45 protein-coding genes (1 of these 45 running past the window's edge) are annotated in these 57671 nt (G+C 58.9%); 19 read left to right on the forward strand and 26 right to left on the reverse strand.

Annotated features, from left to right (window positions below; all coding sequences use genetic code 11):
• A partial coding sequence (locus tag L3X40_RS08875; RefSeq protein ID WP_237365285.1) for an ATP-binding protein occupies window positions 1–203 on the forward strand: 203 nt, incomplete at its 5' end.
• 77 nt (window positions 204–280) lie between these two features.
• Here L3X40_RS08875 and L3X40_RS08880 read toward each other — a convergent pair.
• The 5 genes from L3X40_RS08880 to L3X40_RS08900 all read right to left on the reverse strand — a co-directional run bounded on the left by L3X40_RS08880 (window position 281) and on the right by L3X40_RS08900 (window position 6430).
• On the reverse strand, window positions 281–1333 hold the full coding sequence (locus tag L3X40_RS08880; RefSeq protein WP_237365286.1) for a relaxase/mobilization nuclease domain-containing protein: 1053 nt from the start codon (window positions 1331–1333) through the stop codon (window positions 281–283).
• Window positions 1330–1752, reverse strand: a complete 423-nt coding sequence (locus tag L3X40_RS08885; protein WP_237365287.1) for a MobC family plasmid mobilization relaxosome protein — start codon at window positions 1750–1752, stop codon at window positions 1330–1332. The genes L3X40_RS08880 and L3X40_RS08885 overlap by 4 nt, the downstream gene beginning before the upstream one ends.
• Before the next feature lie 515 nt (window positions 1753–2267).
• Window positions 2268–3107 carry a 4-(cytidine 5'-diphospho)-2-C-methyl-D-erythritol kinase gene (locus tag L3X40_RS08890; RefSeq protein WP_237365288.1) on the reverse strand — a complete coding sequence of 280 codons (840 nt, stop codon included), beginning with the start codon at window positions 3105–3107 and terminating at the stop codon, window positions 2268–2270.
• Window positions 3108–3126: 19 nt separating this feature from the next.
• On the reverse strand, window positions 3127–4773 hold the full coding sequence (locus L3X40_RS08895; protein ID WP_237365289.1) for a tetratricopeptide repeat protein: 1647 nt from the start codon (window positions 4771–4773) through the stop codon (window positions 3127–3129).
• 4 nt (window positions 4774–4777) lie between these two features.
• On the reverse strand, window positions 4778–6430 hold the full coding sequence (locus L3X40_RS08900; RefSeq protein ID WP_237365290.1) for an electron transfer flavoprotein-ubiquinone oxidoreductase: 1653 nt from the start codon (window positions 6428–6430) through the stop codon (window positions 4778–4780).
• A gap of 128 nt (window positions 6431–6558) precedes the next feature.
• On the opposite strand from L3X40_RS08900, the gene L3X40_RS08905 reads away from it, so the two are divergent.
• The 3 genes from L3X40_RS08905 (at window position 6559) to moaB (ending at window position 9564) form a co-directional block, all read left to right on the forward strand.
• Complete coding sequence (locus tag L3X40_RS08905; protein WP_237365291.1) at window positions 6559–7290, forward strand: uracil-DNA glycosylase family protein; 732 nt, start codon at window positions 6559–6561, stop codon at window positions 7288–7290.
• A 65-nt stretch (window positions 7291–7355) separates the two neighbouring features.
• Window positions 7356–9047, forward strand: coding sequence for a lytic transglycosylase domain-containing protein (locus tag L3X40_RS08910; protein WP_445177169.1), 1692 nt, complete (start codon window positions 7356–7358; stop codon window positions 9045–9047).
• Entirely contained in the window at window positions 9037–9564 is a 528-nt protein-coding gene (gene moaB / locus L3X40_RS08915; RefSeq protein WP_237365292.1) for a molybdenum cofactor biosynthesis protein B, read from the forward strand. The genes L3X40_RS08910 and moaB overlap by 11 nt, the downstream gene beginning before the upstream one ends.
• A gap of 92 nt (window positions 9565–9656) precedes the next feature.
• Here moaB and secA read toward each other — a convergent pair whose 3' ends face one another.
• Complete coding sequence (gene secA / locus L3X40_RS08920; protein WP_237365293.1) at window positions 9657–12392, reverse strand: preprotein translocase subunit SecA; 2736 nt, start codon at window positions 12390–12392, stop codon at window positions 9657–9659.
• A gap of 130 nt (window positions 12393–12522) precedes the next feature.
• Between secA and argJ the strand changes: the two genes are divergently transcribed.
• A complete protein-coding gene (gene argJ, locus L3X40_RS08925; protein WP_237365294.1) occupies window positions 12523–13746 on the forward strand; it encodes a bifunctional glutamate N-acetyltransferase/amino-acid acetyltransferase ArgJ in 1224 nt (407 codons plus the stop codon).
• Between the two features lie 5 nt (window positions 13747–13751).
• The gene (locus L3X40_RS08930) at window positions 13752–14546 is read left to right on the forward strand and encodes an inositol monophosphatase family protein (RefSeq protein ID WP_237365295.1); all 795 of its coding nucleotides are present in this window, start codon (window positions 13752–13754) and stop codon (window positions 14544–14546) included.
• Here L3X40_RS08930 and trxA read toward each other — a convergent pair.
• From trxA to ahcY, 8 genes are all read right to left on the reverse strand, one after another.
• The gene (gene trxA / locus L3X40_RS08935) at window positions 14543–14863 is read right to left on the reverse strand and encodes a thioredoxin TrxA (RefSeq protein ID WP_237365296.1); all 321 of its coding nucleotides are present in this window, start codon (window positions 14861–14863) and stop codon (window positions 14543–14545) included. The genes L3X40_RS08930 and trxA overlap by 4 nt on opposite strands.
• Before the next feature lie 93 nt (window positions 14864–14956).
• Window positions 14957–18373, reverse strand: a complete 3417-nt coding sequence (addA, locus tag L3X40_RS08940) for a double-strand break repair helicase AddA (protein ID WP_237365297.1) — start codon at window positions 18371–18373, stop codon at window positions 14957–14959.
• Window positions 18370–21360 carry a double-strand break repair protein AddB gene (addB, locus tag L3X40_RS08945; RefSeq protein ID WP_237365298.1) on the reverse strand — a complete coding sequence of 997 codons (2991 nt, stop codon included), beginning with the start codon at window positions 21358–21360 and terminating at the stop codon, window positions 18370–18372. The genes addA and addB overlap by 4 nt, the downstream gene beginning before the upstream one ends.
• The gene (locus L3X40_RS08950; protein WP_237365299.1) at window positions 21353–22078 is read right to left on the reverse strand and encodes a nucleotidyltransferase family protein; all 726 of its coding nucleotides are present in this window, start codon (window positions 22076–22078) and stop codon (window positions 21353–21355) included. The genes addB and L3X40_RS08950 overlap by 8 nt, the downstream gene beginning before the upstream one ends.
• Complete coding sequence (locus L3X40_RS08955; RefSeq protein ID WP_237365337.1) at window positions 22075–23064, reverse strand: aminoglycoside phosphotransferase family protein; 990 nt, start codon at window positions 23062–23064, stop codon at window positions 22075–22077. The genes L3X40_RS08950 and L3X40_RS08955 overlap by 4 nt, the downstream gene beginning before the upstream one ends.
• A gap of 23 nt (window positions 23065–23087) precedes the next feature.
• Window positions 23088–23531, reverse strand: a complete 444-nt coding sequence (gene tsaE / locus L3X40_RS08960) for a tRNA (adenosine(37)-N6)-threonylcarbamoyltransferase complex ATPase subunit type 1 TsaE (protein WP_237365300.1) — start codon at window positions 23529–23531, stop codon at window positions 23088–23090.
• Complete coding sequence (locus L3X40_RS08965; protein ID WP_237365301.1) at window positions 23528–25876, reverse strand: sensor histidine kinase; 2349 nt, start codon at window positions 25874–25876, stop codon at window positions 23528–23530. The genes tsaE and L3X40_RS08965 overlap by 4 nt, the downstream gene beginning before the upstream one ends.
• Before the next feature lie 135 nt (window positions 25877–26011).
• Window positions 26012–27427, reverse strand: coding sequence for an adenosylhomocysteinase (gene ahcY / locus L3X40_RS08970; RefSeq protein WP_237365302.1), 1416 nt, complete (start codon window positions 27425–27427; stop codon window positions 26012–26014).
• A 321-nt stretch (window positions 27428–27748) separates the two neighbouring features.
• Between ahcY and L3X40_RS08975 the strand changes: the two genes are divergently transcribed.
• Window positions 27749–29422, forward strand: coding sequence for an MFS transporter (locus L3X40_RS08975; protein WP_237365303.1), 1674 nt, complete (start codon window positions 27749–27751; stop codon window positions 29420–29422).
• A 79-nt stretch (window positions 29423–29501) separates the two neighbouring features.
• A complete protein-coding gene (dnaE, locus tag L3X40_RS08980) occupies window positions 29502–32993 on the forward strand; it encodes a DNA polymerase III subunit alpha (protein ID WP_237365304.1) in 3492 nt (1163 codons plus the stop codon).
• A gap of 9 nt (window positions 32994–33002) precedes the next feature.
• On the opposite strand, the gene L3X40_RS08985 is transcribed toward dnaE, so the two are convergent.
• Window positions 33003–34088 (reverse strand): PA0069 family radical SAM protein, encoded by a 1086-nt coding sequence (locus tag L3X40_RS08985; RefSeq protein ID WP_237365305.1) that lies wholly within the window; start codon window positions 34086–34088, stop codon window positions 33003–33005.
• A gap of 57 nt (window positions 34089–34145) precedes the next feature.
• Between L3X40_RS08985 and L3X40_RS08990 the strand changes: the two genes are divergently transcribed.
• On the forward strand, window positions 34146–34487 hold the full coding sequence (locus tag L3X40_RS08990; protein ID WP_237365306.1) for a VOC family protein: 342 nt from the start codon (window positions 34146–34148) through the stop codon (window positions 34485–34487).
• Window positions 34488–34494: 7 nt separating this feature from the next.
• On the opposite strand, the gene L3X40_RS08995 is transcribed toward L3X40_RS08990, so the two are convergent.
• Window positions 34495–35292, reverse strand: a complete 798-nt coding sequence (locus L3X40_RS08995; RefSeq protein ID WP_237365307.1) for a LytR/AlgR family response regulator transcription factor — start codon at window positions 35290–35292, stop codon at window positions 34495–34497.
• Window positions 35289–36386 (reverse strand): sensor histidine kinase, encoded by a 1098-nt coding sequence (locus tag L3X40_RS09000; RefSeq protein WP_237365308.1) that lies wholly within the window; start codon window positions 36384–36386, stop codon window positions 35289–35291. The genes L3X40_RS08995 and L3X40_RS09000 overlap by 4 nt, the downstream gene beginning before the upstream one ends.
• A gap of 141 nt (window positions 36387–36527) precedes the next feature.
• Between L3X40_RS09000 and L3X40_RS09005 the strand changes: the two genes are divergently transcribed.
• Complete coding sequence (locus L3X40_RS09005; RefSeq protein ID WP_237365309.1) at window positions 36528–37109, forward strand: HD domain-containing protein; 582 nt, start codon at window positions 36528–36530, stop codon at window positions 37107–37109.
• On the opposite strand, the gene L3X40_RS09010 is transcribed toward L3X40_RS09005, so the two are convergent.
• Window positions 37096–37590, reverse strand: coding sequence for a winged helix-turn-helix transcriptional regulator (locus tag L3X40_RS09010; protein WP_237365310.1), 495 nt, complete (start codon window positions 37588–37590; stop codon window positions 37096–37098). The two genes, L3X40_RS09005 and L3X40_RS09010, sit on opposite strands and share 14 nt — an antisense overlap.
• Window positions 37591–37825: 235 nt before the next feature.
• Between L3X40_RS09010 and L3X40_RS09015 the strand changes: the two genes are divergently transcribed.
• Window positions 37826–39919 carry a RelA/SpoT family protein gene (locus tag L3X40_RS09015; RefSeq protein ID WP_237365311.1) on the forward strand — a complete coding sequence of 698 codons (2094 nt, stop codon included), beginning with the start codon at window positions 37826–37828 and terminating at the stop codon, window positions 39917–39919.
• 10 nt (window positions 39920–39929) lie between these two features.
• Here L3X40_RS09015 and L3X40_RS09020 read toward each other — a convergent pair whose 3' ends face one another.
• The 3 genes from L3X40_RS09020 to fdxA form a co-directional block, all read right to left on the reverse strand.
• A complete protein-coding gene (locus L3X40_RS09020; protein WP_237365312.1) occupies window positions 39930–40631 on the reverse strand; it encodes a head GIN domain-containing protein in 702 nt (233 codons plus the stop codon).
• A gap of 125 nt (window positions 40632–40756) precedes the next feature.
• A complete protein-coding gene (locus tag L3X40_RS09025) occupies window positions 40757–41287 on the reverse strand; it encodes a CarD family transcriptional regulator (protein WP_237365313.1) in 531 nt (176 codons plus the stop codon).
• Between the two features lie 250 nt (window positions 41288–41537).
• Window positions 41538–41876 (reverse strand): ferredoxin FdxA, encoded by a 339-nt coding sequence (fdxA, locus tag L3X40_RS09030; RefSeq protein WP_237365314.1) that lies wholly within the window; start codon window positions 41874–41876, stop codon window positions 41538–41540.
• 340 nt (window positions 41877–42216) lie between these two features.
• Here fdxA and L3X40_RS09035 point away from each other — a divergent pair, with 340 nt between their 5' ends.
• The 3 genes from L3X40_RS09035 to L3X40_RS09045 are packed head-to-tail and all read left to right on the forward strand — an operon-like array spanning window position 42217 to window position 45361.
• Window positions 42217–43791, forward strand: a complete 1575-nt coding sequence (locus L3X40_RS09035; RefSeq protein ID WP_237365315.1) for a peptidoglycan DD-metalloendopeptidase family protein — start codon at window positions 42217–42219, stop codon at window positions 43789–43791.
• 26 nt (window positions 43792–43817) lie between these two features.
• Window positions 43818–44813, forward strand: a complete 996-nt coding sequence (gene hemB, locus L3X40_RS09040; RefSeq protein ID WP_237365316.1) for a porphobilinogen synthase — start codon at window positions 43818–43820, stop codon at window positions 44811–44813.
• 2 nt (window positions 44814–44815) lie between these two features.
• Window positions 44816–45361, forward strand: coding sequence for a gamma carbonic anhydrase family protein (locus tag L3X40_RS09045; protein WP_237365317.1), 546 nt, complete (start codon window positions 44816–44818; stop codon window positions 45359–45361).
• On the opposite strand, the gene L3X40_RS09050 is transcribed toward L3X40_RS09045, so the two are convergent.
• From L3X40_RS09050 to L3X40_RS09065, 4 genes are read right to left on the reverse strand one after another with little or no spacing between them, the layout of a single operon-like run.
• Window positions 45356–47293, reverse strand: coding sequence for a tetratricopeptide repeat protein (locus L3X40_RS09050; protein WP_237365318.1), 1938 nt, complete (start codon window positions 47291–47293; stop codon window positions 45356–45358). The two genes, L3X40_RS09045 and L3X40_RS09050, sit on opposite strands and share 6 nt — an antisense overlap.
• Before the next feature lie 25 nt (window positions 47294–47318).
• Window positions 47319–48695 (reverse strand): PEP-CTERM-box response regulator transcription factor, encoded by a 1377-nt coding sequence (gene prsR, locus L3X40_RS09055; RefSeq protein ID WP_237365319.1) that lies wholly within the window; start codon window positions 48693–48695, stop codon window positions 47319–47321.
• A complete protein-coding gene (gene prsK / locus L3X40_RS09060; RefSeq protein WP_237365320.1) occupies window positions 48692–50797 on the reverse strand; it encodes an XrtA/PEP-CTERM system histidine kinase PrsK in 2106 nt (701 codons plus the stop codon). Before prsK ends, prsR begins: the two co-directional genes overlap by 4 nt.
• Before the next feature lie 3 nt (window positions 50798–50800).
• Window positions 50801–52189, reverse strand: a complete 1389-nt coding sequence (locus L3X40_RS09065; RefSeq protein WP_237365321.1) for a TIGR03013 family XrtA/PEP-CTERM system glycosyltransferase — start codon at window positions 52187–52189, stop codon at window positions 50801–50803.
• A 168-nt stretch (window positions 52190–52357) separates the two neighbouring features.
• Here L3X40_RS09065 and L3X40_RS09070 point away from each other — a divergent pair, with 168 nt between their 5' ends.
• Both L3X40_RS09070 and L3X40_RS22315 read left to right on the forward strand, forming a co-directional pair.
• Window positions 52358–52939 (forward strand): YqaA family protein, encoded by a 582-nt coding sequence (locus tag L3X40_RS09070; RefSeq protein WP_237365322.1) that lies wholly within the window; start codon window positions 52358–52360, stop codon window positions 52937–52939.
• Window positions 52940–53045: 106 nt separating this feature from the next.
• Window positions 53046–53180, forward strand: a complete 135-nt coding sequence (locus L3X40_RS22315; protein ID WP_272907935.1) for a hypothetical protein — start codon at window positions 53046–53048, stop codon at window positions 53178–53180.
• Window positions 53181–53246: 66 nt separating this feature from the next.
• Here the strand turns inward: L3X40_RS22315 and ada are convergent, their stop codons facing one another.
• Entirely contained in the window at window positions 53247–54296 is a 1050-nt protein-coding gene (ada, locus tag L3X40_RS09075) for a bifunctional DNA-binding transcriptional regulator/O6-methylguanine-DNA methyltransferase Ada (protein ID WP_237365323.1), read from the reverse strand.
• A gap of 115 nt (window positions 54297–54411) precedes the next feature.
• On the opposite strand from ada, the gene L3X40_RS09080 reads away from it, so the two are divergent.
• The 3 genes from L3X40_RS09080 to atpA all read left to right on the forward strand — a co-directional run.
• The gene (locus L3X40_RS09080; RefSeq protein ID WP_237365324.1) at window positions 54412–55962 is read left to right on the forward strand and encodes a S1C family serine protease; all 1551 of its coding nucleotides are present in this window, start codon (window positions 54412–54414) and stop codon (window positions 55960–55962) included.
• Window positions 55963–56203: 241 nt separating this feature from the next.
• Complete coding sequence (locus L3X40_RS09085) at window positions 56204–56758, forward strand: F0F1 ATP synthase subunit delta (protein WP_237365325.1); 555 nt, start codon at window positions 56204–56206, stop codon at window positions 56756–56758.
• A gap of 2 nt (window positions 56759–56760) precedes the next feature.
• Window positions 56761–57671, forward strand: the 5' portion of a protein-coding gene (gene atpA / locus L3X40_RS09090; protein ID WP_237365326.1) for a F0F1 ATP synthase subunit alpha. It continues 619 nt past the right edge of the window; only the first 911 of its 1530 coding nucleotides appear in the window; the start codon lies at window positions 56761–56763; the stop codon falls past the right edge of the window.

Here is a 57671-nt window from a genome sequence, read left to right on the forward strand (position 1 = left end):
TTTATGAGCAGACCAGCGTCATCATCACCACCAATCTCAGCTTCAGCGAGTGGGGCGGTGTGTTCGGTGATGCCAAAATGACGACCGCTCTGCTGGATCGGCTAACCCACCACTGCCACATTCTTGAGACTGGCAATGACAGCTTCCGCTTCCGCGCCAGTGCCGCAGCGCCAAAAATCAGAAAGGAAAAACCAACCTCTTGACCCAGCGCCCGCAACGCGGGACATAAACCAGCCGGGTCACTTCTCGATGAAAATACCGGGTCACTTCTCAGCGACAATCAACACGTTTCCCGTTCGTTTTGCGCCTTCACCTTGGCATATCGCCCCGTCAGCCGGTGCCAGATGCCGGAAAACCCGCGCGGCAGACGCTCGGCGCGTGCCTTGGTCTCCGCCTGCCAGCGCCGCTCATGCGCGTCGGTAAGGCGTTTCCGTTCTTCCCGCTGGCGCGCCAACAGGTCCGCCTTGCGGAAGTCGATGACAGCCGACCGACGTGCAGCGTCCCGCTCTACGTCTTTGATGAAGGCTTGCAGCTTCGCGTTCATTCCGCCCGAGATTTCGGCTTTGACGTCCTGAACTGAGCGAAGCGCTCGCGCGTCGCCGAACCTTGCCTCAATCTCTTTTGCCTTCACGCCTGCGTACCGCGAGAGCGAATAAACCTCGCCCCGGTAATCGACGGCGACGAAGCCGCGACGGTCGCCTCGGGCGAGCCAGAAGCCGCGCTCTCGCAGCGCCCGGTCAAAGGCCGCCTGGCTGTCGGACCGGTCCCAGCACTGCCGGAACACCGCCTTGAGTTCGCGCGCGTCCAGCCCCGCGCGCGCTGCCTGTTGCCATTCCGCGCGCGTGAAGGTCAGCGGGTCGCGCAGGCTCCGGTCCTGAAGGCCGCGCGGCATGTCCCAACCATGCTCCATGTAGAGCTTTCGGGACACGTCCCGAAGCTTGATTTTGTAGTGGGGCAGGTTGATTGCGCGCATCCGCTCCGCGTCGATCCGCGACCAAACGGCATGAGCGTGCCGCCTCCCGTCCTTCTCGTGAAAGACGATGGCGCGCGGCTGGTTCTCCAGCCCGAGCTTTCGTTCGACGTCATCGATGGCCTGCTCGAACGCCTCAATGTTGGCCTGCGCCCCTTCAGGCGGGTTCAGGCTCATCGAAAACAGGTGCTTTTCGCAGCGCGTGCCAGCGGCGATGGCGTCGGCTTCGCTGAATGCGCCGCGCAAGTCCTCGCTGGCAAAGCCACGCACCTCGTGCAGCTCGACGTGATCGTTGTCGCGCATCGCCAGAAGATAGCGGGCAAGCTGCTGCCCGCCGCCGCGTTCTTTGGCTTTCAGGATCATGGCCCGCCCTCCGGCGACTTGCCGAGAGCGCGAAGAAGCTCAGCCCGCAGGTCCGACACCTCGCGGCAGGCTTCCTTAAGATCGGCCTCGGTTTCCGGCGTGACGGGAAGAGAGCCCGTGTTCACCGCCTTGGCGAGTTGGTTCAGGTTGGATGAAAGCCGGGACTGGCCCAACGCACCAAGGACGCGCCCAAGCGCCTCGCGGTCCCCGACCGGGCTATTGCCGCTCTTCTTGCGAGGGCTGGCGTCGTCGCCGAACAGTCGCTCGCGGATATGCACGCTCAGGGGCTTGCTGCCACGTTCAGTGTCCAGCCGCGCGCGTTCCTCGTGCGTGAGGCGCAGGGAGAACGGTGGCGGATACTTCTTCTCCGCAGCCTTGACCGTGCCTAAGGCATTAAAGTTTTGGCTTAAATGGGTCATCGCCGCACCGCAGACCCTTAGGGTCTAGCTGCGCGAGATGGCGCTCCCATTCATCAAGCACCTCGAAGAGAGTGTTCGAACTTTCTCCTGCGAGGTGCACCATTTTCTATTTGAAATCCAATGATTTGCATCGTCGACGGCTGGCCCATCAGCGTGCGACGATTCAGAAGCCCTCGAGCGCGGGGAAAGCCTCTCCCAAAGTCGCTAAATCCACCTCGAACACCAAAGCAAAGCAGCCACGGCACCCCAAGCTGTCATCCATTTCAGCCAAGGGAAGCCCGACCAGGGCTTCCAGGCGCAGAGATTGGCTCGTGGCATCCGGTCATTTTTCTCCCTCCTTGCGCGCCTCGCCGTCAAATCCGGACGGGCGCGTGTGGGCAGAAGCGAATTGTCCATTTCTGCCCAGAACGCTTCGATCCTGTCGAGCTTGGCCAGGTCGCGGAAGCTCGATGGCACTGGACAGCTCCGCCGGTGCCATTCATTCCGTCAACGATATAATAGGCCTCACTCATCATTCAGCGTAGCTTTGACGCCATGGTCCACCAACCAGGCTGGGTGCTTTTCAACTCTGCCGCTGCTTTGTTCAGCGCGTATTCGTCATGTAACAGGGCAAAACAGGTCGCGCCCGATCCCGACATACGGGCAAGCAAAAGTCCCTCCAGCCCCTCCAATACCGCCAGAACATCGGCGATCTGCGGCACCAAAGCCATGGCTGGGGATTGCAGGTCATTGCGCGCCTGCAAGAGGATGTTCGACAGGTTCGATGCAATCAGCGCCCCGCGATCCTGCTGATCCCAACCGGTAAAAACGGCTGCGGTGGAAAGCGAAACCCTCGGATTGACCAGCAAAAGTGGCATTCCTGAAAGACCATCTATTTCGCGCAGTTCGAGTTCCTCTCCCCGCCCCGTCCCCATCAATGTGCGGCTTACGAAGCAGGCTGGAACGTCGGAACCAAGCTCCGCCGCAAGAGGCAACATATCGACTGCGCTATCCAGCCCCCACAGCCGGGACAACAGCCGCAATGCCGCCGCCGCGTCCGCCGAACCACCGCCGATCCCCGAAGCAACAGGCAGGTTCTTGACCAAATGAATGTCCGCACCCCAAGCGACATCAAAACGTCGCTTCAATATGCGGGCTGCCCGCAGCACCAGATTATCCGGTCCGGCATTCAGGTCCCGCGCGAAAGGTCCATCGATAATCAGCGACAGGTCTCCATCCTCTCGCACACTCGCGCTCACCACATCGCCATGTTCGGCAAAGGCAAACAAGCTTTCTATCTGATGAAAGCCGTCCGCTCGCCGCGCACGGACATGCAGGGCAAGGTTGATCTTTGCATAAGCGGTTTCGGTCAGCATGACAGGGACGGCGCAGGGGTCAAGGCGCGGCAAAATCCGGGCGCAGTCCAAGTCGGATCTTTTTGGCTATACGGCCCTGTTCCTGTTCATCGGCATAGATATAGGCGGCCTCCCAGGAATAGCGGGCTTCGAAACGCCGGCCCGCCGCCCAATATGCGTCGCCCAGATGTTCGTTGACCGTAGCGTCGTCGGGGGCGCCCAGCACCGCCCTTTCCAGAACCGGAATCGCTTTTTTCACATCGCCGTTGACATAATGCGCCCATCCCAGCGAATCCGTGATCGCCGGATCGTCCGGTTTCAAAGCGTTGGCTTTTTCCAGCAGGGCAAGCGCAGCGTCGATATTCTGCCGTCGCTCAATCTGTGCATAGCCCAGATAGTTGAGGATGATCGGTTCGTTGGGCGCGATTTTCGCCGCCTTTTCAAGTTCCGCCTTTGCCTCATCCCAGCGACCGGCCTGTTCGAGCGCCCCGCCCTTCAACAGATATAAGGACCATGGAACGGCTTTCTCGCCAAACATGTCGATCGCTTTTTGATACGCGTCAGCCGCTGCCGTAAAATCGTCGCGACGGGACAGCAGGCCCGCGACACGAGCGTAATCATTGGCATTGGCATCCGGCGATGCCGCCACGGCCTGCGCCATGTCGAGCGCCCTGTCCTGATCCCCTGCACCCAGCACCGCCGCGATACGCACATCATTGGCCATATTGGCGAAAAGCGAAAGCGGCTTTACGGCAGCCATTTCCTGCAATGCAAACTGCGGATGATCTGTCGCCAGCAATTGCCGGGCAACCTCTATACGACATTCATCCGCCGCAGGATCGGCGAATGACGCAATACGTGCGATGGAGAGAGCCAGATTTTGGCTGTTTTCACCAGACAAGTCGTCCGCCAATTGCATGAGCAACCGCGCATAACCCTGCGCTGCGGTGCGGACCTGCAATTTGGGTTTGCGTCCTGACTGAATGGCCGTCCGCAATGCGGCAACATCCTTGTTTGGGACATTGAGCAGTGCAAGCGCCGCATCCTTGCGTCCCAGATCCGCCAGCCCGGACGCCGCCGTCATCCGAAGGCCGGGCAGCATATTGGTGCGCAAGGATAGCGCCTGTTCAATGAACGGCATGGCGCCATCCGCATCACGCAGCGCGAGATGCTGCAAAGCCTGATGTTCGGCCAGATAACGCCGCGTCAGCGCAGCCATTCCACTATCCTGTGGCAGAGCTGGCGGCACATATTTGCCCTCGGAAAGCGAGATCCAGCTCTCCACGATTGGTGCCAGAAAAGAGAAATGCCGTTCACTGGTCAGCCGCCCCGTCAGGACGCGCGCCTTTGCCAGATCTCGTTTCTGTAATGCATCGGCAAGCAGCAGCAATGGTCCATCGGGTGGCAGGGCCATCTCCTGATCGAGAATATGCGCGGCGCGCAACGCCAGCGCCCGATCGCCGCTCTCTATCGCCTGACGATAGGATCGCAGCGCCAGCACCAGACTATTCGGATCAAGCGCCAGCGCCTGCCGGTAACTTTTCACCGATTCCGCCAACGCCCCATCGGAGTCGGCCAGACGCGCGCGCGCATAATCTTGCAACGCTTCCTGCCCGGCATCGATGCTGGCATGGGCCGGAACCGCCAGACCCGACAGTCCTGCAAGCAGGAACAGCGTTGCAATCATGGGCCTACATATTGGGATAGTTCGGGCCTCCGCCGCCTTCTGGGACGACCCAGTTGATATTCTGGGTCGGATCCTTGATGTCGCACGTCTTGCAATGCACGCAATTCTGCGCATTGATCTGGAATCGGGGCGTCCCTTCTTCCAGTCCCACCACTTCATAAACACCCGCCGGACAATAACGCTGCGCAGGTTCGTCATAAAGCGGCAAATTATGCTGAATGGGAACGTCCGGGTCTTTTAATTGCAGGTGAACCGGCTGGTCTTCCTCATGATTGGTGTTGGACAGGAACACCGACGACAGACGATCGAAGCTGATAACGCCATCGGGCTTGGGATAATCAATCTTCGCGCACTGTTCCTTGCGCCAGAGCTTGGTATGGTCGGGTTCGTGCTTCATGGTGAAGGGCAAGCCGATTTTCAGCGTGCGCATCCACATATCGGTCCCCGCAACCAATGTGCCGAGCGTGCTGCCAAATTTTTCAACGGCGGGCTGGGCATTACGCACCTGCTTCAATTCGCTGGCGATCCAGCTTGCATTGACGGCATCGCCATAGGCGGTCAGCGCATCGCTCTCTCGCCCTGCCGAAATGGCGGCAAAAGCGGCTTCGGCAGCAAGCATTCCCGACTTCATCGCCGTGTGGCTGCCCTTGATGCGCGGCACATTCACAAATCCTGCCGAACAGCCGATAAGCGCGCCGCCGGGGAAGCTCAGTTTCGGTATGGACTGCCATCCGCCTTCATTGATCGCGCGTGCACCATAGGAAACCCGGCGCCCGCCCTCCAGAATTTCGCGGATTTTCGGATGCTGTTTCCAACGCTGAAACTCCTCGAAGGGCGCAAGATGCGGGTTTTTATAGCCCAGACCGACTACGAAGCCGAGCGCAACCTGCCCATTTTCCTGATGGTACAGAAAGCCGCCGCCATAAGCATCCGTCAGCGGCCAGCCCTGCGTATGAATGACACGGCCAGGCGCATGTTTGGCGGGATCGATATCCCACAGTTCTTTCAGGCCGATGCCATAGGTTTGCGGCTGGCAATCGGCCTCCAGATCAAACTGGCGTTTCAATATCTTGGTCAGGTGACCCCGCACGCCTTCTGCGAAAAAGGTATATTTGGCGTGCAGTTCAAGGCCTGGTTGATAGTCCGGTTTGTGCGCGCCATCGTGCGCCACACCCATATCGCCGGTCGCCACGCCCTTTACCGAACCATCATCGTGATACAGAATTTCGGCAGCAGCGAAGCCAGGAAATATCTCAACCCCCAGTCCTTCGGCCTGTTCGACAAGCCAGCGGCACAGATTGCCCAGCGATCCAGTATAAGTACCCTTGTTGTTCATGAACGGCGGCATCAGCAGATGGGGCATTTCCCACTTGCCATTTGCGGACAGGAACCAGTGCTGATTATCATTGACGGGCACGTTGGCGAGGGGGCAGCCCTGCGTTTTCCATTCCGGCAACAGTTCATCGAGCGCCTTGGGATCGACCACAGCGCCGGATAGAATGTGCGCGCCTACTTCCGATCCCTTTTCAAGGATGCAGACGGACAGTTCCCGCCCCGCATCATTCGCCAGTTGCTTCAGGCGAATGGCCGCTGAAAGACCCGCAGGTCCCCCACCTACAATCACCACATCATAGGGCATCGATTCCCTGTTATTCATTGCTTTCTCCTTGCCGCGCGGCCATGTCCTTCCGGTCGTCGCACTTCGTTCACGCTTGACCAGATTACCCGATGTTCGAACATTGACCGTTTCGTCAACCTCAGACTCTATCTTTCCTGCGGGGTACAATGGAATATCGAACAGATCATCCCATAGGCAATCTACTTGGCTGGTGGCAACTGGCTGGTGTCGATTTACCTGTGTCGGACCACGGCCATGGATGGTTGACGCCCGCCGCTGAACCTGCAAAGTCCATAGCGTCTGCGGCCGCCATCAATCCTGTATCCCCCCAATCAGGCGGCGAAATGCCGTCCAGCCTCCCCAAATTTCTGTCCTGGCTGAAGACCAGCCCGGACGTTCCGGAGGCCGCATGGACGAACAACAGAATTTTACCCGACATCGCCCAACCGCGCGATGTCATGGTCATTTCCGACATGCCCGACGCCGAAGACATGCAGGCAGGCATCCTCTTTTCGTCCGGAGTCGGACGCCTGCTGGATGCCATGCTTGGCGCGATCGGGCTTGGCCGGGATGCAATCTACTTGTGCTCGCTCGCCAGCGCACGTCCGCCTGGGGGAATGTTCGATCCATCCACCGCCGAACGACTGGCCCACATCATGCGGCGGCACATATCTCTTGCTGCACCAAAAACACTGTTATTGCTCGGCGACAAGACCAGTCGTGCCCTGTTGACGGCCGACACCCTGACAGGGACAGGAAAATTACCATTGCTTAACCATGATCGTGGCAGTGTAAGCACCATAGCCACGTTCCATCCGCGTTTTTTGATGCGGCACGCTGCCGCAAAGCGCGAATGCTGGAACGACCTGCAAATGCTGTTGAAGGAAATAGCGTCTTGAAATTCCGTACCGTCTTCCTTGCTTCACTGTTGGCATTGCCTGCGCTGCCCGCTCATGCCAGCCCGATGAACATGGCGAACGCCGCGAACCAGGCCCATGATCGCAATATTCCTTTTCAGCTCAGCGCTGCTGACAATGCCCAGTATCGTGCCATTTTCGCTGCCATTCATGCGGAAAAATGGACGGAAGCCAAAAGCCTGATCGAAGCGACGAACGATGCTTCGCTACGCCCGATAGCGCTGGCCGAACTCTATCTTGCGAAAAATTCGCCCAGGGTCGAGCTATTCGACATCCTTGCATTGCTCGATAAGGCTCCATCCATACCAGAGGCCGAGCAGCTAACGCGGCTGGCGCAAAAGCGAGGCGCGACGATCTTGCCGGACCTGCCGCAGGTTCGGCAGCTGGCATGGTTTCCCGGATCGCCGCGCCGCAAGGTAATAGCAACCATCCGGCAGGATGCCATGGGACAGGCATTGGGTGAAAAGATCCTGCCGCTGATCAAGAACGATGACCCCGCCGGTGCGGAGGCGCTGCTTATTGCCGCAGAATCCGGCCTGTCACCCGAAGCGCTGACCGAATGGCGGCAAAGGGTGGCCTGGTCCTATTATATCGAAAATGACGACAGCAACGCCCGTCGCATGGCCGCGCGCGCACTGCAGGGCGGAACCGGCCCCTGGCTGGCGCAGGCGTACTGGGTCACCGGACTGACCGCATGGCGTCAGAATGATTGCAAGACCGCCGCGCCAGCCTTTGAAAATGTCGCAGCGCGCGCCGACAATGACGATATGCGGGCTGCAGGCTATTATTGGGCAGCACGCAGCCACATGGTCTGCGGCGACGCGCCAAAGGTTGAAAGCCTGATGCGGAGCGCGGGGCGCCTTGATGAAACCTTCTATGGCCTTCTGGCCCGGGAAGCTTTATCCATACAAGCCCCCGTCAATATGATGACAGCGCGATTTGATGGCGATGACTGGCGGCGGTTAAAAAAACACCAGAATGTCCACATGTCTATCGCTTTGATCGAAATCGGCGAAAATGAGCTGGCCGACAACCTCCTGCGCCATCAGGCACGGATTGGCGCGCAGGACGAACATGATTCGCTGCTGCGCCTTGCCCGCGGCCTGGATCTGCCGGAAACGCAGATATGGCTGTCTCACAACGCGCCACCAGGACAGCGGCCTGACGCCTCGGCTCGTTATCCCATGCCCAAATGGACGCCCGATGGCGGCTGGCGCGTCGACAAGGCGCTTGTCTTTGCTCACGCTTTGCAAGAATCCAATTTCCAGGCTTCTGTTGTCAGTCCTGCGGGCGCACGCGGATTGATGCAGGTGATGCCCTGCACTGCCAGACTGATGGGCGGAGCCATGGTCGACCCTGCCCAGCTGAACAATCCATCAACCAATATGGAATATGGTCAGCGCTATCTGGAAAGCCTGCGCGATATGAGCGCGACCGGCGGACTGCTCCCCAAGGTCATGGCCGCCTACAATGCCGGCCCGACACCTGTAGGCCGCTGGAACAGTGAAGTGCGCGACAATGGCGATCCGTTATTGTTCATCGAATCCATTCCCTATTATGAAACCCGCGCCTATGTGACCATCGTCATGCGCAATTACTGGATGTATCAGCAACAGGCCGGTGAAGAGACCAGCAGCCTTGCCAGTCTGGCGCAAGGGCTGTGGCCGCGCTTCCCCGGCATGAGCGGCGCGACTGCGGTGCGTGCCGATGCCAATGGAAGGTCCTTTGGTGCCGATTGACGAAGGTCTTTCATTCCATCCGGTCCGCATTGCCGTCCTGACGGTTTCGGACAGCCGGACACTGGCCGAAGACAGGTCGGGGGATACACTGGTCGAGCGGATTGAAACGGCGGGGCATATCGTCGCGGCCCGTTATCTGGAAAAGGATGACAAGGACGCCATCGTTTCCCATCTTCATGCATGGATCGACGATCCCGATATCGATTGCATCATCACCACCGGCGGCACCGGGGTTACTGGTCGCGACGTTACGCCAGAGGCCCTGGCGCGGGTACAGGACAAGGAAATTCCCGGCTTTGGCGAACTGTTCCGCTGGCTGAGTTATCAAAAGATCGGCACGTCAACCATCCAGTCCCGCGCCTGCGCCTGCGTCGCGCGTGGCACCTATATCTTTGCGCTTCCGGGGTCGCCCGGCGCAGTCAGGGATGGCTGGGACGGCATATTGGCCAGTCAGCTCGATAGCCGTCACTCACCTTGCAATTTCGTCGAACTGATGCCGCGGCTGCGAGAAAAATAGACGCCCATTCGTGCCGAGCGAAGTCGAGGCATCTTGCGCGAACATCCCTCGACTTCGCTTGGGACGAACGGATCAGTGTAAAATCATCAATCTCAAACCGCACCATGGCAGTGTTTATATTTGCGTCCGGAACCGCAGGGGCAGGCCGCATTGCGACTGATGTCCATATCCGCATAGGGATTTTCGCCTTGCTCCCCTTCAACCCTGCGCGCCAGCAACGGGGGCAGCGTCGTTGTGACATAACCTTCCCTGCTCCCGTCAAGATCGGCGGTGTCATCCAACCCCGTCAGCGGATCGATGTGGGTGGTGATGAAGTCGGGCAGAACCGGCAATTCGGGCAATTCCGGCTCATCCATACGGAATTGCGCGCGGGCAATGGTCCGGGTTACATCCTCGCGGATATTGCCAAGCATCCGTTCGAATAAAGCGAACGCTTCCTGCTTATATTCGTTGATCGGCGTTTTCTGCGCATAGGCACGCAGATGTACCACCTGACGAAGGGCATCGAGCGTCGCCAGATGTTCCTTCCAATGATGGTCGAGCGTCTGGAGCAGAATATTCTTTTCCACCATATGCCAGCTCGCCTGATCAATCGACGCGGCTTTTGTGGCGACGGCGGCATCGGCAAGTTCTGCAATGCGGGTTTCGATCAGTTCCGGCTCCAGCGCATCTTCGTCCATCCAGGCGTCGATATCGGGTTCCAGATTCAGGGTTTCCCGCGTCGCTTCTTTCAGTCCCTCAATGTTCCATTGTTCGGGGTAGGTACCTGGAGGACAATTGTCAGCGACGATGGCGTTGACCGTTTCGGTGCGCATGTCGGTCACTACGTCATCGACGGTTTCGGCATCCATGATGTCACTGCGCTGTTCATAGATCACTTTGCGCTGATCGTTCATGACATCGTCATATTCGACCACTTGCTTGCGAATGTCGTAATTGCGCGCTTCGACTTTTTTCTGGGCAGTTTCAATCGCCTTGGACAGCCATTTTGAACCGATGGCCTCGCCATCGGCCATATTCTTGTTCATCATCCGCGCAAACAGCGTATCAGGACCAAAGATGCGCAGCAGATCGTCGTCCAGGCTCAGATAGAAGCGTGAGAGGCCGGGATCGCCCTGACGACCCGAACGGCCTCGAAGCTGGTTGTCGATACGCCGGCTTTCATGCCGTTCCGTCGCCAGAACGAACAGGCCTCCAGCGGCGAGCACTTCCTGCCGCTCCGCCTCGATTTCTGTTTTGATCCGCTCAATCGCGGTATCGCGATCGGGACCATCGGGCATTTCGGACAGTTCATCATTGATCCGGAATTCCAGATTGCCGCCAAGCTGAATATCCGTGCCGCGTCCTGCCATGTTGGTGGCGATGGTGACGGTGCCCTTGCGCCCCGCCTGCGCCACGATATGCGCTTCCTTTTCATGCAGGCGCGCATTCAGGACCGCGTGAGGCACCTTTTCGGCATTCAGAAATTCCGAGAGCATTTCGGATTTTTCGATGGATACAGTGCCGACCAGCACCGGTTGCCCGCCTTCTGCCTTTTCCTTGATCGCCTTGGCAATCGCGCCGAACTTGTCCTTGGTATTTTTGTAGAACTCGTCTTCCTCATCGATCCGCTGGACGGGCACATTGGTAGGAATGGTGACGACATTCATCTTGTAGATATCGAAAAATTCCGCCGCCTCGGTTGCCGCCGTACCGGTCATGCCCGACAGTTTGGGGTACATGCGGAAATAATTCTGGAAAGTGATGGACGCGAGCGTCTGGTTTTCCGGCTCGATCTGAACCGCTTCCTTCGCCTCGACCGCCTGGTGAAGACCATCGGACCAGCGACGGCCATCCATCATGCGACCGGTGAATTCGTCGATGATGATGACCTTGCCATCCTTGACGATATAGTCGGTGTCCCGCTTGAACATCATATTGGCGCGCAGGGCCTGATTCACATGATGCACAACCTGCGTATTTTCAAAATCATACAGGTTGGACCCGGTCAGCAGGCCCGCATCTTCCAGCATCCGTTCGATTTTTTCGGTGCCGTCTTCGGTCAGCGTGATGTTGCGCTGCTTTTCATCCTTTTCATAATCCTCGTCGGCCAACTGCTTCACAATGGCATCGACGGAAATATAAAGTTCCGACTTATCATCGGTCGGCCCTGAAATGATCAACGGCGTGCGCGCTTCATCGATCAGGATCGAATCGACTTCATCGACAATCGCGAAGTTAAAAGCGCGCTGCACCATCTGCGCGCGCTCGAACTTCATATTGTCGCGCAGATAGTCGAAACCGAGTTCATTATTGGTGGCATAGGTCACATCGGCGGCATAGGCCTCGCGCCGTTCGTCCTCACGCAAATTGGGTACGATGACCCCGGTGGTCAGGCCCAGAAAGCGGTATACCTGCCCCATCCAATCGCAGTCACGACGGGCGAGATAATCGTTCACCGTGACGACATGGACGCCTTTGCCTTCAAGCGCATTGAGGTAAGTGGCGAGTGTCGCCACCAGCGTCTTGCCTTCGCCGGTACGCATTTCCGCGATTTCACCGCGATGCAGGACAATGCCGCCGACCATCTGCACATCATAATGCCGCTGGCCCAGCGTGCGCTTTGCCGCTTCGCGTACCGTTGCAAATGCTTCGGGCAAAAGGTCATCCAGTTTCGCGCCATCGGCCAGCCGCTCCCGGAATATCTGCGTCTGGTTCACCAGTTCCGCATCGGTCATGGCGGAAATTACCGGTTCAAAATCGTTGATCCGATCGACAACCTTCAGGACGGATTTGACATAACGGTCATTGGATGACCCGAAAATGGATTTGGCGATAGCGCCGAGCATGCCTGAAATTCCTGTGACTTGACGATGGTGCGGATACCCGCGCAAACATGGGGTGCGATGTAGGTTGAGGGGGCTGAATAGTCAATTGAAGTCGATTGACCCATGCCTCATTTCAGCTATCGGTGCACCCATGCAAACTTCACCCCTTGCCCCAGCCGGGTTCCCCGACCTTCCTGCCATAGCGGGTGTGACGCTGCGCATTGCCAGAGCGCACTACAAAACATGGGACCGCTGCGACCTTACTTATGTGGAATTGGATGAAGGCACGGCCATTGCGGGCGTCACCACGCAAAGCAAATGCCCCTCGCCCGAAGTCGAATGGTGCCGCAGCGCGCTGCCATTGGGCAAAGCGCGGGCGCTGGTGGTGAACGCAGGGAACGCCAACGCCTTTACCGGCAACCGGGGACGCGCGGCGGTAGAGGCGATTGCGGCGCGGGTGGCCGGGCATCTCGCCTGCCTGCCTTCCGACGTATTTGTGTCATCAACCGGCGTGATCGGCGTGCCGCTCCCCATCGACAAGGCAGAGGCGGGGCTGAGTGCGATCTTCGCCGCCACGCCCTGCGGATGGGAAGAGGCGGCGGCCACGATCATGACGACCGATACTTTTCCCAAGGCGGCGGTCGCGCAGGCTGTGATTGGCGACCGCACCGTCAATCTGGTCGGCATTATCAAGGGGTCCGGCATGATTGCGCCGGATATGGCGACGATGCTGGGCTATATCTTCACCGATGCGGCGGTGGACGCAAATTTTCTGCAACAGATGCTATCAGCGGCCAACCGGACCAGCTTTTCGTGCATCACGGTGGATAGCGATACATCGACGTCCGATACCGTGTTGGCCTTTGCGACCGGCAAGGCGGGCAATTCCCCCCTCACCGCCTTCGATGACGCGGGTGCGGATGCCTTTGCGGCGGCGCTCTCGGACGTCTGCCGCCAACTTGCCCATCTCGTCGTGCGCGATGGCGAAGGTGCATCGAAATTCATCGAAATCACCGTCAATGGTGCCGTAAACGACGAAAGCGCGCATAAGGTCGCCCTCTCCATCGCCAACTCGCCACTGGTAAAAACCGCCATTGCAGGCGAGGACGCCAATTGGGGACGCATCGTCATGGCCGTCGGCAAGGCGGGTGAACCGGCCGAACGGGACAAGCTTTCCATCTGCTTTGGCGGGATGGAGGTAGCGCGCGATGGCCTCGCCGTGGATGGCTATGACGAAACCCCGGTCGCGGCGCATTTGAAAGGACAGGAAGTCGACATCGGAGTGGACCTTGGCCTGGGCAATGGCTCCGCCACAGTTTGGACGTGCGATCTGACGCATGGCTATATCTCGATCAACGCCGATTATCGGAGCTAAGCCGGATGCATGAACTCTATCATCCTGTCGCCGATCTGATGCGCCGGGTGGGGACAGACATTGTCATGCCACGCTTTCAGAACCTGGCCGCACATCAAATTCTGGAAAAAGCGCCCGACGAACTCGTCACCATTGCGGACAAGGAAAGCGAAGAGCGCCTGAGCGAAGGATTGGCCGCGATCCTGCCTGAAGCAGGCATCATCGGCGAGGAAGCGTGCGAGACAGACCCTCATCTGCTGGGGCGGGTGGGCGAGGGATTAAACTGGATCATCGACCCGATCGACGGCACCGGCAACTTCGCCGCCGGACATCCGCCCTTCGGTATCCTGATAGCACTGGCGGACAATGGCCACATTCTTGCGGGCTGGATATTGGACCCGGTGCGCGGGCGCATGTGCCACGGCGCGCTGGGCAAAGGCGCATTCGTTGATGGGGAAGCCGTGCGGGCACAACCAAGCGGCGCCCCCCTGCCCATCGTCGCGCTGGCCAGTTTTTTCATGACGCCGGAACAGCGCGCCGACATGAAGGCGCGTTCGGCCGGACATTACACAACGGTCGATATTCCCCGTTGCGCAGCCGAACAATATCCCCGCATCGTGCTGGGCGAAAATGACCTGACGATATTTGAGCGCAGCCTGCCATGGGATCACGCAGCAGGCGCAATATTCCTCAACGAAGCAGGCGGCAGGTTGAGCCGGACCGACGGGTCGCCTTATACAGTAGGCGATGACCGGCGGGGTCTGCTCGGCGCGGCGTCACCCCAGTTATGGGACGAAGCCGCGCGAGTATTTTTTGGTTAGAGTTCGCCTTCCAGCCAGCCCTTGAGCTGGCTCTTGGGTGCCGCACCGACCTTCGTTGCAGCGGGTTGGCCGTTTTTGAACAGGATCATGGTGGGAATGCCGCGCACCCCATATTTGGCCGGGGCGTCGGGATGATCATCGATGTTGAGCTTCGCAATCGTCACCTTTTCGCCCAGTTCATCGGCAATTTCTTCAAGAGCCGGACCGATCATCTTGCAGGGACCGCACCATTCCGCCCAGAAATCGACGAGCACGGGCTTGTCAGAGGCAAGTACGTCGGTTGCAAAGCTGCTGTCGGAAATTGCCTTCGTCGCCATAAAAATTCTCCTTCGATTTGCACCATTATCTAGGGCGCGATCAGGTCTCGCTCAACCGCCGTTGCGGAAATTCTTACTGCGTGCCCAAGAAGGCTAGCTTTGAACGCCCGGTTTGTGAAGCGCGAGAAGATCGGGCGGCAAAGCAATCATTTTCGGAACACTGGTATACAGTAGCGCCGCTTCAACCGTCCTGTCAGGGAAAATAACCTGCAAAGCAGCGGCGTAGGCGGCCATTTGGCGCAAGTGCGGGCGCGGAATATCGGCAGCGTCGGAGGGCACCAGCCGCCCGGTTTTGAAATCGACCACACGGACCTGCGTGGGCGTCACGCACAGGCGATCCACCGTGCCGGCAATCACATCCTCTCCCACAATCGCGGCGATAGGCGCTTCGGCCAATGCATCGGGCGCAAACAGATCGGCGAAGACGGGATCGTCAAGCACCGCGAGCGCGCTCTCCACAACATCGCGTCTGATAGCGGCATCGCTCACGCCCTGCGCACGCAAAAGCCAGGCATCGGCGGCGGCGCGGCGATCCTCTGGCGGCACCGCAGGCAAGCGTTCGTATAGCGCGTGCAGCCATTTTCCGCGCTCGGCGGCGGCACGCATGGCCATGGAAGGCGGCGGATTGGGAACGCTGTCATCTTCCTGCGCAGACGGAGCCAGCGGGCGTGGCGGGCGGGCTTCGACGGGCGCGGGCTGTTTCAGCCAGACAGGCAGACCCGGCATGGGTTCTGTATCTCCCGGCTCTCCAGATTCAATTTTTTTGGGCGGCAACATGGTTTCGCCACGATAGACACGTTGCGCGTTCCAGCGATCCGACTCCTCCCGCTCGACTCCCAGCGCATCCATTGCCCGGTCAACTTTGGCATACCAACTTTGTTCAGGCGGCACGCCATCTGCGCGGGGACCGAGGGAACCGCCAATAACCAGCTTTTCCTCTGCTCTGGTCAATGCGACATAAAGCAAGCGCCAATGTTCCTGCATTTCGGCGAGTTCGGCATTCTGCGCCGCCTGCTCGATAACGCCGAATTTTTCCGCGCGGCGAATGGGAAGCACGGGCAGCTTGCCCCTGTCCTCATCCGCGTCCCAATCGAATCCGCGCATAGTGCCCATCGCTTTGGGATCGACTGTGGCATCGGCAAGAATGACCATCGGCGCCTGAAGCCCCTTGGCGCCATGGACGGTCAGAACGCGAACGGCATCGCCCTGCGTCGCCGCATCGCGAACAATTTCCACATCGCCCCGATCGAACCAGTCAATGAACATTTGCAACGAGGGATGGGAATCCCCTTCAAACGCTATCGCAGCGTTGAGCAATTCCTCAATCGGGTCACGCGCCTCCGTACCCAACCGCCCCAGCAGCTTGCGGCGGCCATCAAGCGGCCCCGACAGAATATGCTCCAGATAGCGGTAAGGCGTGGTAAAATCCGCCTGACCCAGCAGGGCATAGAGCGGTTCCAACTGGCCAGTGTCGGCAAGCGTGCGGCGCAAGTGGCTCCACAGGCCAACACCCTTGTCACGGCGGCCCTTTTGAAAAAGATCATCCTGCGTCCAACCGATCAGGGGTGAGACAAGCAGATTGGCAAGGTTGAGATCATCCGCCGGCTGCAGTGCAAATCGCACCGCCGCCAACAGATCGCGCACGGCAAGCGGCGCATTCAGGCGAAGACGGTCGATCCCTGCTACCGGCACGCCTTCCTCATAAAGACGCGCGACGATCAGCCGCGCCAGATCGCTGCGCTTGCGGACAAGGATCATGATATCGCCAGCACGCAAGGGCCGTCCCTTGCTTTCCAGCATCAGGCCCGACCCGATCCATTCCGCAATTTGCGCCGCCAGTCGCGCCGCATATTCGCGCACGGTGTCGGTCAGCCATTCCTCCTCGCCCTCATCCTCGCTGTCCTGATCGCTCAAGGACTGGGAGGATACCGGATTCCACAGGATGACTTCGCCGGGGTACTGAATAGCGCTTTCGTGGGTGACCGCTTCATCGGAAAGGCCCAGCTTAACAGGGCCAAGTTCGGCAACAACGGCATCGACCAGATCAAGAACCGGCGGTGTGGACCGAAAGGATTCGAAGAGCGAAAGATCGTGAAAACGCTGCTCCGCAATAAATGATCGCGCTGCAAACCCCTCCCTTGCACGTGCAAAGGCTTCTGGACTTGTGCCCTGAAATCCAAAAATCGCCTGCTTGAAATCGCCGACGGCAAACAGGGTGCGGACCTTGTCATCCTTTGCCCCCATTCCGGCAAAATATTCCGAAGCAATGGCGTCGACGATCTGCCATTGCATGAAGTTCGTATCCTGCGCTTCATCCACCAATATGTGATCGGTGGTCTGATCCAGCTTATAGCGGATCCATTCGGCCATCCCGTTTTCGTTGAGAAGAGACACCGTCTTGCGGATCAGATCGTCGAAGTCGGTGGCCCCGGCAAGTCGCTTTGCATCGGCATAGGCCTGCGCATAGGCGCGCCCCGCCGTCAGCGCCTGTGCAAAAAGATCGGCCCAGGCCGTGCGTGCCCGCAACTTCAACAATGCGTCGCACCGTTCGGACAGACGTGCAGCCAAGCCTTCATAGTCCGGTTCCGCATCGATCAGCTTTGGCGAATATTTGCGCGGCTCGCCCTTGCCCGTCCAGAACACCGAAAGCAGTTCGGGCAGCGTGGCAGCCCTCTCATCGGGCGATACCGCCCTCCACCGGGCGATGATGTCGCAATGACCAAGCGCAATCTTGCCACCCCATGCGGCATTGGCGGCAGCAATGCGTGCAAGCGCATCCATATCGAAGTCGGCACAGGCCCTTGCGGTTTCCGCGTCCACATCGCCGGTGGGCAGATCAAGCGCCTGCCGCAGCCACGGCTGAACGATCATCGGCAACGATTCCATCGCGTCAGGAGCCGATGCGCACCGGGCAAGGAACGTTTCGGCCCCCTCTTCCCCCAGACGCAGGCTGAGCGCCTGCATATTGGTTATCAGTTCACGATCGCCTTGCGCTTCCGCGCGCACCAGGAGGTCGGCCAGCGCAGCGCGCGCCATCGCCTTTTGCTCTCGCGGCTCCAGCGGACGAAAGCCGGGGATCAACCCCGCTTCCAGTGGAAAGGCCGACAGCAATGTCTGGCAGAAGCTATGGATGGTCTGGATACGCAGACCACCGCCGCTGGCGTCCAGTACGCTGGCAAAGAGGGTACGGGCGCGCTCCTGTGCCTCCGGGCCATAATCCTCACCCAACGCCTTCAGGTCCATGGCCAGTGCCGGACCATCCATCTGCACCCATGCGGCAAGCCGGTTGTGAATACGCTCGGCCATTTCCGCCGCACCCGCCTTGGTAAAGGTCAGGCACAGAATATTTTCCGGGTTCACATCGCGTCGGAGCAGCAAGCGAAAGACGCGGGCGGTCAGCACGTGCGTTTTGCCCGTACCCGCCGACGCGCTCAGCCAGACATGATCGTCAGGTTGCGAGGCAAGACTTTGACTGCCCTTGAGGGGTTGAAGAGGCGTGAACGGGTTCATTTCTGCCCCCCTGTCCGGCCATACCATTCTTCCAGACGCATGAGCTGGTCATAATCGCCATAACTGGGAATTTCGGGGTGGAGTTTCGCCGTGAAGGGCACGTTCCCCGTCAGCCATGCCTCCACCGCATCGATGAAATGCGCAGCCGCTTCCTCCGTAAACGCATCGGTGACGATCTTGCCGCGCGCGCCCTTGGGATCAACCGGGCTTTGGCGATAGCCGAAACTGTCCGATTTTGGTTCCCGCCCCAGCGACCAATATTCAAAGGCGGTCGCCCTCTTTCCCTTTTCCAGCCCTTCAAATTCGCCCTGTTCGGCGATCAGGCCAAGCAGACCCAGCTGCATGGAATAGCCAGCCGCAACCTGCTTGCCGCTAGGCGGCTTTCCAGTCTTGTAATCCACAATCGCGAGGCTGCCGTCGGGCAGCATGTCGATACGATCCGCTTTGCCCGACAGATTGACGCCCGCGATGGCTAAACGGCCCCATTTTTCCGCGAGCAGAGGCTTGCGGCCAGCTTGGAGGTCGTCCGCCACTTGCCGGGCAATCCAGTCGATCGCCTGCATCAGACGAGGTTGCCAAAGCGCCCGCATCAATGGGTGAGCGTCGGCACCAGACAGCATCGCCACGGCACGCGGAGCCAGTTTGGCCGGATCCCAGCCATCTTCCTTTGCCCATTTTTCCAGCACATCATGCACCGCCGTGCCCCGCCATGCCGCACTGGGTTCGGCATCGACCGGGTCGAGCGCGGACAGGCCCAGCATCTTGCGGGCATAAAAGCTGTAAGGATCGGCTTTCAGGCGGTCGACATCGGTAACCGCAATGTCCTTTGGCCGCTCCGCCACCGGCGGGCATGGCGCTGGCTGGCGGACCGGATCATGACTGCCGGGGTCGTCGATCATTGCGGCAAGGCGGCGATATTCCTGCGCCTCCCGCCATTGCGGCCCCGCCATGGCTTTCAGCCGCAACCAGAAACGCGAAGCGATAGCAGGCGCACTTGCATCACGCCTGGCGCGGGTGATCAGAACCTGCGGCGCACCCAGGGCGTTGGCAAGGTCGTGGGCGGACAGGCCGATGCGGCGTTCGAGACTGGGCAGACCCAGTTCATGCCGAATATTCGGGGCAAGCCACGGGTCTGGCGAGGGTAAGGCAGGCCATGTGCCTTCGTTCAGGCCACCCAATATCATCAGGTCCGATTGCTGAAGACGGGCCTCAAGCAGCCCTAATATGGCGATGCGCGGATGACCGCCCTGCGGCGGACGAATGGCGACCCCCGCCAGAACCTGTTCCACCAGAAAAGCGAAAGAGCGCGGATCTGTATCCTTGGGACCTTCTCCCGCCGCGCTTTCCATCTCGGCAAAAACGGCAGCGGCCTGATGCCCCTGATGCCCGGCCCAGACCGCATCGCCAGTCAGCGCACCAGCGGCCTCTCGCAAAGCGGCGAACTGTGCTGAAAGGGACGGCGCAGCGGCAAATGCGGCTTCCAGCGGCGCGAGAATGTTACGAACCGGCGGCCACCAGTCGCGCAATTTGGCGCGCAGGGATTCCTGGCGTGGCTCCGCGTTGGCGAGTAAATGATCGATGCCCGCAAGGCCCGCAGGCGGGCGGGGACCACGTAGCAACAGATCAAGGCGGCGAACCTGCTCCAGCCATGGCAGGCGCTCTTCCCCCGCCCGGACCAGCGGATGCTTCAGCAACGCCAGCAGCGCCACAGGGGCAAAGCGCTCGGCCACCGCCGATGCCGCAGCCATCAACACTGTGCCGGAGGGCAATTCGGCAAGCGGGCGACCCGCACTGTCATCCGCCGCTATGCCCCAACGCTTCAGATGCGCGGATACACGGGTCGCAAGCGCGCGATCAGGCGTGACGAGCGCCGCCGTCCTGCCCGGCGTTTCCAATGCTTCGCGCAAGGCGATAGCAATGGCCTGCGCTTCTTCCGCCGGGGTCGCCAGTTCCAGCGCACGCACGCCAGACAGATTCCGGTCGGCGGTCTTCAGGTCCCGCCATTTCACCGTCAGCCGGGGCGGCAGCATGGCATGGGAAATGTTCCGGCTGCGCGGCGCGCGGGCATCATGATCGCTACCCCAGCGCCAAAGCGCCACCTCGTCACGATGCACACTCATGCGATCCAGCAACAGCTTGAGCGCAAATTGGGGATGGGTTTCAATCGCTCGCTTGCGGAAACCCGTCACCGGATCGGACGAGAACGGACCAATGCTGTCCCATTCCTCCGGCGTCAGGTTAAGGTCCAGATCAGGCAGCACGACCATCCCCCGCTCCATTCGCGCAATGCGGTGGAGCAGACCGGCAATCGCGGGGGCCGGCGTCGCAATGCCCGCCGCAATTACGAAACCGGATGGGGGCGCCATATGCCAGTGCTCGGCAACGTGCGCCAGCAAACGGTTGCGCCGCTCCGCCATATCGATAACGCCGCGCGCCACCAGTTCCCGTGGCCAGTGATCCAGAAGGATATTGAACAACTCCAGCGAATTGTTCCAGTGTTCCGGCAGATCCCCTTCCATCTGAAGATCACGGAGTTTCTCCGGGCCGACGCGCTCGACCAGAAGCTGGTCCAGACTTTGGCCCAGCGCCGTGCCCAACCGCATGGCTTCCCCCGCATCGATGGGCTGTCCCGCACGGGCGCTGGCCTCCTGCACCATACGGGCGAGGATCATTTGACGCTCCATCGGCGCAATAGCGGGCGGAATGTCGGTGCCCTCGCCAATCGGATCAAGCGCGCTGCCCAGCTTTTCACCCAGATCGAGGTCGCCGATCGGTACAAGCCGGGGCAGGAGCAGGCCAGTCTCCGCGCGACGGACAAAGGCCTCGCTGATCGCGCGGGCGGCGCGATTATTGGGCACAAGAATGATACCGCGCGCCAGCGCCATGCGGTCCTTGCCATGCTGGGCCAGCAGGCCTGTTGCCAGGGCATCGGCAAAGGCCCGGTGCGCGGGAATGGTGTAGACGGCTGGCTTTTCGGGTTTACCCACCCGCGATAATCGCTTCAGCCGCCGGAATCGCCGCAGGAGAACCAACGTCGAACCACAGACCCCCATGCGAAACGCCATACAGCCGTCCCTCTTCTATGGCGCGGCTCCAGAAGAAATTGGTCGAAAAGGCATCAGTGGGCGGTTCACGCAACAGGCGGGGCGACACCAATTGAACGCCGGTGAATACGAAGGGCGCAAGACGGCCCGGACGACGACGTGTCAGGCGGCCCATGTTGTCCATGTGGAAATCGCCCGATCCCTTATGACAATGCGCACGAGCATGGGGGACAAGCAGCAGAAGCGCGTCCATTTTATCGTCATCCCAATGACTGCCCAGCATGGCAATGCTGTCCTGCGGCCCATCGATCCAGATGTTGTCGCTGTTGACGCACAAGAAAGGCGCATCGCCCAGCAATGGCATCGCCCTCACCAATCCGCCGCCGGTTTCCAGCAGCTTCTCCCGCTCATCCGAAATGAGGATTTCCATGGGTGTTTTGCGCGCGCGTACATGAGCGATCAACGTATCGGGAAGATAGTGAACATTCACCACCGTCCTTTCAATGCCACCCGCTTCCAGCCGCGCCAGAGCGTGATCGATCAGCGGTTTGCCGGCGACCCTTACCAGCGGCTTGGGACGTGTGGCGGTCAAGGGGCGCATCCGCTTTCCAAGGCCGGCGGCCATCAGCATTGCGGTCTTGACGGACGTGCCCTTCATCATGCCGGGTCATGCTCCGCAAGCGCAAAATGCCGTTTTTCGGCAGGAATGTTGCTGGCGAACCAGTCCGCCACCGGCGCAAGTGCAGGATGTCCAAGATCACGTTCAAGCAGGTCCCACATGCGGGGAAGGAAGGACAGATAGCGCGGTTTACCATCCCGTTTCCAAAGGCGCGTGAAGATGCCGACGATCTTTGCGTTACGCTGCGCTCCCAGCACAGCATAAGCAGCGTCGAATTGACCATCGGGTTTGGCAAGCGCCTTGTAATGCGCGATCATTGCGGCCTCTATTTCCGCCGGCACATCGCGACGCGCATCCTGCAAAAGGGACACCAGGTCATACGCCGGATGACCGACCAAAGCGTCCTGAAAGTCGAGCAGGCCAAGTCCGCGCGAACGTTCATGATCGGGGATGAGCATGATGTTTTCGGCATGATAGTCACGCAACACCGTAACCTTGGGCGCGGTGTCCGCTTCGGCAATCGGCAGCACCGCATCCCATGCCGCGCGATAGGCGTCCGCATCGACCCTCAGGTCCACCGCAGGACAGAACCATTCGGTCAGCAGCCCTGCTTCCCGCTGATATTCGGCGCGGTCATAAGGACGCAGATCGGCGGGCGGACGCGTGTGGAGGTCCGCGAGCAGGGAAACCGCGCGTTCATAAACGCTATATTCCTCATGCGGTGCGGCTTCGAGATATTCACGCACCCGAATGTCGCCGAAATCTTCCAGCAGGACGAGGCCATGGTCCAGATCGCGGGCATAGACAGTGGGGGCGGCAAAGCCCTGACCGATCAAGTGATCGGCAACCGCCAGAAACGGACGCGGGTCTTCATGTGGCGGCGGCGCGTCCATCAGAACGGCCTGCCGTTCATTGTCGATGACGCGGAAATACCGGCGGAACGACGCATCCCCCGCCAGCGGCAATATGCGCGCATCGCCCCATCCGGCCGAAGCCAGAAACGCCGGTGCTGCTACCGGCGGGATCATAGTGGATTGCGTCATGTCCTGCATCATCCTGGGGGCCATCTGTTCTTCCATGCCGCCGGAACCGTCGCTGTCAAGCGCCTCGTCCCATCCTCCAGCATTGCAATCTCCAGGATCAGGCTGTCCGGCCATAACGCCGCGCCCAACCGTTCCGGCCACTCGATGACCAGCAGGCTGTCGAGCAGCAATTCATCGAGCGCAAGTTCTTCCGCCTCCGCCGCGTCCTCCAACCGGTACAGATCGATATGTGCCACCGGAAAACGGACGAGCGGCGGTTCATAGGGCTGGACGATCGCAAAGCTGGGACTTGGCGCTTCTTCCTCCAGACCAAGTGCGGACAGAAGGCCGCGTGCCAACGTTGTCTTGCCAGCGCCCAAACCGCCCCGCAACGCGATAATGTCGCCGGGCCTTGCGATTGCAGCAAGCTTTGCGCCAAAAGCGAGCATTTCATTCTCATCCCGAACGATCATCCGCGCGGCAATTCCATAGTGGCAGCTGTGCCCTGCCCCAGCTCGGACTGCAAAGTCAGCGTGCCGCCATGCGCTTCCACCAATTGCCGGGCGAGCGGCAAGCCAAAACCCAGGAATTCCCGCTTTTGGGCCTGTTCGGCACGCTTGAAGCGATCGAATGCAAGGGCCTGCGCCTTGACATCCATGCCCGGTCCATTGTCGGAAACGACGATACGTGCCGCCGTGCGCGTACCATCGCCATGAATAAGCACACGTCCCCCCTCATCCGAATAACGAATGGCGTTGGCGAGCAGATGATCCAGCGCCTCACCCAATCGCCCCACGTCGCCCGATGTAATACCAAGACCTGGTTCGATCTGAACGGCCAGGTCAATCTTCCTGGCCTTGGCGTCCTTGCTGAACTGCGCCACGCGATCCCTGATCAGATCGGCCAATTCCACCGGACGCATATGCAACGGCAGGACCCCCGCCTCCCCCTGCGTCAGATCAAGCACATTGGTGATAAGGCTGGAAAGACGCGCAACGCTTTCCATGATCGCGCCAACATATTCGCGCGCCTGATCGGACAGGTCGCCAGCATAGCCCGCCTGAAGCATTTCGGTAAAACCGGCGATCGAGGTCAGCGGAGTACGCAATTCGTAGCTCATATTCGATACAAAGGCGGTCTTGATCTGGTCGGCCTCCTCCAGCGCCGTGTTGCGATCGCGCAGGGCCTGTTCGATGCGTCGGCTGTCGGTCACATCGAGCATGGTGAAGAGTGCATTGCCATCCGGCAGGGGAATCGCCGCAAATTCGAAATATTGCCCATCGGCAAAAGCGACCCGGCCACCACGCTGTTTCCGCTCCACGGTCGCCGCCCGGACCAATTCGCGCACGACCGAGATTTGAGCAGGCTTTTCCAGCTTGTGCGCAACCTTTTCCATCATCTGATCGACGCGGGGATGGCCAGAGAGCGTCACTTCATCAAAGCCCCATATCTTGCGGAAACGGCTGTTCCAAAGGTGCAATCGCCCATCGGAAGCAAACACGCCAATGGCTTCGAACAGATTGTCGAACGTGGCCGTGCGTACACGCAACAAAGTGTCGCGAGCGCTGGAAAGCTGAACCTGCTCGGTCCTGTCTTCGAAAATCAACAGCAGACCACCGTCGGGAAGCGGCTGGGCAAAGACGCGCAGATGCATCCCATCCGGCAACAGCCAATTTTCCTCAATCGCCTCAGTCGACAGGAACCAGTCGCGCCGTTCAGCACGCCAGGCGGGAAAATCGCGGCTGCCCGGCAGGCGACCCGCCTCGCGCATGGCGTCGAGCACCCGGTCGAATTCCGGCGCGTCGGACAATGTTTCCAGCCGCAAGTTGAAAAGACGCTGGAACGGCTGGTTGGAAAAGCGCAGCGTCCGGTCCGCAGAAAATTGTGCGACGCCTGCGGAAAGCCGGTCCAGCATGTCCCGCTGCGCTTCTGTCAGGCGCTTATATTCGCTGCGCGCCTGTTCCAGCTCGTGCATGTCGATGGCGTAACCCGCCACCCCCGCATCGCCCAGCGGCACATCGACAACCCGCATCATCCGCCGCTCGCCATCGATGGTGGCGGGCACCAGCCGGGCATAGGATACGCCCGATTCCAGCGCGGAAGCCGCCGCGGACATGGGCGATATGCCGTCAACCGGTTCGACCAGTTCGATCCCGTTGCTGATCACCTCTCCTGCGTCCTCTGCATCTACCGAGCGGACATAGGCGGAATTGACCAGCGAAAGGCGCAAGTCCGGGCTGCGGTGCCACATCGGCATTGGCGCCGCCTCGATCACGCCTGCCAATGATTCAAGCGCGCGGCCCAGCCTGTTCTTTTCTTCCTTCAGCGCGCCGATTTCCGATTGGCTTTCAGTCGCGTCAAACAACCACAGGATAACCCCGCCCGGTCCGGACAGGCTGGACCCGGCCGGTGCGCCGCGCACCAGAAGCGCACGGGACGATCCTTGCGCGCTTACGGATCGCGTAAAGCTTTTCCCGGCTTTTTGCGCAGCGGCAATGTCGCGGGCCAACGCCGCGCCGTCCTCCGCTTTCAAGCCGCCTTGCGCCTCTGTCAGTTGCGAAATGAATTGAGGGACGCTTTCAAGTCCAAGCCAGCCGGCCAGCCGATCGGGTGCTTCCATCCGGCCATCGGCACGGACAATAACCGGCAACGCAGGCGCGGCATCCAGCAGGGTCGCCAAGCGGTCGGCCTGCTCCGCGGCAAACGCGGCGCGGCGTCGCATGGCAAGTCCGCTATACACCGCCCACACCGCACCCGACAGCCACAGCGCTGTAACAAGGCCAAGCGCCGCCATTTCGATAGTGGACAGGGTCAGCATCCGGCTATTGCCCCCCTGCCCTGTAAAGATCGCCGGTTACCATGTGCATGAAGGGGCAGTAGCCCAAAGCGTGGCGGGGGTGAAGAGCTTGATAGAGGCCCGGCCCCGTAATTCAGAGCTATCGCCGCCGATATGTCAGTAGCGGTAATGATCCGGCTTGAATGGTCCTTCTACCGGCACGCCGATATAGTCGGCCTGCTTCTTTGTCAGCGTGGTCAGCTTCACGCCCAGCTTTTCCAGATGCAGCGCTGCAACCTTTTCATCCAGGTGCTTGGGCAGGACATAGACCTGGTTCTTATAGGCGTCGCTATTTCCCCACAATTCGATCTGCGCCAGCACCTGATTGGTAAAGCTTGACGACATGACGAAGCTGGGGTGCCCCGTGGCGCAGCCCAGATTGACCAGGCGGCCCTTGGCCAGAATGATCAGCTTCTTGCCATCGGCAAATTCGACTTCATCGACCTGCGGCTTGATTTCGGTCCATTTCATGTTGGACAGTGCCGCAATCTGAATTTCGCTATCGAAATGGCCGATGTTGCATACGATTGCCATATTCTTCATCGCGCGCATATGATCGACCGTGATAACATCGGCATTGCCGGTTGCGGTGACGAAAATGTCGGCGCGGGTCGCGGCCTCATCCATGGTGACAACCTCATATCCCTCCATCGCCGCCTGCAACGCACAGATGGGATCGACTTCGGTGACGAGGACGCGCGCGCCGCCGTTGCGCAGCGAGGCGGCCGAACCCTTGCCGACATCGCCGAAACCGGCAACGCAGGCGACCTTGCCCGCCAGCATTACATCGGTCGCACGACGGATCGCATCGACCAGCGATTCCTTGCATCCATAGAGATTGTCGAATTTCGACTTGGTGACGCTGTCGTTCACATTGATCGCGGGGAAAGGCAGCTTGCCCTTCTTGGCGAGTTCATACAGGCGGTGAACGCCGGTGGTGGTTTCTTCCGACACGCCCTTGATGGTTTCAACCGTTTTGGTCAGGAAACCCGGACGTTCCTTCAAAACGCGCTTCAGCACGGCACAGAAAATCTCTTCTTCTTCATTGGATGGCGTGAACAGGTCTTCCCCCGCCTCGACCCGCGCACCCCAAAGCGCGAACATGGTGGCATCGCCGCCGTCGTCCAGAATCATATTGCAGGTCTGATCGCCTGCACCCCAATCGAAGATACGCTCGACATAGTCCCAATATTCTTCAAGGGTTTCGCCCTTGACCGCAAATACCGGCACGCCCGAAGCCGCAATGGCGGCGGCGGCATGGTCCTGCGTCGAGAAAATATTGCAAGAGGCCCAGCGGACATCCGCGCCCAAGGCCGTCAGGGTTTCGATTAGCACGGCGGTCTGGATCGTCATATGCAATGATCCGGTGATGCGCGCACCCTTCAAAGGCTGCGCTGCGCCATATTCGCTGCGCAACGCCATCAGGCCCGGCATTTCGGTTTCGGCGATTTCGATTTCCTTGCGCCCGAATGCGGCAAGGCCAATGTCGGCAATCACATAGTCATTAACGTCGGCGGCAGGTGCTGTGGCCACGAGGGTCTCCCGAACTTCAAACGGAAATTGGGCCGCCACAAAGCATGGCGGCGCGGATTGCAGAATGCTCTAACAATCCTTGCCACCAGAATCAAACCAAATATAAAGAAATCTTTATATGTCTATTGCGCCGCCGCGAAGGTGACGGGGCATTTATCGCCCGGCAAACGCGGATTGGCGCCTGCGCGCTGGGCGACCGATAGATTGTGCAATAGTTGCACAGCAGCGTTAACAGGCGGTTGAATATAGTGGTTCAGCCAAGGGGCGTAAGGCCATCAGGAACGCTATGCTTGCAGGGCAGAATCATGCATGAGGGTTGATATGCAAGAGGAATTTTCCGCCGACGAAAACTCACCGCCATCGTCGCCGTTGCGCATTCCAATATTCCGGATGGTCTGGATTGCCAACCTCGCGTCGAATTTTGGAAGCCTTATCCAATCGGTCGGTGCTTCGTGGATGATGGTTTCCCTGTCCGGTTCGGCAACCTACATAGCGCTTGTCCAGTCATCGACGACCCTGCCAATCATGTTGCTGGCATTGGTGGCAGGTGCGTTTGCCGACAACCTGGATCGCCGCATCGTCATGCTTGTGGCGCAGGGCTTCATGCTTTTGGTATCGGTGACACTTGCGGTATGCGCGGCATTGGGCGTGCTCACGCCCTGGCTGCTGCTCGTCTTTACCTTTCTTATCGGGTGTGGGACGGCCCTGAATGGACCCGCTTGGCAGGCCTCTGTGGGCGATATGGTGCCGCGACAGGGCCTGCCCAGCGCAATCACGCTCAACAGCATGGGTTTCAATATTGCCCGCAGCCTTGGACCTGCCATTGGCGGTATGATCGTTGCGGCGGCGGGCGCGGCTATGGCATTTCTGGTCAATGCGTTGAGCTATGTCGGGCTGATTGTTGTGTTATTGCGATGGCGTCCAGAGGTTCCGCCCCGGCTGCTGCCGCGGGAAACGCTGAGCGGTGCCATGGCCGCAGGAATACGTTATGTCGCCATGTCTCCCGGTTTACGGATCATATTGATGCGGGCCATGTTGTTCGGGTTGGCTGCATCCTCCGTCCCGGCGTTAATGCCCCTGGTGGCGCGCGACCTTATAGCAGGCGGGGCATTGACTTATGGCGTGCTGTTGGGTGCGTTTGGCGTAGGCGCGGTGGGCGGTGCGCTAGGCAGCGGTTGGTTGCGTGGACATTTCACCACTGAATGGATCGTACGTGGATCGACGCTGGCCGTGGTGATTGGCACCGCTGTGACAGGCATCAGCACCATGCTGCCACTCACCATGATTGCCCTTTCATTTTCCGGGGCGGGATGGGTGCTGGTACTTTCGATCTTAAGCGTTTCGGTCCAGTTGAGTTCGCCGCGCTGGGTCGTCGCGCGCGCGCTCGCCATGTACCAGATGCTCGCGTTCGGGGGGATGGCGCTGGGCAGCTGGGCCTTTGGCGCGGCCGCCGAAGTATATGGCGTCGGCTTGGCCTTGCTGGGTGCTGCAGCATTACAGACCATCAGCGCAATGGTTGGATTTATAAAGCCTATGGTGGAAGCGCAGGATCAGAATCTTGACCTGCTCGGACAATGGACCGAACCGGAAACGGACGTACCAGTGGAAGCCCGCAGCGGGCCGATCGTTGTCACTCTCGAATACCGGATCAAGCCGGATAATGTGATCGCTTTCCTCAACGTCATGGATGAGCGTCGCCGCATCCGGATGCGCGATGGTGCCCGCCATTGGACGCTTCTGAGGGATTTGGGCGAACAAGAACTGTGGATTGAGCGATACCATGTACCGACATGGCTCGACTATGTGCGGCATAACCAACGCCGTACACAGGCCGATGCCGCAAATTCCGAACGCATAAGTGAACTGCACGAAGGAACGTGGCCGCCGACCGTCCACCGCATGATAGAGCGGCAAACCGGATCAATGCCGACCTTGCGGGGACGCCCAGCTACAGATTTCTCGCCCTCTCTGGTAGATCCCGCTCGCTACTCCTGATCAGGTATTTTCCCCAAAACCCCGCACATGGATCACAAGGGCCTTTCGCGAATCATCTTCAGTTCCTAGGCTGCCCACCATGCCTCATGCCCCCTTCGTTCCGCTTCGCATCTTTTCCTCCTACACCATGCTGGAAGGGGCCATTGAGCCCAAGGCGATAGCAAAACAGGCGCGCGCACTCGGCTTTCCGGCCGCGGCACTGACGGACCGCAACGGCCTGTACGCTGCCATGGCCTTTTCCGACGCCTGCAAGTCAGAGGGTGTGCAGCCCATCGTCGGTACGATGTTGAGCGTTTCCCGACCGGGAAGGCCCGATGGGACCAGCCCGGTCTATGACTGGATTGCGCTCTATGCCCAGGACAGCACGGGATATGATAACTTGTGCACGCTCGTGTCGATGGCCCATCTCGACCGGCCCATTGAGGAACAGGCGCATGTCGCCTTCAATGCATTGCAAGGGCGTACCGATGGGCTGATCGCACTGACGGCCGGCAATGAAGGCGCGCTCGCCCGTCTGTTTGCGGAAGATCAGCCCGATGCCGCGCTTGCCTATGCCGATCGCTTGCAAGCGCTGTTTCCCGACCGGCTCTATATAGAAATCGTCCGCCGCCTTGATGCGGTTGAAGGCAACGCCGAACCGCATTTGCTTGATCTTGCCTATGATCGAGATATTCCGCTCGTGGCCACCAATCCGTGCTGTTATGCCGAACCGCATTTCCATTCCGCGCACGACGCGATGTTGTGCATCGCTCAATCCTCCTATGTCGACAGCGATGACAGGCTGAAAAGTTCGCCCGACGCGTGGATGAAACCGGCGGCCGACATGAAGCGGCTGTTTGAGGATCTTCCCGAAGCGCTGGCGAATACGCTGGTGGTTGCGCAGCGTTGTGCCGTCATGGCCCCCAAGCGCAAGCCGATCCTGCCCAGCCTTGCCGGCGACCGGGAGGGCGAAGAAACGCAACTGCGCGCCGACGCAACGGCTGGACTGGAAGCGCGCCTCGAAAAACTCGGGATCACCGATGCCGAACGGCGCAAGCCCTATTTCGACCGGCTGGAATTTGAAGTCGGCATCATCATTCAAATGGGCTTTCCGGGATATTTCCTGATTGTTGCCGACTTCATCAAATGGGCTAAGGACAATGATATTCCGGTCGGGCCGGGACGCGGATCAGGCGCGGGTTCCGTCGTCGCATGGGCGCTGACCATCACCGATCTCGACCCATTGGAACTGGGCCTGCTGTTCGAACGCTTCCTCAATCCAGAGCGCGTATCGATGCCTGACTTCGACATCGATTTCTGCGAAACCCGGCGTGGCGAAGTCATTCGCTATGTGCAGAGCAAATACGGGTCAGACCATGTCGCGCAGATCATCACCTTTGGTAAGCTGAAGGCCCGCGCCGTGTTGAAGGATACCGGCCGGGTTCTGCAAATGAGCTATGGCCAGGTGGACCGGCTGGCAAAGCTGATCCCCAATCATCCCACTGACCCGTGGACGCTGGATCGCGCCATGGAGCGCGGGGGCGTTGCCGAATTACGCTATGAATATGAGCGCGACCCTCAGGTCAAACGCCTCATCGATCTGGCCCGCAAGCTGGAGGGCCTGCCGCGCCACAGTTCCACGCATGCTGCGGGCGTGGTGATCGGTGACCGTCCCCTGTCACAGCTGGTTCCGCTCTATCGCGATCCGCGATCGGATATGCCGGTGACGCAGTTCGATATGAAATATGTGGAGGGCGCGGGTCTCGTCAAATTCGATTTTCTGGGGCTGAAAACGCTTTCCGTGCTGCAAAAAGGCGTGCGGTTGTTGAAGGGGCGAGGCGTAGAGGTCGATCTCGACCTGCTCCAATGGGATGATCCTGCGGTCTTTGAATTACTCAAGCGTGGCGACACCGTCGGCGTGTTCCAGTTGGAATCAGAGGGGATGCGCAAGACTCTGGCGCAGGTGAAACCGACCAGTTTCGGCGACATCATCGCCCTTGTTTCGCTCTACCGACCGGGACCGATGGACAATATCCCGATGTTCGGACGACGCAAAAACGGCATGGAGGCGATTGAGTATCCCCATAAATTGCTGTCCGGCATATTGGAGGAAACCTACGGAATCTTCGTCTATCAGGAACAGGTGATGCAGGCCGCTCAGATATTGGCGGGCTATTCCCTTGGGGACGCAGACTTGCTGCGTCGCGCCATGGGCAAGAAAATTCAGGCCGAAATGGATGCCCAGCGCGAACGGTTCGTGACCGGTTGTGCGCAAAACAATAATATTCCGGCGTCCAAGGCCAATGAACTGTTCGACTTGATCGACAAATTTGCAGGCTATGGTTTCAACAAATCACATGCCGCCGCCTATGCCCTGCTCGCCTATCAGACTGCTTGGCTGAAGGCGCATTATCCCGCCGAATTCTATGCCGCCTCCATGTGTTTCGACATGCACCAGACCGACAAGCTTTGCATCTTCGTCGATGACATGCGGCGCATGGACATCACATGCCTGCCCCCGTGCATCAATGCCAGCGAGGCAGAATATTCGGTTGAACCGCATGAAGACGGCCACGCGGTGCGCTATGCTCTGGGTGGTCTGAAGGGCGTGGGTGAAAAGGCGATGGACACGCTGGTCGCCGAACGGGTGGACCATGGACCGTTCACCAGCCTTGACGATTTTGCCAATCGGGTGGAGTCGCGCCTTTTGAACCGGCGCCAGCTTGAAAGTCTGGCCGCGGGCGGCGCATTCGACAGCATCAATCCCGACCGGGCGGGCGTGCACGCAGCCGCGGAAACCATTCTCGCCGTTGCATCCAGCGCAGCCGAAGCGCGGACAAGCGGTCAGGGCGGGCTGTTCGGGGCGGCAGAGGTCAAACAACCGGACATTCAAATTCCATCCGGCATCCATTGGTCGATTGCCGATCGCATGGCACAGGAAAAGGACGCATTCGGTTTCTATTTCTCCGCCCATCCGGTTGATCGTTTTCGCCACATTGCCGATGCCAACGGCGCAAAAGACTTCAGCCTGATTTGCAGCCAGCCAGCCAATGATCAGGGCGGGAGGACGAACGCAATCATGGCGGCATTGGTAGAGGAAGTACGCTGGCGCGAAACCAAACGAGGTCGGCGTTATGTCTCCGCCACCCTGTCGGACAGTAGCGGTCAGTTTCAGGCAAGCTGCTTTGATGACGATGTCTGCAAACAGATTGAAGAGCTTGGCAGTGACGGGGATTGCGGCCTTCTGACCGTGGAACTGGATCGTCAACCGGGGGAAGAAATGCCGCGCGTCGCAATCCGCAATGTTCAACCTTTCTCCCGCCTTTGCAATACATCACGGCTCATTCTGCAAATTGATGTCGCAGAACCAAAAGCCGTTTCCGCCATCGCGCAACTTGTGTCCGGGGCAAGGGGCGGACGCTGTGAAATCCTGTTGCGCAGCAAACTCGCCGATGGCCGCATCGCGAAGCTTCGTCTGGGTCGGGATTTTGCGGTAGAGGCCGAACTCGCCGCCAGTATCGCGACGATTCCCGGCGTTGCGTACCATGAATTAAAGGGTGCAGAGCCGTTACGCCTTGCGCTCGTGTCCTGAGCAGGCGGCTTACAATAAGCGTGGCTGATCGCCCTCTGGCGGTCTGAACAAATCCGTCCGCAATTTCTGCCGTCCCGACTGGTTCAGCCCCAGCCGGGCACATGTCTTTGCAAAGCGCGTTCGCATCAAATCGGCCCACACGCCTTGCCCCCGCATACGCATGCGATAGCGCGGATCATTATCCCGCCCACCCCGCAGGTCCTGAATGATCGCCATGACCTTGTCTTTGCGATCAGGGAAACAGGCATCCAGCCAATCGCGAAACAGCGGCGCGACTTCATGGGGCAGCCGCACAGGAATGAACGATGCACTCCGCGCGCCAGCCTTTGCCGCCGCCTCCAGTATCGCTTCCATCTCATGATCGGTGATCGCAGGAATGACAGGCGCGACCGACACATGCGTCGGCACCCCCGCCCGTGTCAGTTCACCGATTGCCTCCAGCCTTTTGTGCGGGTGCGGCGCTCTTGGCTCCAGCGTGCGGGCTATGGCCGGATCGAGCGACGTGACGGATAGGGCGACCACGACCAGATCATCCTTCGCCATGTCGGCCAGCAAGTCGATATCGCGCAAAACGCGGTTCGATTTTGTCGTTATGATAAGTGGATGGCGGCAGTCATGGAGTATCTGAATACAGTCCCGCGTGATCCGCCAATCCTTTTCAATCGGTTGATAGGGATCGGTATTCGTGCCCATCGCAATCGGCGCAACGGCATAGCCGCATCGCGACAGTTCCACGACAAGCAACCGGGCGGCATCGGGTTTGGCAAATAACCGACTTTCGAAATCAAGCCCCGGCGACAGGTCGTGATACGCATGGCTGGGCCGCGCAAAACAGTAAATACAACCATGTTCACAGCCGCGATAGGCGTTGATGGAACGGTCGAATCCTATGTCCGGCGATGTGTTGCGCGTGATGATCGTACGGGGATGTTCAACCGTCACCGTCGTGCGCAATCGTTGCGGCGGACCGTCTATCGCTTCGCGTTCGTCAAGCCAGTCGCCATCTTGAGTCCGTTCCGACAGGTTAAAGCGCAGCGGTGTCCGATTGACAGTCGCGCCCCTGCCCCTATCTTTCGGGATATTTTTTGCTGGCATAATGGCAAATCCTGCCATATGTATAGGAACATATCAAGAACATTTGAGGTGATAATCATGGCGCGATTACATTATGTCGAGTTGCCTTCGGGAAACATTGGCGCTTCGAAAAACTTTTATGCCGATGCGTTTGGCTGGACGTTTACTGATTTCGGACCCAGCTATGCCGCCACGACGACCGGCGACACCGATGTCGGTATTTCCGGCGACCCCGCCGAAGCGACCGCCCGCTTGTTGCCGGTCATTCAGGTCGACAATATCGAGCATCAACGTGCAGCGGTGATCAAGGCGGGCGGGCAGATCAGCAGGGACATTTTCACCTTTCCCGGCGGCCGACGGTTTCATTTCACTGACCCTGACGGGCATGAACTGGGGGTGACGCAACTCGACCGGGAGTAAGACCCGGTTAATGCACGAAGCGCGCCACCACGTCGCGATAGGAGCGGCTGACCTTCACCTGTGCCCCTGATTCCAAAACCAGGAAGCATTCGCCGTTGGTATGGGGCTTGACCTGCCGCACCTGACTCAAATTCACGATGGTCGAACGGTGCACTCGTTGAAAATTGCGCGGGTCGAGTCGCTTTTCCAGATCCTTCATGGTTTCACGCAGGATCAAACTATTGTCGGCGGTATAGATGCACATATAGTCGCCCGCCGCGTCGATCCGCTCTATGCTGTCGACATCGACGCGGAAAATCTGGCCGCGATCCTTGATGTTGATGAGTTTCTCAAAACGATTGGACGCGGGCGCGTCATCCTCGACAAATTCGCACACCGCATCGGGCGCGACTTCGGCCAGCACTTCGCGCAGGCGCTCCACCTCCTGCACATTGCGTTTTTCAGACAAGCGTTGACGTACACGGTCCAGCGCGTCGGCAAGACGATCCTCGTCCACCGGCTTCAACAGATAATCGACCGCCTGCGCTTCAAAGGCGCGAATGGCATGCTCGCTATAGGCGGTGACAAAGATGAACAGCGGCGGCTCTATCTCCATCATGCCCTGTACCACGGAAAAGCCGTCGAAACCCGGCATCTGGATGTCGAGGAACACCAGATCGGGTTTATGCGTCTTTATAGAGCGGATAGCCTCCCGGCCATTGAGGCAGGTGTCGACGATCTCAACATCCTTATGGGTTTCCAATCGTAATTGGAGTCCCTGAATGGCCAGGCTTTCGTCGTCAACCAAGATCGTTCTGATCGTCATGCAGCAACCTTTGTCTGTTCTTCCGTTACATGCGGCATTTCAATGATCACTGAAAACCCGCCGCCGGGCATAGAACGCGTTTCAAGGCTTTGGCGTTCCCCGAAGGCCTGAAATAAACGATCGCGGATATTGGCAAGCCCCACGCCGGTTGAAAGTATCGGATCGAAGTCCCCGTCATGCAATCCCGGGCCGGTATCGGATACGATGATCCGTACATTTTCACCGGCAGGTTGGGCCGTAACCGAAATATCCGCACCTTCCTCCCTTGGTGTCACGGCATATTTGATCGCATTTTCGACCAATGGCTGCAAGAGCAGCGAAGGCAGCCGCGCCCGTGCAACGGCTGGATCAATATCGAACACAGTGCGCAGCCGATCTTCGAAGCGCATTTTTTCTATTTCCAGATAGAGTTTGAGCGTCTCCACTTCCTGCGCCAAAGTGACCTGTGCCGTTGGTTCGTTGATCAGCGTATAACGCAGGAAAGACGACAGGCGGGAGAGCATTGCATTGGCCCGCTCCGTCTGTTTCAGCAGCACCAGTGTCGAGATACTATTGAGCGTATTGAACAGGAAATGCGGATTCAACTGATAGCGTAGCATGGCGAGTTGCGCGCTCGATGCTTGGTTCTCAAGGTGCTCCAACTGATTGGCCTGTTCCTCGATCGTGAGGAAGAAGTTGATGGCATAATAAAGCGCCGACCACGCGCCCAGCAGGGTGAAAGTCAGGTAAAAAGCGCCCAGAAACAGTTGCAGTCCGGCCGTGTCGCTGGTCCGGTTTTGCGTTGAAAAAACCCAGGCATCGATAAAGGCCGACATGCCCGCCGCCATAAGGACAACAAGGATCGACACGCCCCAGGTGACAAGCGGACGTTGTTTGACCAGTTCACGAAAAATCACGGCCATCAGCAAAGTCAGCGAATAGCCCGTAACCGTGGAAATCAGAACGGGCACCAGAAAGGAAATCGGTTGCCCGTTGGCAATGCCCGACAATCCGCGCAATGTCAGCGCGCCAAGCCAACCCAGCGACTGCAGGTTCCAGAACGCCCGGTTCTTGTCCTCGAAAAATGGTTTGGGACGAATGGATATGACGGCCATGCGGTTTCTTATCGACTTTTCACCAGCATTTGAAGCTATGACACATGGACATGGCATGAAACCTTACGTCAAGCCAGCCAGTTTGCATTCACATGGGACAAGGGATAAGTTCAGCGCTGGAGGCAATAAGCAAGACTCGCAATGAACAACATGGACAAGACGAAAGCCGGCTTCAAAGAGCTTGCGGATTCTACCGCTGAAGACTGGCAGCATATCATGCATTGCATGCAACCTTTTGCCGGCAATCTGTCTGGTCGTGTACTTGCTCATTTGCAACTGCTGAGCGGCGATTACGGTGGCTTCCCTATCGATCGGCTGCAACACTGCCTGCAAACAGCAACTCTGGCGTATCGTGATCGTCGCGATGAAGAATATGTGGTCATGTCGCTTCTCCACGACATAGGCGATACACTGGGCACCTACAATCATCCCGATGTCGCCGCTGCAATCCTCCAGCCTTTCCTGTCAGAAGAAAATCACTGGGTCGTGCAGCACCATGGAATATTCCAGGGCTATTATTATTTCCATTACTTGGGACTGGACCGGGATATGCGGGAACAATATCGTGGCGATCCCCATTTCGCCGCCACCGCCGATTTCGCCGAGCGATATGATCAACGCGCGTTTGATCCCGATTACGACACCGCGCCGTTAGACTTTTTTGCTCCAATGGTGCAGCGCCTGTTTGCTTCACCGAAATATGCACTGATTACCCGACCCTGACGGACCGGTCAGCACATTGTGGAAGGGACGACACTTCGTCTGCCTCGATCCAGCACAAATCTTCCAGTTCCAGCCGTCGGCCATCGTGAGAATAAATGCCGATTTTGGCAATCGGTTGACGATCACGCCGATCGGCCAGCACAGGGGTGGAGGGCACGCCCGCGCCCCATCGCTCCCCCCATTGACGCAGCGCCAGCATGACCGGTAACAGTTCCAGACCTTTCTGGGTAAGCCGATATTCGACCTTTCGGCGGTCATTCTCCATCTGGTGTCGGTCCAGAATGCCTTTTTCCACAAGGCGGGATAGCCGACTGGCCAAGATGTTGCGCGCAATGCCCAGGCTCGATTGAAAATCTTCAAAGTGGCGCACGCCACTGAGCGCCGCGCGCAAAATGAGAAAGGACCAACGCTCTCCCATCGCCTCAAGTGCGGAGGGGAGGCTGCACCCCTCGAATGCGCAGGTTTCTTCCGTCAATCCCATAATCTTCACAAATACCGCAAAAAATGATCGGTTGCAAAATAGATATATATTTTCAGTTGCAAAAGACCACTATGCCATCTAGGTATCGAATCACAACTTAATTTGGCACCCCGCCCGTCTCCTCCCATGACGGGAACCCGCCTCAACTTTCTGCGCCCACCTGCATGTCGGACATACAGGGTCGGGCGCAGATTTTTGTTGCATAGCGGCAAAATTCCCCCACATCCTTAAAGGGATGTTACGACAATATGAATTGGTAGAGCGGGTCAAACGCTATGATCCCGATGCGGACGAAGCGCTGATCAACCGCGCTTATGTTTTTTCCGTCCAGAAACATGGCCGCCAGAAGCGCGCCAGCGGCGATCCATATTTCAGTCATCCTATTGAAGTCGCAGGCATTTTGACCGGCCTCCATCTGGACGACCAGACGATTATCACAGCCCTTTTGCATGACACGATCGAAGACACGCTTGTTACTCATGAGGAGATTGAGAAGAATTTCGGGCCAGATATTGCCCGGCTGGTCGATGGCGTTACCAAATTGTCAAAGATCGAGGCGCAGACCGAAAATGAGCGCGCCGCGGAAAACCTGCGTAAGTTCCTGCTGGCCATGTCGGATGACATCCGCGTCCTGCTGGTCAAGCTCGCCGACCGGCTACATAATATGCGCACGCTTCATTTCATCAAGAATATCGACAAGCGCAAGCGCATCGCGCGCGAAACCATGGATATCTATGCCCCGCTCGCAGAACGGATCGGCATGTATGAATTCATGCGCGAAATGCAGTATCTGGCCTTTGAACAGCTTGAACCGGATGCCTGCCACAGCATCACCCGCAGATTGGAACAGCTCAAGGAAGGCGGTGGCGACAAAATTGCGCGTATAGCCTCCGGCCTGCAATTGCTGCTGGGCAAGGTAGGATTGAAAGTCTCCGTTTCCGGTCGGGAAAAGCATCCCTATTCCATCTGGAAGAAGATGCAGGAACGACATATCAGCTTTGAACAGTTGACCGATGTCATGGCATTTCGGGTCATTACTGAAACCACGGAGGATTGTTATCGCGCGCTGGGCATCATCCACCAGCGCTACAAAATGGTTCCCGGGCGGTTCAAGGATTATATCTCAACGCCCAAGCGCAACGGGTATAAATCCCTGCATACGACCGTCATCCACGGCGAAAATGCCCGCATCGAAATCCAGATCCGCAGCAAGGACATGCACCATGATAGCGAGTTCGGCCTTGCGGCGCACTGGGCCTATAAACAGACGCACAGCGGCCCGGACGGTCAGGCGGGCTGGATTCGTGACCTCATCGAAATTCTCGATCAGAGCCAGGACGCCGACGAACTGCTCGAACATACCCGCATGGCCATGTACCAGGACCGCATCTTTGCGTTCACGCCCAAGGGTGAGTTGCATCAGATGCCCAAGGGTTCAACGCCGGTCGATTTCGCCTACGCGGTCCACACCAACCTGGGCAATCAAACCGTCGGGGCAAAGATCAACGGCCGCGTCGTTCCACTGCGCACTCAGCTGCAAAACGGCGATCAGGTCGAAATTCTCAAGTCGGATGGGCAGGAACCCAGCCCCGGCTGGCTGACCTTTGTCGTCACGGGCAAGGCGCGCGCCGCCATCCGGCGCTATGTCCGCCACAAACAGCGCGACGAGATGATCGCGTTGGGCGAAATGCTGTTTGAGGAAATTGCCAGCCGCCTGCCCGTCGCCATCGGTGACAAGGCTCTGGCGGGCGCACTCACCCGGCTGAAACTGGATGATCGGGCCAACCTGATGCTCGCCATCGGCACGCACAGTATTTCCGATGCGGAGGTCATGGAAGCCCTGATCCCCGGCAGCACCACGGATGCCGATCACCATCCGCACGTGCCGCAACAGCACAAGGCGATCTCTATCCGCGGCCTGACACCCGGCGTCGCGTTCAAACTCGGCGATTGCTGCCATCCGGTTCCCGGCGACAGGATTGTCGGTCTGCGTCACCCTGGTGAAAGCATAGAAGTGCACACCATTGATTGCAGAACGCTGGAAAGCGGCACCGACGCCGATTGGGTGGATCTGAGCTGGGACAGCAAATCGTCAGGCGGAACCGCGCGCTTGAGCGTCATTCTGAAAAATGAACCGGGCGCGCTTGCCGCGGTTGCCAATATTTTCGGCGCCAACAAGGCCAACATCCTGAATCTGCAGCTCAGCAATCGGGAAGGGCCATTTCACACCGACATTATTGACATTGAGGTGCATGACACGTCGCATTTGATGCGTATCATTTCGGCGCTTCGTTCGATCGAACCTGTGATTCAGGCCGATCGGGTTTAAGCGCCCCGGATCAGTCACTACCGCAAATCAATTGGCCGCTTCCCGCCTGACTGGTTTTGCACGCCGGCCGTCCCCGTACGGTCACATCGCCTGAGCCTTTGACCGTCACGTCTGCGGTTCCGGTTGCGGCCAGAACAATGCTGCCCGGCCCCTGACTATCGATGGTCAGTGTTTTTGCAATAAACTCGGGTGCCTCGATACTGCCCGCGCCAATGACTTGCACCCGCGCATCGCCTGCCTTTCCGGCAAGGCGAATACGACCGCTGCCTGCACTGTTGACAACAAGCTGGTCCAAGGCGACGCCATTGATTTCCAGATCGCCATTGCCCGCCAAATTCACGTCCCCACGCGTGCCCTTCATCCCGTTGATGGTCAGTACGCCATTCCCGCCCATCAAAACCCTGCGCAGCGTCGCTGTCGTAATGATTACGCTGACTTTGCCCGAATTGCCGTTTTCCTGGCCAAAACGAGGCGGCGCGGCACGGATAGTCAGAACGCCGCCCGACACATTGAGCGAAACCCGATCAAGAGCATCCCGCTCCCCTTCGGCACGCGCTGAATTGCCCTGGCCGGTCACGATGGTCACATGGAAAGGCGCCTGCATGCGGACCGTATCGAAATTGGTTACACTATATTGCTGCGTGGCTGCCGCTGCATGAACAGAAATAGCCATCGACAGCATCAGGCTGCATATCAATATTTTCATGGTCATACCGACATCATGACACCGCACCGGCACGGTGCAATCCTTTTTGCCAAAGGGGCTGGCTGGCAATAAGGTCCAAGAAAAAAGGCGACCCCGCAGGGCCGCCTTCGTTCAATGCCATAAAAGCAATCTCAGTCGACCTTTTCCCGATTATATTTTGGTGCGGCCTCGTTGAGAATTTCGAGAATCTTCACCAGAGCACGCGGTTCGTCCACTTCCTCCATCGCCGCCAGCTCACGGGCCAGACGACTAGAGGCGGCTTCAAAAATCTGCCGCTCGGAATAGCTTTGTTCGGGCTGGTCGTCCGCACGGAACAGATCGCGGGTCACTTCGGCAATCGACACAAGGTCGCCCGAATTGATTTTCGCTTCATATTCCTGTGCGCGGCGGGACCACATGGTACGTTTTACCCGGGGCTTGCCCTTCAGCGTGTCGAGCGCTTCGCCCAGCGTTTTGTCGGACGACAGCTTGCGCATGCCGACGCTTTCCGCCTTGTTGGTCGGAACGCGGAGCGTCATGCGCTCCTTTTCAAACCGCAGGACATAAAGCTCCAGCTCCATGCCCGCAATTTCCTGGCTCTGAAGCTCTACCACACGGCCGACGCCATGCTTTGGATAAACTACGTAATCACCTACATCGAAAGACAGCGCCTTGGCAGCCATTCTTGAAACCTTTCTCAGCTATCTGGGGAGATCAGATCGCAACATGCTGCACCAAGAGATTGGGCGCAAAAGCGACTCACCCGAAGAACATGCGACGTTTTTCTCCTTGGGCGCATATACGCCCGTTGGGATTAATTGTAGCAGATTCGTAATATAATTACCACCCCACGCATCTGTTATGCGTGAAGTGATTGATGCCTATAAGCAAAAAAGCTGTGGAAAACTGTTCTTGACGTATGTTTTCGGGCTATTAATCGCCTGACCCCGGCTCAGCGGAGAAATATTTCTCGAACTTGCCCTCTTCACCCTTGTGATCATCCGCATCGTCGGGCTGTTCACCCTTCGTCGTAATATTGGGCCATTCGGCGGAAAACTTGGTATTCAGTTCCAGCCATTTTTCCAGCCCATTTTCCGTATCGGGCAAAATGGCCTCTGCCGGGCATTCGGGTTCGCAAACGCCGCAATCGATGCATTCGCTGGGATTGATCACCAGCATGTTCTCACCCTCATAGAAGCAATCTACCGGGCACACCTCTACGCAGTCCATATATTTGCAGCGGATGCAGGCGTCGGTGACGACATAGGTCATTTTGAACTGATCTCCTCGCGGGCTTTGTTGCTCTGCTATGCTGCACTTTGGCGCGCGTCAATATCCAGTGCGAACACTGGAGCAAGGATTTCTTGATCCGCCCCTTGTCATCCTTTGTGATTGGGCTTCACGCTGGCCGCCAGCGATGTGTTAGTTGCGCCTGTGCACTTTGGTTCCGCAACGCATTGGGAACTATCGGCCATATGGCACGGTTCACCGCACGAAATCTCCATTCACCATGATCTTAAATTGACTTTAACCTTACTCGGGCAGAAGGTTTCGCAGATAGGTTGGGCGAAGAGCCGTTAACTGTTTTTCGTCCGTCGGGGGATGCAACACCTTGTTTCAGAAGAATGATTTTGATTACGGCCAAGGGGGCGCCACGGCTTCTATTTCCCTTGCCGACGCAATCGCCATCCCATTGCGCGCGGGCGATCTGCGGCACTGGCGTGAACGGCTGCGCGAATATTGCGACGAAATTAATCTTGTCCCCGATCTTGGCCAACGTATCGGATCGGCAGAATGGCTGCGCGGTGTACTGACTTGCGGCGCATTATGTGCCAGTGCCCTTTATCTTTACCCCGGCTTTGCTCCCATTCCCGGCCTGTCGGAACAGGCGCTGACGGACAGGCAGTTCGACGAAGCCCGCGCGCAGATGATCACGCCGCTGGCCCTTGGCGCCGATACGGGGCGGCATATGGCGGCAAGCGATATTGTCGCACCGCTGAAGGAAACACCAGAACGTCCGCAGATAGACCTGACCGCCGCCATCGGCAGCGGCGACAGTTTCTCCCGCACGCTGCGCCGTGCTGGTGTAAGCGATACCGACGCGTCCAAAGTGATGGACCTTCTGTCCGGCGCGATAGCAACAAGCGCACTGACACCGGGCACGCGGATCGATATTCGCCTCGGCCGCCGCGCATCGCGCAATGTTCCGCGACCGCTTGATGCCCTGACTTTCCGCGCCAGACTCGATCTGGCACTTAGCATGAAGCGCGTGGATGGCGCGCTCACACTGACCAAAATTCCTATTGCCGTCGATGCCACTCCGCTGCGTATTCGCGGCACGGTCGGTTCCAGTCTTTATCGCTCCGCGCGTGCCGCCGGTGCTCCTGCAAAGGCCATTCAGACTTATCTAAAGGCCATTGTGGGCAAGATTTCGCTCGACCGGGATGTGGGCGCGAATGACCGGTTCGACATCATTCTGGACTATCGCCGCGCGGAAACAGGAGAGGTTGAGGTAGGCGGACTGCTCTATGCCGGTCTCGAAAGGACGCGGGGCAAGGACCTTAATCTGTTGAAATGGACCACCGGCGGCCGCACCGAATGGTTTGAAGCATCGGGCGTCGGCGAACAACGCGGACAGCTTGCCGCGCCGGTCAACGCACGGGTCACATCAGGCTATGGCATGCGCCGCCACCCGATACTGGGCTATAGCCGGATGCATGCCGGTATTGATTTCGGCGCGCGCTATGGCACCCCCATCCACGCCGTAACCGACGGTCGAGTGGTTTATTCCGGGCGGCACGGGGGACATGGCAAATATGTAAAAATCGACCATGGCCGCGGACTTGCCACCGGCTATGGACATATGAGCCGGATCGCCGCCAATTCAGGAGAGTTTGTCCGCCGGGGTCAGGTCATCGGTTATGTCGGTTCGACCGGCCTGTCGACTGGACCGCACCTTCACTATGAATTGTACCGCAACGGACGCACAGTTAATCCCAACTCGGTCAAATTCACCACCACGGCGCAACTTGCAGGCAATGATCTGCGCAAGTTCCGCGCCCGGCTGTCTGAACTCAGAAGCCTGAAGGCGGGCCTGCCGGAACCAGTGCAATCTGCACAAAAGACCGCCGATGCACCAAAGGAAATCGCGCTTTTGCCCAATGGCACGACGCGGCTCTTGCGGTAAACGGCCCTGTGCCGCTAAACGGCGGCATGACTTCAGCTTCTTTTCCCGCATTGCGCCTTCGCCGTACCCGCGCCAGCGCCTGGAGCCGCAGCCTGTTCGCGGAAAACCGCATCGGGCCGCAAGACCTCATCTGGCCGCTGTTCGTTACGCAAGGCAAGGGCGTCGAAGAACCTGTATCCAGCCTGCCGGGCGTTTCGCGCTGGTCGGTGGACCTGATCGTGGCGCGCGCGAAAGAGGCGCGTGACGCCGACATCCCCTGCCTTGCCCTTTTCCCCAACACACCACATGAAAAGCGCAGCGACGATGGCAAGGAAGCGCTTAACCCCGACAATCTGATGTGCCGGGCGATCAAGGCGATCAAGGATGCCGTGCCGGACATAGGTATTTTGACCGACGTAGCGCTGGACCCTTATACCAGCCATGGACAGGATGGTCTGATCGACGACACGGGCTATGTTCTCAATGACGTCACGAGCGAGGTGTTGACAGGGCAGGCACTGGTGCAGGCGGCGGCAGGCGCCGACATTATCGCGCCCAGCGACATGATGGACGGGCGCATTGGTGCGATCCGTTCGGCATTGGAGGGCGCAGGGCATGTCAACGTGCAGATCATGTCCTATGCCGCCAAATATGCGAGCGCCTTTTATGGCCCCTTCCGTGACGCGGTCGGTTCACGCGGTCTGTTGAAAGGCGACAAAAAGACCTATCAGATGGACCCGGCCAATGGTGCGGAGGCGCTGCGTGAAGTGGCGCTCGATCTGGCCGAAGGGGCCGACAGCGTCATGGTCAAGCCAGGCCTGCCCTATCTCGACATCGTTCGCGCGGTGAAAGACCAGTTTAATGTGCCCGTCTTCGCCTATCAGGTATCGGGCGAATATGCGATGATCGAGGCCGCAGTTGCCGCTGGCGCGGGCGAACGCGATGCGTTGGTCCTTGAAACGCTGATGGCATTCAAGCGTGCTGGATGCAGCGGCGTTCTGACCTATCATGCACTGCATGCCGCACGATTGTTGGAGCAATGAACATGGACCCCCTAATCCTGCCACTGGGCGGCAAAAGCCCGAAAATCCATTCAAGCGCCTTCATCGCGCCGGGGTGCAGGATTATAGGCGATGTCGAAATCGGTGCGGATGCAAGCATATGGTATAATTGCGTCATCCGTGCCGACGTCAATTTAATCCGCATCGGCGCGCGTACCAATATTCAGGATGGCACCATCATCCATTGCGACAGTGACAAGGATGGTTCAGGCGGCTTTCCAACCATCATTGGCAATGACGTGCTGGTCGGTCATATGGCGATGCTGCATGGCTGCACGGTCCATGATCGCGGCTTTGTCGGGCTGGGCGCGATCGTCATGGACGGGTGCGTGATCGAGGGCGATGGGATGCTGGCGGCAGGCGCTATGCTGACGCCCGGCAAAACCGTTGTACATCGCCAGCTATGGGCAGGACGCCCCGCCAAATATATGCGCGACCTGACCGATGATGCCGTCACCGGCATGCGTGAAGGCGTGGAACATTACGTCCATAATTCCAAAGCGCATATAGGCGCGATCAAGGCGCTATAGCCCCTTCGTTCCGACCTTGGCATAGACTTCGTTCAGGTGCTGATTCAGCAGCGGATTTTTCGGCGACAAGGCGACGGCTTTTTCCAGCAGGTCGATGCTCGTCCGGCTCGCTCCATCCGCCTTGTAACGCATCCAGCCATAGGCATCGCTCGTCACCGGGCTGGAAGGCAGCAATGCATAAGCATGGTGCGCCAGTGCAAGCGCGATGCGCGTCTGTCCTTCGCCCAATCGCGCCCAGGCAAGATCGGTCAGCAGCAAGGCATCGCCATTGCCGATGCGGCGGCGCAGCCGCTCCAGCAGGAACGCCGCTTGCGCCCAGTTGCCAGCCTCCAGATGCACCGTGGCTGCAAGCCGGTTGGCCGGTACGCTTAATGGATTCTGGCCAAGATAAAGGTTGAGCACACGCACCGCGGCCGCCGTGTCGCCCGCATGGCGGTACGCAGCAACCATCCGCAATGCCGTTGCCTCTGTAAAGGCAAGATTGGCCGCCTGACCATAAGCCTCCGCCGCCTGCGCATAGCGCCCTGCCGCCGACAAGGCATCGCCATACACAACATGTGCATCAGGCGCATTCCTGTTGGCCTGTTGCAGCGACCCGGCCCGGGCAATCGCCTGATCGGTCTCGCCCGCCTCCAATAACGCTCGAACATAGGGAATAACCGCCGCCGCGGAATCGGGATGCTCCATCGCCGCACTCGCCAGCAGTACCGGATTGCCCGCGCCTGCAAAAACTTCCGCATCGCCCCGAACCGGCAGCGCCGCCCGCTCAAACAATCGCTCCGCCGTCCCCCGCTCGCCCAACGCTTCGTAGGCGCGCGCAGACAGCGTTAAACTATAGCTGTCCGCATCCTTCCGCTCGCTCAATGGTTGCAGCGTCCGCACCGCAGCTGTGAAATCACCGGCGCGGTATTGGGCGGCACCCAATAGCTGTCGCGCCTTCATATTGAAGGGCTGTCGCGTTAGCAGCCGATCGAACCGTTCCGCAGCCAGGGTGAAATTGCCTGCCTGATAATGCAGCCCGCCCGCCAGCAGCATGGCTGCGGGCATATCGTCCATCTTTCCGCCCGTCCGCTGCATCAAGCCGCGCGCCAAGTCGTAATTGCCCGCACGCGCTGCCATGACCGCCTGCATAAAAAAGGCGCGGAAGTTGCCTGGATCAAGCGCGATGATCCGGCGCGTTACTGCCAACATGCGCCGTGCTTGCCCCAACTCAGCCAGTGTTGCCGCATATTCGGTCAAAGCTGGTACATTATTGCTATCGAGCGCCAGCGCCTTTTGAAACCATGGAATCGCAGCGAGCGGCCCATATTGATCGCGTACCAGCATGCCCCGAAAGATGATGGCGTCAACGTTGCGCGGATCGGCGCGCACAGCCCGATCGGCGGCGATCACCGCCCCACCCTGATCGCCCAGCGCCAGCCGAAAACGGGCAATGTCGGTCCAGCTCCGGCTATTGTCGGGCGCAAGCCGCAACATCTTTCCAAAGGCCTGCGTCGCCAGATCCATACGGCCTTGCGCCTGATAGGCACGACCCGCCATACGCTGCGCCTCCGCCGCGAAGCGGGCATCGACGTCGTCGGACAGGGCTTCCTTCAGCGCGTCGTCCGTTCGCCCCTGCAACAGCAGCGCGCGCGCCATCATATGCCGGGTAAGCGGTACAGCCGTGCCCAGGTCGCGAGCACGACTGATTTCCGCTTCCGCCCCCAATCCGTCGCCCATCGCCAGCAGCGCCCTTGCCTGCATCAGTCGGGCCTGCGCCCATTGCGGATCCGCCTTGACCGCATTCAGCAATTCGATCCGCGCCGTCCGCACATCGCCTTTACCAAAAGCGGCAACGCCCCGGTCATAGGCGGCACGCGCATCGCCCTTGCCATTTGCCAGCACCGCAAAGGCGGGCAAGGCGATCACAAGACAAAGGACGACCGCCAACAACAGGTATTTCCTGCGCAACGGCATGTCAGGCTTGCATCTCATACTGCTTCAAAAGATCGTATAGCGTCGGCCGGCTGATCCCCAGCATCTTGGCTGCACCTGAAATATTGCCTTGCGTCCGGGCGATGGCGCGGCGGATCGCCTTGCGGTCCGCCATTTCACGGACGGTTTTCAGGTTGATAACGTCGGGGTCTTCCTCACCCATGCCGTCCAGATCAAGATCCGCCGCCGTCACCAGCTTCCCTTCGGCCATGATGACCGCGCGCTTCATACGGTTTTCAAGCTCGCGCACATTGCCCGGCCATGCCCATGCGTCAAGCGCGGCCAGGGCATCGGGAGCCAGTCCCTTGACCGCCGGATTCATGTCCTTGGCAAAGCGCGTCAGGAAATGCTTGCCCAGCAGAACCGCATCCCCTTGCCGGTCAGCCAATGTGGGGATGCGGATAACAATCTCGGCCAGACGGTAATAAAGATCCTCACGAAAACTGCCCGCGCCAATCATCGCTTCCAGATTTTGATGGGTCGCACACACGACGCGCGTATCCACTGGTATGGTCCGGCGTCCCCCGACCCGTTCAATGACCCGCTCTTGCAGGAAGCGAAGCAATTTGACCTGGAGGTTTAGCGGGATATCCCCCACCTCATCCAGAAATAATGTACCGCCGGCGGCCTGTTCGATCTTGCCTTCAGTCGTCTTCACAGCACCAGTGAACGCGCCCTTTTCATGCCCGAACAATTCGGATTCCAGCAGCGTTTCGGGGATGGCCGCGCAATTGATTGCAACGAACTGCCCTCCGCGCCTGTTGCTGCTGTCATGTACGCCGCGCGCCAGCAATTCCTTGCCCGTTCCGCTTGCGCCCAACAGCATGACCGACACATCGGCATTGGCGACACGTTCGATGGTACGCGCGACCTTCAGCATTTCAGGCGCAGCGGTAATCATCCGGCCCAGTACCCGATGATCGTCCGACGCCGTTTCGGCCAGCCGTGCATTCTCCCTTTCCAACGCATGGACATGGAATGCGCGCGACACGATAAGTCCCAGTTCATCGATATCGACCGGCTTTTGGTAGAAATCATACGCCCCGCCCGAAATGGCGCGAAGCGCGCTCTCCCGCACGCCATGGCCGGATGCGACGATGACCTTCGTGTCAGGCTTGAGAGCCAATATCGCATCGAGCGTGGCAAAGCCCTCACTCGTGCCATCGGGATCAGGCGGCAGGCCAAGGTCGAGCGTCACCACATCGGGCTCCTCCGCACGCAATATGTCGAGCGCTTCGGTACGATCACTTGCGACCAACACCTCATAATCTTCATAGGCCCAGCGCAATTGACGCTGTAGTCCGACGTCATCCTCGACGATCAGCAGCTTTGGTAACGCTATGGGGCGGTTCTCGCTCATCCGGCGACCCTTTCCTTATCATCTGTTTCATTTTCTGCATCTTGCATGGCGACCGGCAGGATCAGCGTGAAACGGCTACCTTCGCCTTCCCGGCTTTCCACCTCGATCCGTCCGTTCATGGCGGCGGCAAGAGCTCTCGCCTCGAATGCACCGATACCGAAGCCGCCTTCCTTGCTGGACAAAAACGGCTTGAAAAGCTGACTGCGGATAAACTCGGCGCTCATTCCGCACCCTCGGTCGATAATTTCCACCGACACATGCAGGCTCTGCTGACCAAGACGTATCATAACCGGTTCATCAGGACTGCTGGCATCGATCGCATTCTGGATCAGATGATTGAGAATCTGCTCAAGACGCGCTGGATCGGCCATGACGTTGACCGTCACATCGCCACTGATCGTCACCGGATGATGCGGGTTCTTGATCTCCACGACCTGTTCGATCAGCGGGCGGATCGCAATCGCACGTGATTCCTCGTACCGCGCCTTGTTATGTTGCGACAAGCGCGCGAGCATGTCATTCATCTTGCCAACGGATTCCCGAAGCGTGGCGATCATGTCCGCGCGGAATTCCGGTTTGTCGGCATGCCGTTCCGCATTGCGCGCGACCAGACTCAACTGGCTCACCAGATTCTTGATGTCATGCATGATGAAGGCAAAACGCCGATTGAATTCCTCAAATCGATGCGCCTCGGACAACGCTTCCTGGCCCTGCGCCTCGGAAATATAGCTGGCGACCTGCCGTCCGACGACGCGAAACATATCCAGATCTTCCCAATCGAGATCCCGTGGGACCACCGGCCGCGCCAACAATACCGCGCCTGTCAACCGATCGAAATGGATCAGCGGAACCAATGCCCAGGCCCGGCTTTCCTCGATAACCCAGTCTGGCAGGCGCGTCTGGTTTTCCCCCTTGGCGATGGTCTCGCGCTCTTCGTCCAGTTCGATGATCCAGCCGCTATCTTCGAGTGCCGCCATCTGCGCCGCGCTCATCGCCATCGCAGGGATATCGGCATCGCTCCAGTTCCATCGCGCCTGCACGCTGAGGCCGCCCCCTTCTCCCGGCATAAGCAATAGGCCCGCGGGCGATTCGGTAATGTCGGCAACCGCCTTTACCGCCCTTTCGTAAAAAGGCGCCGCGCTGAGCCCCGGACGACCGATCGTATTGGTAAAGCGCGTCCACTCATCGCGGTAATCGTAGCGATGTTGAAAGAAATGCTTGGTGATCTTGACCCTGAACCATGCGCGAAACTGACTGGACGGCAGCAAGACCAGCGCTGCCACGGACATGCCGAAAATAAAGCTGATCTGCACCACCCTGGCATAAGCGCCGCCAAACGCCTGTGCTGCAGTTGCGATCAACACCATGGAAATCAGGTAAGCGCCAATTGCCACCAGGGAGAGCGACTGGAATGTCACCGTCCGCGACAGGCGTAACTTCCAGCTTGTATTGCGATGCGCACCCAGTGCGAAAACGGGCGCCATCAGGGCCATAACGAACCCGCGCATGGCAAAAAGTTCGACCGCGTCGCCGTGGGTCAGGTAGGAAAATGTGTATAGGTTCAGGTCATAGGTCCACATCGCCGCAAGCGCCGCAAGCAACAGGCGGATACCCCAGCGTGCTTCGGGCGCGGTCACGACGTAAAGGTTATGGACCAGCACCAACGCACCGACCGCAACCATCATGCGCAGGGCGAGCGACACAAAGAACAGCCCGCGCAACAGGCTGTCGTCCGCATCCGCACGGCCGGGAAACAGTTCAAGCCCCCATTGGAGCACCAGCACAACGCCAAGCACGGTATAGATGGCATTCACGGCCGCAGGGTGATCCGCCTTGCGTCCTTCGCCACGATGCAACACGACAAACATGAAAAGCAGCCACGCCATGTTGCGCAGACTTTCCGACATGCCGGGGATGACGTTGAACGGCCCGCCCAAAGCGGTACTCAACGCCCAGAAAGCTGTCAGCAGGAGCGCCGCCACCAGCAAATGCTGCTGCAATATCGCCTCTCGTCGGCGCGATACCCATATGCCGATGGCCGCAAACAACGCTGCCGCCAACGCATGCCCCCATTCGGCAAGGAAACTCAGGACCACGCTCATGGTTCAGCGCGCTCCTTCCGGCCAAAGCACGACGCGCAACGTTTGAAGCAGGATCAGCAGGTCAAGAAACGGCGTATAATTCTTCGCATAATAGAGGTCATATTCCAGCTTGTGCCGCGAATCCTCAATCGATGCGCCATAGGGGTAATTGATCTGCGCCCATCCCGTTATGCCCGGCTTCACCATGTGGCGCTCGGCATAATATGGCATGTGTTTTTCCAGATCCTCGACAAATTGCCGACGCTCCGGGCGTGGCCCGACAAAGCTCATTTCGCCCTTCAGCACGCTCCACGCCTGCGGCAATTCATCGATACGCAGCGTGCGCAAAACCTGCCCGACGCGGGTAACGCGCGGATCATTTTCCGACGCCCAGACTGCCTGTCCTGCGACTTCCGCATCCTGCCGCATTGATCTCAGCTTGAGGATCTGAAACTCCTGCCCATAGAGTCCAACACGGCTCTGGCGGAAAAACGCCGGACCCTTGCTGTCGATCTTGACAATAATTGCTGCAATCAAAATGAGCGGGGCAGTCAGGACCAACAGCACAAAGCTGGCGATGATGTCGAACAGGCGCTTGGCAAAGCTCGACAGCCTGCGGCCCGCAGAAAAGCCATCGGAAAAGATGAACCAGCTGGGGTTGACGCTGTCCAGATCGACCCGGCCAGTCTCCCGTTCCAGAAAGCTCGATAAATCATTGACATGCACGCCAGTCGTCTTGATCCGCAGCAGATCGGAAAGCGGCAATGCATTGCGACGCTCTTCCAGCGCCAGCACGACCTCACTCGCGCCCAGGCGCACTACGAAATCGGCCAGATTATAGATTGCGCTTCGGTCAATGGCCTCGGGGATGATTTTCGGTCCATCGTTCATCCCGACATAGCCGACGATGGAAAAGCCGCTGCCGCGTTGTTCCGCCAGCGTGCGGATGCGCTCGGCCCGTGGACCCGCGCCAAGCACGATCAGACGGCGCTTGAACGCCTCCCCGCTGATCATCTGACCGAGAACAATTCGCACGGTGATAAGCAACAGAAAGGAGAAACCCATCGCATAGAGCGAATTGGATCGCCAAAGCGTCATGCCCGGCAGGACGAAGGACAGGACTGAAAGCAAAATAACGCCCAGCGAAACCGACACCAGCAAACGCGCGGTTGCAAAGCGCAGCGATTGCAGCGCTTCCGTGCCATATACGCCCACTGCGATCATCGCGGCCTGCAAGGAAACCGCGAAGCTGACCAGCGGCACATAGCGCGTGGCCAGCGGTTCGACTGCCATGCCGATCTGATGCGCACGGAAAACCCATCCCGCCTCGGCCGCACACAATAGCAGCGCGAAATCGAGCAATGCCAGCAACAACACCGCATGCGGAATATAATGTTTGAATATCCTGATCATGCGCGGTGAACGTCCAGCCTCATCAAATAACAATCAGGATCAATTTTACATAAAAGTGTAAATATTTCCGACATGAACGGCATTGTCGCTGAAATTGACAAAAAAATTCTGAACGGCGCACCGACAATCTCTGGCATCGAGAACCATTAGCGGGTAATTCCCGCGGCGATGTTGAAACGCCTTTACAACTGGACGCTGGAAAAGGCGGGCCACCACCATGCCTCTCGCTGGCTCTTCGGAATCAGTTTCGCGGAAAGCAGCTTCTTTCCCATTCCACCCGACGTGCTGCTTGGCCCGATGTGCCTGGCAAAGCCCAGGTCCGCTTTTCGCTATGCGTTCATCTGCACGCTTGCGTCGGTTCTGGGCGCGCTGCTTGGTTACGCCATCGGCCTTTTCCTTTTCGACACGTTGGGCAAGGCGATCCTGAACACCTATGGCCTGCTCGAACAATTCGACGCGTTTGCCGCCAGGTTCAACGAACAGGGCTGGCTCATCGTCTTGCTTGCGGGCTTCACACCTCTGCCTTTCAAGGTTATCACCATCGCGGCCGGCGCAACCAAGATGCCGCTGTATATTCTTGTCATCGCCAGCATCATTTCCCGTTCGGCCCGCTTCTATCTGGAGGCCGCATTACTGTGGAAATTCGGTGAACCAATGAAACGAGCCATCGATCAGAATTTCGCACTGATCACGACCATAGTCGGCACATTAGGCGTCGGCGGCTTCGTTGCAGTGAAATATCTGGTTTGACGGGATCAGGCCGGGTATTTTTGACCTGCTCCACAACAAGAATGAAACTACTGCTCACCAGCTTCGTTCTCTCATAGTAACGATGATGATAAGCAGGAGTGATGTGATGAAAAAAATACTATTTGCCGTCACGCTTCTTGTAGGCTTCGGCGCATCGGGATGTGTGGCTTTGCTCGGCGCGGGCGCTGGCGCCACTGCCGTGGCCTGCACAAATGACAACGTGGATTGCCCGGTCGACTAAGCTCAGACCGCCGGATATACGGATAAGTGCTGCCTCACATGGCGGCTGGCTCGTGAGCGGGGATATCTATTCACCCTGCCGCTCTTTGCTTAACAGCGCCTTTTTCCGTTCCAGCCCATAGGCATAGCCGCCAAGCCCGCCGTCGCTGCGCACAACCCGGTGGCAGGGGATCAGGATGGCAAGCTGGTTATCGCCACAAGCCGAACCTGTCGCCCGTACCGCGCCGGGCCGGCCAATGGTTGCGGCGATTTGTGCGTAGCTGCGGGTTTCCCCCGGCGGAATGGTGCGCAAGGCGTTCCATACCGCCTGCTGGAATGCTGTCCCCCGCACATCCATGGGCAGATCGTCGGCGAGGCCCGGTTGTTCGGCGAGCGCCACGACGCGGGCTGCAAGTTCGGCAAATCGTGCATCGCCAGGGCGAATGTCCGCCTTTGGAAAACGCAGGCGCAACACGCTTTCGTCTTCATCGAAACTGATCCGGCATAGGCCCCTCTCGGTCGCGGCAATCAGCATCGGACCAAGGCTGCTTTGCGCCACGGTCCAGCGGATCACCGCTCCCTGTCCGCCATTTTTCCATGCCGAGGGCGTCATCCCCATGCGCTGGGCCGCATCGGCATAGGCGCGACTGGGGGCGTTGTAACCGGCATCATAAATGGCGTCCGTCACACTCCCTCCATTGTGCAGCGCCGCTTCCAGCCGGTCGGCGCGCAATTGGCGGGCATAGGCGGCAGGGGTCACACCCGCCGTGCGTTTGAACAAGCGATGAAAATGATGCGGCGCATAGCCTACCTGTGCCGCCAGTTCGTCGAGGGCAGGCATTTCCTGCGCCTCCTCTATCAAGGCTATGGCGCGTTCCACCGCCTGTCGGTCGCGAGCCGTTTCATCGGGCCGGCACCGCTTGCAAGCGCGAAACCCCGCCGCCCGCGCAGTTTCACCATCGGGAAAGAACACCATATTGTCCCGTTTGGGGTGACGTGCCGGGCAACTGGGCTTGCAATAGATGCCGGTGGTCCTGACCGCGCCGACAAATCTCCCGTCCCAATTACGATCGCGCCGTTCGAAGGCCTCCCAGGCCATATCCGGATCGATCCGGTCCATGATGCTGATGTCTGTCATACGATGTGTTTAGAATATTATCACGCCGCTTGCTTCCCGTCTCTTGCGTTCAAAAACCGCGTCGCACGACATTGGTCGTTTACTTCCCGCCGCGAACGCATATTTTGCGCCGCATATGACCAAAACACTCCGCCTGCTATGCGCGATCGTCGGCCTGACTGTCCTGACCCTGTCCCCGGCGCAAGCCGACACACAGGATGTTGCCGCCGCCGCGCGCGGGGTGGTGCGTGTGATCCTGGTCGCCACCGATGGCAAGAGCGCCTATTTCGTCGGTCATGGCAGCGGAGTCGCCGTTGCTCCCGACAAGATCTTGACCAACGCGCATGTCGTGGAAATCACTCGCGAGGAAAAATCCATCGTCATCGGCGTCATCCCATCGGAGGGGCGCAAAAGCTATGGCGGCAAGGTCATTGCCTATTCGCCGGGCAACGATCTTGCGCTGATTCAACTGACCGAAGGCAGCATACCGCCCGACACCTTTTATTCCGGCGCAGTAATGGACGGGCAACCTGTGGTCGCCATTGGCTATCCCGGCACGGTGGATCGGGCGCAGGGCCTTGACCTGCAAGACATGATCGAACCGCTCAGTCCGGTAAAATCCAGCGGTACGGTGTCGGCGGGGCGGACATCGCGCCAGTACGACACAATCCTGCATACAGCGCCCATGGCCAGTGGTAACAGCGGGGGGCCGCTGGTGGATGTCTGCGGGCGGGTGCTGGGCATCAACAGTTTCGGTTCGATGTCCGACGGCAATGACGCCGAATTCGGCTTTGCCATTTCCAACCGTGAAATCGCATCCTTTCTGCGTCAGGCAGGGGTGCAGTTCGCGCGCACCAACATCGAATGCAAATCGCCCCAAGAGGCACAGGATGAGGAAATCCGCCGGATCGCACTGGAGCAGGCAAAGCTGGAGGCCGAACGGCGCGCCAATGACGATACCCATCGTGCCGCAATGACGGCGGCCCGCGACAAAGCGGAGCAGCAGATCATCAGCGAGCGCGAAAATGCCATGGCGATCGCGGCCATTTTGCTGGCCTTTGCCGTGCTGGGCGCGGGCGGATCGTTCTTGCTGCTCAATCAGGGCCAAGCCGACAAGCGGAAAACAGGCATCCGTCTGGGTATAGGCGGTGGGGTAGCGCTGATCGGTGCGATAGTGGTATTCGTTGCACGACCGGGCTTCAGCAGTATCGATGATCGCGCTCAATTGCTGCTTCCCAAAGACATTCAGGCGACGGCCAACAGCTATAAGGCGGCCGGACAGAATATCTGCCGCATCGATGAGGCACGCAGCCGCATCACCGTGTCGGATGTGTCCGACGTGGCGCTGAACTGGACGAATGGAGGATGCGTCAATGGCCGTACCCAGTTCGGCCATAAAGGCGGGCAGTGGAGCCGCAGCTTTGTTCCCAACAATGAAGCAACGGTGGATATCCGCAGCTTCGATCCGAACACGGGCCGCTATAGTGTCGGACGCTATCTGCTGGACGCCGCGACGATAGAAAAGGCGCGTGAGATTCGGAAGCGGTACATGGTCGGGGAATGCACCGCCGATCCCGTCGCGCTCGCCAAACTTGCCGCCATGGAAGACGAAATTCGGGCCATATTGCCGCCGCGCCCCAACGAGCGTCTGGCCTATGAGTGCGGCAAAGGGAAAGCGAGCAATTAGCCAAGGCTTCGTCCAGAATCATGCCTGTATTCGTGGCAATAAGCGTCCCTGTCGCACCTCGCGATATTCCACCCGATCGTGGTCCCTGACAACGGACTGACAAAATCCTTCGCCAATGTTGCAACGCCGATCTTGCATAGCGGGCACACCCCTGCTAACCGGCGCGCACGTCATTTGGGGGGTGCTCTGCAGCCTCCCTTTCTTTTATGACCGGCACATCGAACTGGAGGACACAAGGCGCGTGGAGAATTCCGGCGGTATTCAGGCAAGCTTGGCGGGGCGTTATGCGCTTGCGCTGTTTGAGCTTGCCCGCGACAGCAAGCAGCTCGATTCGGTCGGGAAAAGCCTCGCCACGGTCAAGGAAGCCCTTGAACAATCCGAAGATTTCCAGGCGCTTACCACCAGTCCGCTGGTCGGACGCGATGCCGCAGCCGCGACGGTCAAGGCAGTTGGCGAATCGCTGAAGCTCGATTCCCTGACACGAAATTTCCTGGGCGTGCTGGCTGAAAATCGCCGCCTTGCGCATATCGGCAGCGTGATCCGCGCCTTCACACTGCTGGTATCGAATCACAAGGGTGAAACCACCGCCGAAGTGACCACCGCCCATCCGCTCGATGCGGCACAGGTGAAAGCGCTGGCCGCCCAACTCAAATCCGGCGTCGGTCGTGACGTTGCCATTGAACTGAAGGTCGATCCCGAAATTCTGGGCGGTCTGAAGGTCAAGATCGGCAGTCAGATGATCGACTCCTCCATCCGCACACGACTCAACACCCTCGCGCAGGCGATGAAAGGCTGAACATGGATATCCGCGCCGCAGAAATTTCAAAGGTCATCAAGGACCAGATCGCCAATTTTGGCACGCAAGCTCAGGTTTCCGAAATCGGAACCGTGCTCAGTGTTGGTGACGGCATCGCCCGTATTCATGGCCTGGACAATGTGCAGGCCGGTGAAATGGTCGAATTCGCCAACGGCGTGCAGGGCATGGCCCTGAACCTTGAAGCCGACAATGTCGGCGTCGTGATTTTCGGGTCGGATGCTGAAATCAAGGAAGGCGACACCGTCAAGCGCACCGGCACCATCGTGGACGTGCCGGTCGGCAAGGGCCTGCTCGGTCGCGTCGTCGACGGCCTTGGCAACCCCATCGATGGCAAGGGACCGATCGAATATACCGAACGCATGCGCGTTGAAAAGAAAGCGCCGGGCATCATCCCGCGCCAATCGGTCAACGAACCCGTGCAGACCGGCCTGAAGGCCATTGACGCCCTCGTCCCCGTTGGCCGTGGCCAGCGCGAATTGATCATCGGCGACCGTCAGACCGGCAAAACCGCCGTCGCCATCGACACCTTCATCAACCAGAAGGGCGTCAACGCAGGCGATGACGAAAGCAAGAAGCTTTATTGTATCTATGTCGCCATCGGCCAGAAGCGTTCGACCGTGGCGCAGATCGTGCGTCAACTCGAAGAAAATGGCGCGATGGAATATTCCATTGTCGTCGCCGCAACCGCTTCCGAGCCTGCGCCGCTGCAGTATCTTGCGCCCTATACCGGCGTGACGATGGGCGAATATTTCCGCGACAACGGCATGCACGCACTGATCGTCTATGACGATCTTTCGAAGCAGGCTGTGGCCTATCGCCAGATGTCGCTGCTGCTGCGCCGTCCTCCGGGCCGCGAAGCCTATCCGGGCGACGTTTTCTATCTGCACAGCCG

The sequence above is a fragment of the Rhizorhapis sp. SPR117 genome (assembly GCF_021742065.1).

Bases quoted from the DNA above. Each gene is read 5' to 3' on its own strand.
- L3X40_RS08880 (WP_237365286.1), bottom strand. From the start codon at position 1,333: ATGATCCTGAAAGCCAAAGAACGCGGCGGCGGGCAGCAGCTTGCCCGC.
- L3X40_RS08885 (WP_237365287.1), bottom strand. From the start codon at position 1,752: ATGACCCATTTAAGCCAAAACTTTAATGCCTTAGGCACGGTCAAGGCT.
- L3X40_RS08890 (WP_237365288.1), bottom strand. From the start codon at position 3,107: ATGCTGACCGAAACCGCTTATGCAAAGATCAACCTTGCCCTGCATGTC.
- L3X40_RS08895 (WP_237365289.1), bottom strand. From the start codon at position 4,773: ATGATTGCAACGCTGTTCCTGCTTGCAGGACTGTCGGGTCTGGCGGTT.
- L3X40_RS08900 (WP_237365290.1), bottom strand. From the start codon at position 6,430: ATGAATAACAGGGAATCGATGCCCTATGATGTGGTGATTGTAGGTGGG.
- L3X40_RS08905 (WP_237365291.1), top strand. From the start codon at position 6,559: ATGGAATATCGAACAGATCATCCCATAGGCAATCTACTTGGCTGGTGG.
- L3X40_RS08910 (WP_445177169.1), top strand. From the start codon at position 7,356: ATGAACATGGCGAACGCCGCGAACCAGGCCCATGATCGCAATATTCCT.
- secA (WP_237365293.1), bottom strand. From the start codon at position 12,392: ATGCTCGGCGCTATCGCCAAATCCATTTTCGGGTCATCCAATGACCGT.
- argJ (WP_237365294.1), top strand. From the start codon at position 12,523: ATGCAAACTTCACCCCTTGCCCCAGCCGGGTTCCCCGACCTTCCTGCC.
- L3X40_RS08930 (WP_237365295.1), top strand. From the start codon at position 13,752: ATGCATGAACTCTATCATCCTGTCGCCGATCTGATGCGCCGGGTGGGG.
- trxA (WP_237365296.1), bottom strand. From the start codon at position 14,863: ATGGCGACGAAGGCAATTTCCGACAGCAGCTTTGCAACCGACGTACTT.
- addA (WP_237365297.1), bottom strand. From the start codon at position 18,373: ATGAACCCGTTCACGCCTCTTCAACCCCTCAAGGGCAGTCAAAGTCTT.
- L3X40_RS08950 (WP_237365299.1), bottom strand. From the start codon at position 22,078: ATGATGAAGGGCACGTCCGTCAAGACCGCAATGCTGATGGCCGCCGGC.
- L3X40_RS08955 (WP_237365337.1), bottom strand. From the start codon at position 23,064: ATGATCCCGCCGGTAGCAGCACCGGCGTTTCTGGCTTCGGCCGGATGG.
- tsaE (WP_237365300.1), bottom strand. From the start codon at position 23,531: ATGATCGTTCGGGATGAGAATGAAATGCTCGCTTTTGGCGCAAAGCTT.
- L3X40_RS08965 (WP_237365301.1), bottom strand. From the start codon at position 25,876: ATGCTGACCCTGTCCACTATCGAAATGGCGGCGCTTGGCCTTGTTACA.
- L3X40_RS08975 (WP_237365303.1), top strand. From the start codon at position 27,749: ATGCAAGAGGAATTTTCCGCCGACGAAAACTCACCGCCATCGTCGCCG.
- dnaE (WP_237365304.1), top strand. From the start codon at position 29,502: ATGCCTCATGCCCCCTTCGTTCCGCTTCGCATCTTTTCCTCCTACACC.
- L3X40_RS08985 (WP_237365305.1), bottom strand. From the start codon at position 34,088: ATGCCAGCAAAAAATATCCCGAAAGATAGGGGCAGGGGCGCGACTGTC.
- L3X40_RS08990 (WP_237365306.1), top strand. From the start codon at position 34,146: ATGGCGCGATTACATTATGTCGAGTTGCCTTCGGGAAACATTGGCGCT.
- L3X40_RS08995 (WP_237365307.1), bottom strand. From the start codon at position 35,292: ATGACGATCAGAACGATCTTGGTTGACGACGAAAGCCTGGCCATTCAG.
- L3X40_RS09000 (WP_237365308.1), bottom strand. From the start codon at position 36,386: ATGGCCGTCATATCCATTCGTCCCAAACCATTTTTCGAGGACAAGAAC.
- L3X40_RS09005 (WP_237365309.1), top strand. From the start codon at position 36,528: ATGAACAACATGGACAAGACGAAAGCCGGCTTCAAAGAGCTTGCGGAT.
- L3X40_RS09010 (WP_237365310.1), bottom strand. From the start codon at position 37,590: ATGGGATTGACGGAAGAAACCTGCGCATTCGAGGGGTGCAGCCTCCCC.
- L3X40_RS09015 (WP_237365311.1), top strand. From the start codon at position 37,826: ATGTTACGACAATATGAATTGGTAGAGCGGGTCAAACGCTATGATCCC.
- L3X40_RS09020 (WP_237365312.1), bottom strand. From the start codon at position 40,631: ATGACCATGAAAATATTGATATGCAGCCTGATGCTGTCGATGGCTATT.
- L3X40_RS09025 (WP_237365313.1), bottom strand. From the start codon at position 41,287: ATGGCTGCCAAGGCGCTGTCTTTCGATGTAGGTGATTACGTAGTTTAT.
- fdxA (WP_237365314.1), bottom strand. From the start codon at position 41,876: ATGACCTATGTCGTCACCGACGCCTGCATCCGCTGCAAATATATGGAC.
- hemB (WP_237365316.1), top strand. From the start codon at position 43,818: ATGACTTCAGCTTCTTTTCCCGCATTGCGCCTTCGCCGTACCCGCGCC.
- L3X40_RS09045 (WP_237365317.1), top strand. From the start codon at position 44,816: ATGGACCCCCTAATCCTGCCACTGGGCGGCAAAAGCCCGAAAATCCAT.
- prsR (WP_237365319.1), bottom strand. From the start codon at position 48,695: ATGAGCGAGAACCGCCCCATAGCGTTACCAAAGCTGCTGATCGTCGAG.
- prsK (WP_237365320.1), bottom strand. From the start codon at position 50,797: ATGAGCGTGGTCCTGAGTTTCCTTGCCGAATGGGGGCATGCGTTGGCG.
- L3X40_RS09065 (WP_237365321.1), bottom strand. From the start codon at position 52,189: ATGATCAGGATATTCAAACATTATATTCCGCATGCGGTGTTGTTGCTG.
- L3X40_RS09070 (WP_237365322.1), top strand. From the start codon at position 52,358: ATGTTGAAACGCCTTTACAACTGGACGCTGGAAAAGGCGGGCCACCAC.
- L3X40_RS22315 (WP_272907935.1), top strand. From the start codon at position 53,046: ATGAAAAAAATACTATTTGCCGTCACGCTTCTTGTAGGCTTCGGCGCA.
- ada (WP_237365323.1), bottom strand. From the start codon at position 54,296: ATGACAGACATCAGCATCATGGACCGGATCGATCCGGATATGGCCTGG.
- L3X40_RS09080 (WP_237365324.1), top strand. From the start codon at position 54,412: ATGACCAAAACACTCCGCCTGCTATGCGCGATCGTCGGCCTGACTGTC.